39 protein-coding genes (1 of these 39 running past the window's edge) are annotated in these 57,671 nt (G+C 63.2%); 13 read left to right on the top strand and 26 right to left on the bottom strand.

All coding sequences use genetic code 11. The features are described 5' to 3' along the window. The first annotated feature begins 134 nt into the window (after nucleotides 1–134). Together ACMTA2_RS16050 and ACMTA2_RS16045 are read left to right on the top strand one after the other, a co-directional pair. On the top strand, nucleotides 135–308 hold the full coding sequence (locus ACMTA2_RS16050; RefSeq protein ID WP_170845969.1) for a DUF6026 family protein: 174 nt from the start codon (nucleotides 135–137) through the stop codon (nucleotides 306–308). A gap of 376 nt (nucleotides 309–684) precedes the next feature. Continuing rightward, nucleotides 685–2,424 carry a phosphoethanolamine transferase CptA gene (locus ACMTA2_RS16045; RefSeq protein ID WP_413790767.1) on the top strand — a complete coding sequence of 580 codons (1,740 nt, stop codon included), beginning with the start codon at nucleotides 685–687 and terminating at the stop codon, nucleotides 2,422–2,424. A gap of 24 nt (nucleotides 2,425–2,448) precedes the next feature. On the opposite strand, the gene ACMTA2_RS16040 is transcribed toward ACMTA2_RS16045, so the two are convergent. From ACMTA2_RS16040 to ACMTA2_RS16025, 4 genes are all read right to left on the bottom strand, one after another. After that, the gene (locus tag ACMTA2_RS16040; RefSeq protein ID WP_413790766.1) at nucleotides 2,449–2,943 is read right to left on the bottom strand and encodes a GNAT family N-acetyltransferase; all 495 of its coding nucleotides are present in this window, start codon (nucleotides 2,941–2,943) and stop codon (nucleotides 2,449–2,451) included. Nucleotides 2,944–3,000: 57 nt separating this feature from the next. After that, a complete protein-coding gene (zapE, locus tag ACMTA2_RS16035) occupies nucleotides 3,001–4,122 on the bottom strand; it encodes a cell division protein ZapE (RefSeq protein WP_413790765.1) in 1,122 nt (373 codons plus the stop codon). Between the two features lie 200 nt (nucleotides 4,123–4,322). Beyond that, nucleotides 4,323–4,664 (bottom strand): nuclear transport factor 2 family protein, encoded by a 342-nt coding sequence (locus ACMTA2_RS16030; RefSeq protein WP_413790764.1) that lies wholly within the window; start codon nucleotides 4,662–4,664, stop codon nucleotides 4,323–4,325. 51 nt (nucleotides 4,665–4,715) lie between these two features. Then, complete coding sequence (locus ACMTA2_RS16025; RefSeq protein WP_413790763.1) at nucleotides 4,716–5,432, bottom strand: helix-turn-helix transcriptional regulator; 717 nt, start codon at nucleotides 5,430–5,432, stop codon at nucleotides 4,716–4,718. 324 nt (nucleotides 5,433–5,756) lie between these two features. Here ACMTA2_RS16025 and ACMTA2_RS16020 point away from each other — a divergent pair, with 324 nt between their 5' ends. Next, nucleotides 5,757–6,227: an LEA/WHy family protein gene (locus tag ACMTA2_RS16020; protein ID WP_413790762.1), complete on the top strand. Its 471-nt coding sequence runs from the start codon at nucleotides 5,757–5,759 to the stop codon at nucleotides 6,225–6,227. A 1-nt stretch (nucleotide 6,228) separates the two neighbouring features. On the opposite strand, the gene ACMTA2_RS16015 is transcribed toward ACMTA2_RS16020, so the two are convergent. Continuing rightward, the gene (locus ACMTA2_RS16015) at nucleotides 6,229–7,152 is read right to left on the bottom strand and encodes a carbon-nitrogen hydrolase family protein (RefSeq protein WP_413790761.1); all 924 of its coding nucleotides are present in this window, start codon (nucleotides 7,150–7,152) and stop codon (nucleotides 6,229–6,231) included. Between the two features lie 86 nt (nucleotides 7,153–7,238). Between ACMTA2_RS16015 and ACMTA2_RS16010 the strand changes: the two genes are divergently transcribed. Beyond that, on the top strand, nucleotides 7,239–8,147 hold the full coding sequence (locus ACMTA2_RS16010; protein ID WP_413795665.1) for a LysR substrate-binding domain-containing protein: 909 nt from the start codon (nucleotides 7,239–7,241) through the stop codon (nucleotides 8,145–8,147). 3 nt (nucleotides 8,148–8,150) lie between these two features. On the opposite strand, the gene ACMTA2_RS16005 is transcribed toward ACMTA2_RS16010, so the two are convergent. Next, nucleotides 8,151–8,405, bottom strand: coding sequence for a hypothetical protein (locus ACMTA2_RS16005; protein ID WP_030142725.1), 255 nt, complete (start codon nucleotides 8,403–8,405; stop codon nucleotides 8,151–8,153). A gap of 160 nt (nucleotides 8,406–8,565) precedes the next feature. Between ACMTA2_RS16005 and ACMTA2_RS16000 the strand changes: the two genes are divergently transcribed. Then, nucleotides 8,566–8,883, top strand: a complete 318-nt coding sequence (locus ACMTA2_RS16000) for an ElaB/YgaM/YqjD family protein (RefSeq protein ID WP_208666671.1) — start codon at nucleotides 8,566–8,568, stop codon at nucleotides 8,881–8,883. A 184-nt stretch (nucleotides 8,884–9,067) separates the two neighbouring features. On the opposite strand, the gene ACMTA2_RS15995 is transcribed toward ACMTA2_RS16000, so the two are convergent. The 3 genes from ACMTA2_RS15995 to ACMTA2_RS15985 form a co-directional block, all read right to left on the bottom strand. After that, the gene (locus ACMTA2_RS15995; protein ID WP_413790760.1) at nucleotides 9,068–10,945 is read right to left on the bottom strand and encodes a feruloyl-CoA synthase; all 1,878 of its coding nucleotides are present in this window, start codon (nucleotides 10,943–10,945) and stop codon (nucleotides 9,068–9,070) included. 141 nt (nucleotides 10,946–11,086) lie between these two features. Then, on the bottom strand, nucleotides 11,087–12,535 hold the full coding sequence (locus ACMTA2_RS15990; protein ID WP_413790759.1) for an aldehyde dehydrogenase: 1,449 nt from the start codon (nucleotides 12,533–12,535) through the stop codon (nucleotides 11,087–11,089). A 108-nt stretch (nucleotides 12,536–12,643) separates the two neighbouring features. Next, entirely contained in the window at nucleotides 12,644–13,474 is an 831-nt protein-coding gene (locus ACMTA2_RS15985) for a p-hydroxycinnamoyl CoA hydratase/lyase (protein WP_003202420.1), read from the bottom strand. 212 nt (nucleotides 13,475–13,686) lie between these two features. Here ACMTA2_RS15985 and ACMTA2_RS15980 point away from each other — a divergent pair, with 212 nt between their 5' ends. Next, the gene (locus ACMTA2_RS15980) at nucleotides 13,687–14,172 is read left to right on the top strand and encodes a MarR family winged helix-turn-helix transcriptional regulator (protein ID WP_413790758.1); all 486 of its coding nucleotides are present in this window, start codon (nucleotides 13,687–13,689) and stop codon (nucleotides 14,170–14,172) included. A 62-nt stretch (nucleotides 14,173–14,234) separates the two neighbouring features. Here ACMTA2_RS15980 and ACMTA2_RS15975 read toward each other — a convergent pair whose 3' ends face one another. Further along, the gene (locus ACMTA2_RS15975) at nucleotides 14,235–15,542 is read right to left on the bottom strand and encodes an OprD family porin (RefSeq protein ID WP_413790757.1); all 1,308 of its coding nucleotides are present in this window, start codon (nucleotides 15,540–15,542) and stop codon (nucleotides 14,235–14,237) included. Between the two features lie 312 nt (nucleotides 15,543–15,854). Between ACMTA2_RS15975 and mhpT the strand changes: the two genes are divergently transcribed. Next, nucleotides 15,855–17,078: a 3-(3-hydroxy-phenyl)propionate transporter MhpT gene (gene mhpT / locus ACMTA2_RS15970; protein WP_413790756.1), complete on the top strand. Its 1,224-nt coding sequence runs from the start codon at nucleotides 15,855–15,857 to the stop codon at nucleotides 17,076–17,078. Between the two features lie 58 nt (nucleotides 17,079–17,136). Here the strand turns inward: mhpT and ACMTA2_RS15965 are convergent, their stop codons facing one another. From ACMTA2_RS15965 to ACMTA2_RS15940, 6 genes are all read right to left on the bottom strand, one after another. After that, a complete protein-coding gene (locus ACMTA2_RS15965; RefSeq protein ID WP_413790755.1) occupies nucleotides 17,137–19,557 on the bottom strand; it encodes an efflux RND transporter permease subunit in 2,421 nt (806 codons plus the stop codon). Between the two features lie 52 nt (nucleotides 19,558–19,609). Then, nucleotides 19,610–20,713, bottom strand: a complete 1,104-nt coding sequence (locus ACMTA2_RS15960) for a WD40/YVTN/BNR-like repeat-containing protein (RefSeq protein WP_413790754.1) — start codon at nucleotides 20,711–20,713, stop codon at nucleotides 19,610–19,612. Between the two features lie 68 nt (nucleotides 20,714–20,781). Next, nucleotides 20,782–22,143 (bottom strand): DUF1329 domain-containing protein, encoded by a 1,362-nt coding sequence (locus ACMTA2_RS15955; RefSeq protein WP_413790753.1) that lies wholly within the window; start codon nucleotides 22,141–22,143, stop codon nucleotides 20,782–20,784. A gap of 15 nt (nucleotides 22,144–22,158) precedes the next feature. Beyond that, nucleotides 22,159–23,808, bottom strand: a complete 1,650-nt coding sequence (locus ACMTA2_RS15950) for a DUF1302 domain-containing protein (RefSeq protein WP_413790752.1) — start codon at nucleotides 23,806–23,808, stop codon at nucleotides 22,159–22,161. An 89-nt stretch (nucleotides 23,809–23,897) separates the two neighbouring features. Next, on the bottom strand, nucleotides 23,898–24,665 hold the full coding sequence (locus tag ACMTA2_RS15945) for a coniferyl-alcohol dehydrogenase (RefSeq protein ID WP_413790751.1): 768 nt from the start codon (nucleotides 24,663–24,665) through the stop codon (nucleotides 23,898–23,900). A gap of 70 nt (nucleotides 24,666–24,735) precedes the next feature. Next, complete coding sequence (locus tag ACMTA2_RS15940; RefSeq protein ID WP_413790750.1) at nucleotides 24,736–26,208, bottom strand: benzaldehyde dehydrogenase; 1,473 nt, start codon at nucleotides 26,206–26,208, stop codon at nucleotides 24,736–24,738. A 285-nt stretch (nucleotides 26,209–26,493) separates the two neighbouring features. Between ACMTA2_RS15940 and ACMTA2_RS15935 the strand changes: the two genes are divergently transcribed. From ACMTA2_RS15935 to ACMTA2_RS15925, 3 genes are all read left to right on the top strand, one after another. Further along, nucleotides 26,494–28,269: a sigma 54-interacting transcriptional regulator gene (locus tag ACMTA2_RS15935; protein WP_413790749.1), complete on the top strand. Its 1,776-nt coding sequence runs from the start codon at nucleotides 26,494–26,496 to the stop codon at nucleotides 28,267–28,269. 309 nt (nucleotides 28,270–28,578) lie between these two features. Then, complete coding sequence (locus tag ACMTA2_RS15930) at nucleotides 28,579–29,214, top strand: ferric reductase-like transmembrane domain-containing protein (protein WP_413790748.1); 636 nt, start codon at nucleotides 28,579–28,581, stop codon at nucleotides 29,212–29,214. A gap of 17 nt (nucleotides 29,215–29,231) precedes the next feature. Next, entirely contained in the window at nucleotides 29,232–29,729 is a 498-nt protein-coding gene (locus tag ACMTA2_RS15925; protein WP_413790747.1) for an HvfX family Cu-binding RiPP maturation protein, read from the top strand. Nucleotides 29,730–29,835: 106 nt separating this feature from the next. Here ACMTA2_RS15925 and ACMTA2_RS15920 read toward each other — a convergent pair whose 3' ends face one another. From ACMTA2_RS15920 to ACMTA2_RS15910, 3 genes are all read right to left on the bottom strand, one after another. After that, the gene (locus ACMTA2_RS15920) at nucleotides 29,836–30,585 is read right to left on the bottom strand and encodes an HvfC family RiPP maturation protein (RefSeq protein ID WP_413790746.1); all 750 of its coding nucleotides are present in this window, start codon (nucleotides 30,583–30,585) and stop codon (nucleotides 29,836–29,838) included. Continuing rightward, entirely contained in the window at nucleotides 30,578–31,423 is an 846-nt protein-coding gene (locus tag ACMTA2_RS15915; RefSeq protein ID WP_413790745.1) for an HvfB family MNIO-type RiPP peptide maturase, read from the bottom strand. The genes ACMTA2_RS15920 and ACMTA2_RS15915 overlap by 8 nt, the downstream gene beginning before the upstream one ends. Before the next feature lie 165 nt (nucleotides 31,424–31,588). Further along, a complete protein-coding gene (locus ACMTA2_RS15910) occupies nucleotides 31,589–31,975 on the bottom strand; it encodes an HvfA family oxazolone/thioamide-modified RiPP metallophore (RefSeq protein ID WP_413790744.1) in 387 nt (128 codons plus the stop codon). 299 nt (nucleotides 31,976–32,274) lie between these two features. Between ACMTA2_RS15910 and ACMTA2_RS15905 the strand changes: the two genes are divergently transcribed. From ACMTA2_RS15905 to ACMTA2_RS15895, 3 genes are all read left to right on the top strand, one after another. Beyond that, nucleotides 32,275–34,074, top strand: coding sequence for a thiamine pyrophosphate-requiring protein (locus ACMTA2_RS15905; RefSeq protein WP_413790743.1), 1,800 nt, complete (start codon nucleotides 32,275–32,277; stop codon nucleotides 34,072–34,074). Nucleotides 34,075–34,085: 11 nt separating this feature from the next. Further along, nucleotides 34,086–34,241 (top strand): hypothetical protein, encoded by a 156-nt coding sequence (locus ACMTA2_RS15900; RefSeq protein ID WP_413790742.1) that lies wholly within the window; start codon nucleotides 34,086–34,088, stop codon nucleotides 34,239–34,241. Nucleotides 34,242–34,354: 113 nt separating this feature from the next. Then, nucleotides 34,355–36,928: a bifunctional diguanylate cyclase/phosphodiesterase gene (locus ACMTA2_RS15895; RefSeq protein WP_413790741.1), complete on the top strand. Its 2,574-nt coding sequence runs from the start codon at nucleotides 34,355–34,357 to the stop codon at nucleotides 36,926–36,928. Between the two features lie 191 nt (nucleotides 36,929–37,119). On the opposite strand, the gene ACMTA2_RS15890 is transcribed toward ACMTA2_RS15895, so the two are convergent. From ACMTA2_RS15890 to gspL, 7 genes are all read right to left on the bottom strand, one after another. Beyond that, nucleotides 37,120–49,734 (bottom strand): filamentous hemagglutinin family protein, encoded by a 12,615-nt coding sequence (locus ACMTA2_RS15890; RefSeq protein ID WP_413790740.1) that lies wholly within the window; start codon nucleotides 49,732–49,734, stop codon nucleotides 37,120–37,122. Nucleotides 49,735–49,948: 214 nt separating this feature from the next. Continuing rightward, a complete protein-coding gene (locus ACMTA2_RS15885) occupies nucleotides 49,949–51,118 on the bottom strand; it encodes a substrate-binding domain-containing protein (protein ID WP_413790739.1) in 1,170 nt (389 codons plus the stop codon). Nucleotides 51,119–51,663: 545 nt separating this feature from the next. Next, a complete protein-coding gene (gene gspF, locus ACMTA2_RS15880) occupies nucleotides 51,664–52,875 on the bottom strand; it encodes a type II secretion system inner membrane protein GspF (protein ID WP_413790738.1) in 1,212 nt (403 codons plus the stop codon). After that, nucleotides 52,875–54,293 (bottom strand): type II secretion system ATPase GspE, encoded by a 1,419-nt coding sequence (gene gspE / locus ACMTA2_RS15875; protein WP_413790737.1) that lies wholly within the window; start codon nucleotides 54,291–54,293, stop codon nucleotides 52,875–52,877. Before gspE ends, gspF begins: the two co-directional genes overlap by 1 nt. A 169-nt stretch (nucleotides 54,294–54,462) precedes the next feature. Next, nucleotides 54,463–56,820 carry a type II secretion system secretin GspD gene (gene gspD / locus ACMTA2_RS15870; RefSeq protein WP_413790736.1) on the bottom strand — a complete coding sequence of 786 codons (2,358 nt, stop codon included), beginning with the start codon at nucleotides 56,818–56,820 and terminating at the stop codon, nucleotides 54,463–54,465. Continuing rightward, nucleotides 56,817–57,392, bottom strand: a complete 576-nt coding sequence (locus ACMTA2_RS15865) for a type II secretion system protein M (protein ID WP_413790735.1) — start codon at nucleotides 57,390–57,392, stop codon at nucleotides 56,817–56,819. The genes gspD and ACMTA2_RS15865 overlap by 4 nt, the downstream gene beginning before the upstream one ends. Continuing rightward, a protein-coding gene (gene gspL / locus ACMTA2_RS15860) for a type II secretion system protein GspL (protein WP_413790734.1) crosses the window boundary here: on the bottom strand, nucleotides 57,385–57,671 show its 3' portion. It continues 892 nt past the right edge of the window; only the last 287 of its 1,179 coding nucleotides appear in the window; its start codon lies off the right edge, out of view — the gene reads right to left on this strand; it ends in the stop codon at nucleotides 57,385–57,387. The genes ACMTA2_RS15865 and gspL overlap by 8 nt, the downstream gene beginning before the upstream one ends.

Here is a 57,671-nt window from a genome sequence, read left to right as displayed (position 1 = left end):
GGCACAGCGACCATGAAAAATAAAAAAGTTCCAATCACAAGCAAAAGAAATCAGAATTGGCGCCGATAGTAGAGGTGTCGACCAAATCCTGGCGACATCTCTATAGTTGATGTACGCCATTTGCGAGGTGAGCAATGGGCCCTGTCGTTACCGCACGTCCTCCCCAAACCCTTTATGTGACCATTCGTCGCGATGAATTGCGCCTGCTCAAGGAAGAACGCGATCTACTGCTTGATGAAGTGACGCAGTTGCGCATGCAGTTGCAATACGCACAGCTGCCCCACCAGAGCCAGTCGCTGGCTCGGTAACCGCCCCAGAGGCACAGCACCAGGAAGTGACACTGGCCAAACCGGTGTCATTTCCATGCGAGTCCGCCATATGTGTGTGTGTGTGTTTGTGGCGAGAAGATTTGCCCCGCAAGGCTGTGGGAACAAAGCTTGCTCGCGAAACAGGCACCTCGGTTCCTGGAGGACTACACCGCCTTCATCGCGGGCAAGCCTTGCTCCCACAAATAAATCCCTAACCCAAGGTGCGCTCGCACCCCAGTCACCGATTTATATCCGAAAAACTCACAAACTTTTCACAACCGGCTCGCAATACTCCCCGCCTTTAGGGTTGCTCGGCGTATGCCTGCGGTCACCAAACCGGTGCCGACAGCTTCGTCGACAAAGGCTGGAGCGCTTGATGAGTTTGTTCAAACGCAGCAAAACGACTGCGAAAGGTTTCGACTGGGCCGGGCTCGGCTGGCTGTTTCTGTTCTTCTGGTACTTCTCGGGTATCACCCAACTGCTCATTCTGCTGAGCGAGACTTCCGGTTTCACCGGCTTTCGCCAAGCGTTCGTGATAAGTACGGTGTGGCTCGCGCCCCTGCTGCTCTTCCCCGCCCGTACACGCTTGCTCGCGGCCTTGATCGGTATAGTGCTGTGGGCTTGCTCCATGGCCAGCCTGGGCTACTTCTTCATTTACCAACAGGAATTTTCCCAGAGCGTCATCTTCATCATGTTCGAATCGAACGTGTCTGAAGCCGGCGAGTACCTGACCCAGTATTTTGCCTGGTGGATGGTGGCGGCGTTCCTCGCCCACACCGCCGTGGGGTATTGGCTCTGGAGCCGCCTGCGTCCGGTGTACCTGCCCCGGGGCCAGGCCCTGGTGGCGGCAACCGTCATCGTGCTCGCGGTGGTCGGTTATCCGCTGGTCAAGCAGACCCTGCGCACCGGCAGTTTCGCCGGGGGCCTGGAAAAATTCGAAGATCGCATCGAGCCGGCGGTGCCATGGCAGATGCTGGTGGCCTATCGTCGCTACGGTGAACAGCTGGAGAACATGCAAGGCATGCTCCACAGTGCGAGCAAGATCGCCCCCCTGAACAATCTCAAGGAGGCTACGGCAGAACAGCCGGCCACCCTGGTGCTGGTGATCGGCGAATCCACCAACCGCCAGCGCATGAGCCTTTATGGTTACCCACGGGAAACCACACCGGAGCTGGACAAGCTCAAGGACCAGCTTTCGGTGTTCGACAACGTCATCACCCCGCGCCCCTACACCATCGAAGCGCTGCAACAGGTGCTGACGTTCGCCGACGAACAGAACCCGGACCTGTACCTGAGCACGCCTTCGCTGGTGAGCATGATGAAACAGGCCGGCTACAAGACCTTCTGGATCACCAACCAGCAGACCATGACCAAACGCAACACCATGCTCACGACCTTCTCCCAACAGGCCGACGAACAGGTGTATTTGAACAACAACCGCAACCAGAATGCCGCGCAGTACGATGGCGACGTGATCGAGCCGTTCAACAAGGCCTTGGCCGACAGCGCCCCACGCAAGCTGATCGTGGTGCACCTGCTGGGCACCCACATGAGCTACCAGTACCGATATCCGCCGACGTTCAACAAGTTCACTGACCGCCAGGGCGTACCGGCGAGCCTGCGTGACGATCAGGTCCCGACCTACAACAGTTACGATAACGCGGTGCTGTACAACGACTTCGTTGTGTCCAGCCTGATCAAGGATTACGCCAAGACCGACCCCAACGGCTTCCTGCTGTACCTGTCGGACCATGGTGAAGATGTATTCGATTCCCAGGGTCACGGCACGTTGGGTCGTAACGAAGGCAAGCCAACCGCACCGATGTACACCATCCCTTTCATGGCCTGGGCGTCGCCCAAGTGGCGCGAAAACCATGACTGGAACTTTGCCGGTGACCTGTCACGCCCCTACAGCAGCTCACACCTGATTCACACCTGGGCGGACCTGGCCGGCTTGAGTTTCGATGAGCTGGACCGTAGCAAGAGCCTGGTCAGCGCTGACTTCAAGGCCCGTCCGCTGCTGATCGGCGATCCGTACCAAACCCAACGCAAGGCCTTGATCGACTTCAGCTTGATGAAACCCAAGTTGCCGTTGACTGAAGTCGTACAGAAATAGCCGAATCCTCTGAGAAGCCCGCTGTTACAGGGGCTTGATCCAGAACTGCATATGACCGTGGGCCGGGTCGAACATGCCAGCGGCAAAGCCGAACTTGGCGTAGCTGCCCTGGGCCACGGCATTACCCTCGAGCACTTCCAGGGTAATCTTGCAGCAACCGCGCTGGCGGGCGATGTCCTCGACCTTCTGCAGCATTTTCTGGCTCAATCCGAGGCCGCGAAAATCCGGCATGACCGCCACGTCGTGGATATTCACCAAGGGTCGGCAGGCAAAGGTCGAAAAACCTTCGAAACAATTGACCAGGCCCGCCGGTTCACCATTGACGAAAGCCAGCACGCTGAAGGCATGAGGGCGCTTGGCCAGTTCCTCGGGCAGGTGCAGCAGCACCTCGGCCGGCAACGGATGCCCCCCGCCCATCGGATCCTGTGCATAGCCGTTGAGCACATGACAGATCGCTTCAGCGTGGACAGGGTTGGTGTAGCTGGCTTGCAGAACAAGGATGTCCTTGGTTTCTTCCATGACCTTCCATCTCACTTCGGTAGTACCGGCGGCTCGACGCCGTCGGCGGGATACAGGTCAGGCTGGCTGACCAAAACGTTGCATTTGCATTTCCTGGAGGCGACTGAGCGTACGGCGAAACGGGAATTGCAGATAGCCCTCGGTGTACAACTCATCCATCGGCACCGCGGCCGAAAGGCACAACGGCACCTTGCGGTCATAGCATTCATCGACCAGGGCGATGAACCGTCGCACGCCGTCGTCGTGGACCGACAACTGCGGCAACTCACGATCACCGGCCGCGACCCGTTCAACCCCGTCCTCGGTGCCACGGGCAATGCGCCCTTCGCGCTGTTCAGCGCTCAGGCACGGCACGTCACTGAGCAGGATGACGCTGAAGCGGTCACACAGCGCCATGAAATCCAACGCCGAGAACGGTTGTTCGCACAGGTCGGCGTAACGGCTCCAGAGCACGGTATCGCTGGCCCGGACCGGCCCAAGCTGTCGATGGCCCACGTCAATCGGCGCGCCACTCGACACCTGCCCAGTGGTCAGCAGGTTGAAGACATCGATCAGCGGATCGGGTTGCCCTGAATCGTGCAGCCAATAACGTTGCTGCAATTGTCCAGGGTGCTGGCGATGGTCTTGCCAGCCATTCACCGGTACGACCTGCATGTGCTGCTTGATCGCAGTGATGGTCGGCAGGAAGCGCTCACGGTTGTGGCCGTTGGCATAGAGTTCTTCCGGTGGCAGGTTGGAGGTGCTCACCATCACCATGCCCAGTTCGAACATCACCTGGAACAAGCGCCCGAGGATGATGGCGTCACCAATGTCGTTGACGAACAGTTCGTCGAAACACAGCACCCGTACTTGCTCGCTCAACTCCCGGGCCAGGGCTTGCAAAGGATCAGGCGTGCCGGTGAGCTGGAACGAACGCTGGTGCACCCACGCCATGAAGTGATGGAAGTGCTGACGACGGGCCGGCACCTTGAGGCTTTCATAAAAGCGGTCCATCAGCCAGGTCTTGCCACGCCCCACCGGGCCCCACAGATAAACGCCCTTGATCGACTTGCGCCCTTCGTGCAACGCCTGGTGGCATTGCTCCAGGGCCATGATGGCCAATTCCTGGGCCTCATCCTGGACGAAGCCGTGGTGTTCGATGGCATGCTGCCAGGCACTCAAGGGGGAGTCGAAAGTCATACGGCCCGGGTCCGGAAAACGAAGGTGGGGAGTATGCCATGACGGATGCTCGATGAACCGTACAAAGCACCGTGGCGATGACGATAGAAAGTGGGAGCGAGCTTGCTCGCGATGGCGGCGGCACAGGCAATATCATCATTTGCAGGACCATCGCTCATCGCGAGCAAGCTCGCTCCCACAGGGCTCCCAGGGGTGGTACTTCAGGCAGAGATATCCAACCGACTGATCTTGCCTTGCTCATCGAGCCGGAAGGTATAGCGTAACTCCAGCGGGCTGCCGGGAAAGGTGCCGGAGATCAGGTTGTGCACCAATACCTTGCCAGTACGCTGTTGCACATTGAGAACTTCCACCCGAGGCTGGAAGCGCTGGGCGGTGTCTTCCATCCATTGGGCAATGGCCTGGGTGCCAACGCGGTGCTGGCCTTCATCGAATACGTTGGCATCTTCGGCGAAGAAACGCGTCACCGCCGAACTGTCACGGGAATTGGCTGCCGCGATATAGCCGGCGATGGCCGGGGCCAGGGAAGAGACGGGGTTGGACATGGCATGGCTCCTTGTTTTATCGATCGGGCACCATGCTAGAACAGCGCTGTGTCAGTTTTTGTCAGGAGTGAAACGTCCGGTTTCGTCCAACTTCATCAACGCGAACCAGTCCCGCAGCAAATCACTGCGCCGGCCAGGATATCGCTCGCCCTGCTCGGCGGCAGAAGCGATCCGGTCGGTACGAAAGGTCCGATAGGCGCCGCGCAATTCGCACCAGGCCACCACCACTCGCGCCTCGTTGAAAAAACCCAGGGCCAGTGGCCAGATCAGGCGTTGGCTCGGGGTCTTGTTCACGTCGGCATAGTCGATGCGCAGCTTGGCCTGGGCGCGAATGGCCTGGCGGTACACATTCAGTTCCACGGTGTTCTGTGGATAGCCATAACCCGGCGGACCGGGCAGTACCGTGGGGTTGCGCAAAGCGTCCCGCACATCGGGGGCCAGCACCGCGGCGACCTTCGCCAGGGCGTCGGCTGCCGCCTTGCCCAACACCTCGTCGGCGCGCTGATCCACGTAGCGCAAGCCCAGCACAATGGCCTCGATTTCATCGGCGGTGAACATCAGTGGCGGCAGGAACAGGCCACTGCGCAATACGTAGCCAATGCCCGCCTCGCCCTGGATCGGCGCGCCGAGGGCCGTGAGTTCGGCAATGTCGCGGTACAAGGTGCGCTCGGATACATTCAGTTCGCCCGCCAATGTCGCAGCGGTAACCGGGCAACGCTTGCCCCGCAGGACTTGCAGCAACGTGAGCAGTCGAGTGGTACGCGACACGATGGACTGTCCGCAAAGAAAAAGATGACGCAGATTAGCAGACGCTGGTGTCAGAAACTGTCAGGAGCCATACACCGACGCTCGCCCGGTAACCTACCGGAACCGGACATTGTGGCGAGGGGATTTATCCCCGCTGGGGCGCGAAGCGGCCCCCAAAAGAGATGATTCAACCCGATCCGACGGGTTGGATTCAGATTTTTGGGACTGCTGCGCAGTCCAGCGGGGATAAATCCCCTCGCCACAAGGGATCGTGGGTTGCCGTGGGGCACCTGTGGGGTATCGTGCTCAATCGCTTCCGGTTTTTTATTCTTTGAGAGTCAATCCATGCGCAGAATCTTCGGCCTTTCCATTTTTCTGATCCTGCTCAGCCTCAGCGCCTGCGCCCTCTTCCCGCACCATGACCCGCTGAACATCAACGTGGTCGGCATCGAGCCATTACCCAACCAGGGTCTGGAGGTGCGCTTCGCCGTGAAGCTGCGCGTGCAGAACCCCAACGAGACCGCCATCGACTACAACGGCGTGGCGCTGGACCTGGAGGTCAACGGTCGTACGCTGGCAACCGGCGTCAGCGACCAGAGCGGTTCGATCCCGCGATTCTCCGAAGCGATCCTGAGCGTCCCGGTGAGCATTTCGGCGTTTTCGGTCCTGCGCCAGACCCTGGGGTTGAGCCAGACCCAAAGCGTGGACAACCTACCCTATGTACTCAAGGGCAAGCTCGCCGGCGGCGTGTTCGGCACGCTGCGCTTCGTCGACCGCGGGACCCTCGAACTGCCAGGCTCCGCGGCGACGTGGTGAATCACGCCGTGAAGCGCACGCCAGGCTTGGCGCGCTCGTCCACCACCAGTTCGAACACGTCCGGCCTGGCGTAGTGTCCAACCACATCATAGTCATAGCGCGCCCGCACCAGGTCATCGGTATCGATTTCGGCGGTCAGTAGCCCGGCGGTGTCTTTCAACGGCCCGGCGAGCACATCGCCCATGGGCCCGACAATCACGCTGCCTCCGGCAATCAGCGGCCGCTCGGCCGGCCAGTGCGCGACGTCGATACCCAAGGCCTGCGGCGAGGCCTGGACCTGACAGGCACTGACCACAAAACAGCGACCTTCATGGGCGATATGGCGCATGGTCACCTGCCACATCTCCCGCTCATCCACCGTCGGCGCACACCAGACTTCCACCCCTTTGGCGTACATCGCGGTGCGCAGCAGCGGCATCATGTTCTCCCAGCACACCGCCGCGCCGACTCGACCAACCTGGCTGTCGATCACCGGCAAGGTCGAGCCATCGCCCTTGCCCCAGATCAGCCGTTCAGTGCCCGTGGGCATCAACTTCCGGTGCCTGGCCACCAGACCCGCATCGGGTTCGAAATACAGCGCGGTGCAATACAGGGTGCTGCCGACACGCTCGATGACGCCCAGCACCAGGCTCGCCCCCGTACGCGCCGACAGCCCGGCCAGCGCTTCAGTTTCCACGCCGGGCACGTCAATGGCATTGGCAAAGTAACGGGCAAACGCCTCGCGCCCCTCCGGCAGCCGGTAACCCAGTTGCGTCCCGAACCCCTCGCCCTTGGGATAACCACCGAGCAGCGCTTCAGGCATCACCACCAAACGGGCGCCCGCCTCGCGAATGGCGTTTTCGTAGGAAAGGATCTGCGCCAGGGTCTCGTCCTTGCCACCGGGCAACGAACCGATCTGCAGGGCAGCCACAATGGATTTGGGCATGGTTGTTCAACTCCTTGGTTATCAGGTGTTGCTGATTCTCAAGGAGCGGCCGATCATGAATAAAGCCTCGAATGCTGCTAAATGATATGAGCCATATGAATATCGCCGACATCGACCTCAATCTGCTCAAGACCTTTGAAGCCCTGCACGACGAATCCAGCGCCAGCCGCGCCGCCGTTCGTCTGGGCGTGAGCCAGTCGGCCATCAGCGCCGCACTGCGCAGACTTCGCGATGTGTATGGCGACCAATTATTCGTAAGGACGGGACGAGGACTGGCGCCGACGCTTCGGGCCAATCAACTGAAGCCGGTCATCAGCGAAGCCCTGGACAAATGCCGCCAGAGCCTGGCGATGGTCGACCCGGACGCCAGCCGTTACGACGGCCGCTCGGTCATCGTCGGCCTGTCGGACGATTTCGAGATTGCCCATGGGCGCCGACTGATCGAGGAAGTCGCACGCCACGCGCCGGGCCTGCGCTTGATTTTCCGCCAGACCCACAGCCAGATCGTCGGCCGGGCCTTGATGGAGCGCGACCTTGACCTGGCGATCACGGCGGGCGGTTTCGCGCAACGGTTGCTCAGCCGCCAGGTGCTGGGCGAAGGCGACTACGCTTGCCTGCTGGACGCGGCGAGCCTGGCGCAAGGCCAACAATCCCTCAGCCTGGAGGCATTCGTGGCCCGCGAACATCTGTTGGTGTCTTCGGGGGGCTTCATCGGTATCACCGACGAGGGACTGGCCGGGCTTGGCCTCAGTCGGCGAGTCTGTGCCTCGACCACTCACTTTGCCGCGTTGCCGTTCCTGCTCAAGGGCAGCCAGGCCGTGGCGACGATTCCGGCCCATGCCGCCCGGGCCATCGCCGACCTCAGCGGCCTGGCCTTGCTGCCCTGCCCCCTGGCCTTGCCCCGCTACCCCATCGAGCTGGGCTGGCGGACCCACACGCAAATGGACCCCACGGTGCTCAAGGTACGCGAGGCCATTACCGCAACGTTCACCTGAAGCTTACTTGTTGGCGGCCATGAGTCGATTGACTTCACTGCGCACCATATTGGCGTATTCCGGCGGCGACATGCCGTCCAGTTCGGCACGCACCCACTCGGCCCACTTGCCCTTGCGCTTGGAGCGCTCGCCGAACAGGCGGGCGGCATCGCCCTTGGCCTTGCCCAGGTTGTTTTGCCACAGTTCAAAGAGTCGGGATTTTTCGTCTTCCAGCGCGGCGCGCTCGGCCAGGGACTTGTCAGCCAGATTGAAGCTCATGGGAATTACCTGTTGCGTAAATAGGCGCCATCTTACACCTTGCAGGAGAACGTCTTAACCACGAATTGCGATGCAATGCCCTGCCAGGGCCAAGCGCTGCAACTTTTGCACAGGCGCAGCACTCCATTGTTCAATGCCATCATCCACAAGGAGCACTTCCATGGCCCGTAAAGGCACCGCGCAAGCGAACGGAGAACAAATCAAGGATCAAGCCTTCAGCGAATTGAAGGCACTGATTGAAGAATCGGAAAAACTGCTCAAAAGCAGTGCATCGCTGGTAGGCGAAGAGGCTGAAGACCTGCGAGGCCAGATATCCCAGAAACTGCAACAGGCGCTCGACTCGGTCGCCAGCGCTCGGGAACGCACCCGCCCCATGGTCGATGCCACTGAAGTCTATATTGGCGGCCACCCTTGGCAGACCGTGGCGATTTCCGCCGGCTTCGGGCTGGTGGTGGGCTTGCTGCTGGGGCGGCGCTGAGCAACAGCCGCCAGCCCCCGAGAGATTTTGTGAGTGGTTAATACTGTGGGAGCGAGCTTGCTCGCGATGGCGGTGTGTCAGGCAACATCAACGCTGCTGGACCACCGCTATCGCGAGCAAGCTCGCTCCCACAGGGATTTGCCGAGTGGGCATGCAATGTGTGAGATACCCACAAGGTCTTGCTTTAAGCCACAGGTCCCGCCCGCAGGATCGACGCATCCTCGCCGCGATACAGCGCCTCCACCTTCCCCGCCCGCCACTGCAACACCGCCCGTTGGTTGATCGACCCCTTGTCGGTGATTTCACCGCGGTCGATGGACGCCGGTTCATCGAGCAAGGCAATCCACTCCACGCGACTGGCGTTGCCGCTGGCTTCGCGATTCAGGCGTTGCAGCCAGTCGGCGAACCATTGGCGCACCGGTGGGCTGGCGAGGACCTGGGCATCGCTGGCGTCCGTGCCCAGGCCTGACAGGCGTCGGCATTCGGCAAGTCGTGGAAACACCAGCGCCCCCAGGCATTCGCGATCCGGTGCGGTGATCACCAGGTCCTGGACATAGGGCGTGCCTTCCAGCACCGCCCGGTTGCGCAACGGTCCGACGCTGACGAAGACACCGGAGGACAATTTGAAATCCTCGGCGATCCGCCCGTCGAACATCAGCCCCAACTGCGGATGACACGCGTCGGCCAGTTTGATCGCATCCCCCGAGCAATAGAAACCGTCCTCATCGAACACGTCGGCTGTCTGCTGCGGCGAGCGCCAGTAGCCAGGCATGATGTGCGGCCCGCGGAAACGCCCTTCGAACTTGCCGTCCACCGGCACCAGGCGCACTTCGCAACCGGGGGCCGGAAGGCCGATGTAGCCGGCCATGGACAACGGCCCGGTGGTGAAGGTGCAGGACGGCGACGCCTCGGTCATGCCCAGCCCCGCCATCATGCGGATACGTTCGCCGCAATGCTGCTCGGCGACCTTGTCGAGCCGGTCCCAGGTAGTTTGCGACAGGCCCGCCGCCGCAAAGAAAAACAGGCTGATGCGCTTGAAGAAACGCTCACGCAATTCACCGTCCTGCTCCAGGGCACTGACCAACTCTTCCCAACCCTTGGGCACCGTCAGGTAGGCGGTGGGTGAAATCTCCTTGAGGTTGCGCAGGGTTTCAGCGAAGCCCTGGGCGGTGGGCTTGCCGTCGTCCAGATAGAACGTGCCACCGTTGTACAACACGATGCCGAGGTTGTGGCTGCCACCGAACGTATGGTTCCACGGCAGCCAGTCCACCAGCACCGGCGGCGCCTCGCCGAACACCGGAAAGGTTTGCAGCAGCATCTGCTGATTGGCGCATAGCATGCGCTGGGTGGTGATGACCGCCTTGGGCAACTTGGTGGAACCCGAGGTAAACAGGAACTTGGCGATGCTGTCCGGACCGGTGGCGGCGAACGCCTGATCGGCCTCGACGCCGCCGGGTTGGGCCAGCAGGCTGGCAAAGCTGGTCCTCGACCGCCCCACCATCTCGCCGCGCACCGTGATCAGGGGAACATTCGCCGGCAATACGGCATTGATCGCCCGTTCGAACGGCGCGGCTTCGCTGACAAACACCAGCCCCGGCTGCAACAGATCGCACACATGGCGCAGCTTGGCGAAATCCTGGGACAACAATGAATAGGCCGGCGACACCGGGCAATAGGGAATGCCAGCGTACATTGCGCCAAGGGCCATCTGCAGGTGTTCGATGTCGTTGCCGGAGAGCAACGCCAAGGGTTTTTCCGCCGACAGGCCGTAGGCCAACAGGCTTTGGGCGATGGCCCGGACACTGTCGAGCATCTGGGCATAGCTGACTCGACGCCAGCCACCGCCCGCTTCGCGGGCCGCGATAAACGTCTGCTGTGGACGCACCTCGGCCCAGTGCACCAAGCGTTCGAGTAAACGCGCCGGCAGCGGGGCCAAAGGCTCCAGGGAGCGCATATGCAAGATGCCGCGCTCTTCCCGGACTTCGACGGCAGGATGACCAATCGACACCTGGCGATAACGCCCGGCCTCGGGTCGGGAGGACGATCTGGACTCGGAACTCACGTACATTTCCTCCACCAAGGCACACTCGGGTCGCGGTGCGAGCGGAGCGTGGCAGCGCTGGGCTGCGGCCTTGTCATTATTATTCTGGCCTGCATCCGGGCGGCGGCTTTCGAGGCTCGACCGCCCGTGATGCGACGGGTTTCAGATCGGGTAATGCCGCGGACCGTTCTGCAGGGTCACCCAACGCAACTGGGTGAAATGCTCGATGGACGCCTTGCCACCAAAGCTGCCGTAACCGCTGGACTTGACCCCGCCAAAGGGCATCTGCGCCTCGTCGTGCACGGTCGGCCCATTGATGTGGCAAATGCCCGACTCGACCCGCTGGGCCAAGGCCAGCGCGCGACTGGTATCGCGGCTGAAGATGGCGGCCGACAAGCCGAACTCGGAATCGTTGGCCAGGCGCAGCAACTCTTCATCGCCGTCGCCACGCAGCAGCACCGCCACCGGCCCGAATGATTCTTCGCGGTACAGGCGCATCTGCGCAGTGACACCGTCGAGCAAGGTCGGCTGCAGGATGCTGCCTTCCAACTGGCCACCGGTGACCAGCGTTGCGCCTTTGGCCACGGCATCGTCGATCAGCCCCTTGATGCGCTGGCCGGCGCTGGCATCGACCAACGAGCCCAGCACCGAATCCGTGGCCGTCGGATCGCCGGCTCGCAAGGTGGCGATCTTGGCGGTCAGCCGGGCGACGAACTCATCCGCCACCCGGGCATCGACGATCAGTCGCTCGGTGGACATGCAAATCTGGCCCTGATTGAAGTAGGCCCCGAAGGCTGCGGCTTGTACGGCTGCATCCAGGTCGGCGTCGTCCAAAACCAGCAGCGGCGCCTTGCCCCCCAGTTCCAGCAAGGCCGGTTTGAGATGGCGCGCCGACAGTTCACCGACAATCCGCCCGACGTGGGTCGAGCCGGTGAAATTGACACGGCGCACCGCCGGGTTGGCGATCAACCGTTCGACAATGGCCGGCGCGTCCGCCGGTGCGTTACAGATCACGTTGACCACGCCGTCACCCAGCCCGGCGTCTTGCAGCACCTGGCCGATCAACCGGTGCACGGCCGGGCTTATCTCGGAAGCCTTGAGCACCACGGTGTTACCGCACGCCAGAGGCATGGCGATGGCGCGGGTGGCGAGAATCACCGGAGCGTTCCAGGGGGCGATGCCCAGCACCACGCCGCAAGGCTGGCGCAGGGCCATGGCGAAACTGCCAGGCACGTCCGAAGGAATGATTTCGCCATTGATCTGGGTCGTCATGGAAGCGGCTTCACGCAACATGTTCGCCGCCAGGTGCACGTTGAAACCGTACCAATTGGCCATGGCGCCGGTTTCGCCGGCGGCAGCGATAAATTCGCCGCTGCGGGCCTGCAACTGCTCGGCCGCACGCAACAGACGCGTGCGGCGCTCGTTGGGCGCCAGCGCGGCCCAGGCGGGAAACGCCGCTTGGGCAGCCGCTACTGCGGCGTCGGCATCTTCCAGGGTGGCGGCAGCCACGCGAGACACCACCTCACCCGTCACCGGGTTGCAGCGTTCGAAGGTCCGGCCGTCACGGGCCGGGCACGACTGGCCGCCAATCAACAGGGGCACGTCCAGCATGGTGATTCCTCTTTATTGTCTTTATCGGGAATACATCGCAGCGGTGTAACAGTAGCGCCAGAGCGGCGCAGCGAACAGCGGGATGCGGCCCGCCGTTCGCCGGTCGATTCAGCGCTTATAGGTTTGCAAGCCAGGCTTGATGCTCTTGTCGTCCAGGAACTGCTTCATGCCCTGCTCGCGGCCACCTTCGGTGTCGAGCAGGCGCGACTGGTCGAGCTTGGCGTACAGGTAATCCTCGTTCTGCTCCCAGGTCAGTTCGCGGCAGCGTTTGAAACCATGCTTGGCGGCCCGCAGCACCACCGGGTTCTTCTCCAACAGGTTGCGCGCCAGTTCCACGGTAACTTCCCGCAGCTGCGCCAGGGGCACGCTTTCGTTGACCAGGCCCATTTCGGCGGCTTTCTGCCCGCCGAAGGTCTTGCCGGTCATGATGTAGTACAGCGATTGGCGATGGCCCACGGTATCGGCCATGGCCTTGCTGACCAGGTTGCCCGGCGGGATGCCCCAGTTGATTTCCGAGAGACCGAAGGTCGCTTCGTCGGCGCAGATCGCCAGGTCGCAGGCCACCAGCGGACTGAAACCGCCACCAAAGCACCAGCCGTTGACCATGGCGATGGTTGGCTTGGCGTACATGCGTAGTAGCTTCCATTGCCATTGCGACGCTTCGCGACGGATTTTTTCCTGGAGGATTTCCGGCCCGGCATCCACTTCGCGGAAGTATTCCTTGAGGTCCATACCGGCGGTCCAGGCATCACCGGCCCCGGTGAGCACCAATACGCCAGCGGCAGGATCCTGCTCCAGGGTCTCGAGCACGTCGATCATCTCGCGATTGAGGGTCGGGCTCATGGCATTGCGTTTTTCCGGGCGATTGAGGGTGACCCAGGCAATGCCTTCCTCGATGTCGACCTTGACCGTTTTCCAGCGACCTTCGTAATTGCTCATGATGCCTGCTCTCTTGTTCTTGGCTGAAGATGATCAAAAATTAAACCTGAAATATAGTTATGTCAATTAACTATTAATCTATTTACCTGTATTTTTCAGAGGCCGGGTTGAAGGTCAAAAAACTTGAATCTGCGCAAGCCCATAGCCAGGGCGCCGCAACATCGGCAAACTGGATAGCCTTGTTAATCACTTACCTGAGGAAGTTCACTTCGATGGCCAAGTCATCCAAGCTTGCCGAACCCGCCGAGCCCCTGGCTGGTCCCGACGCGCAAGCGCCGCTGGACGCCGCGCTGGACGACCTGATCGGTTACGCCCTGCGCCGCGCTCAGTTGAAACTGTTCCAGAACCTGATCGGCCGGCTCGCCGTCCATGACCTGCGGCCCGCCCAGTTCTCGGCCCTGGCGATCATCGACCAGAATCCGGGCCTGATGCAGGCCGACCTGGCCAAGGCCCTGGCAATCGAACCGCCACAAGTGGTGCCGCTGCTGAACAAACTGGAAAGCCGCGCACTGGCCGTGCGCGTGCGGTGCAAGCCGGACAAGCGCTCCTATGGGATCTTCCTGAGCAAGACCGGCGAAACCCTGCTCAAGGAGCTCAAGCAAATCGCCGCGCAAAGCGACCTTGATTCCACCGCCACGCTCTCGGCGGCTGAGCGCGAGGAGTTGCTGCGGTTGTTGAAGAAGGTTTACCAGCAGTAACAGCCCTGCAGGGAGGGAGCAAGCTCCCTCGCCCACAAGCGCCTTTCATCGCCGTCAGTGCTTCACCAGATCGGCACGCTGTACGTCACCAGGAACCGGGTCTGGTTCTCGTTACGAAATGCCGCCGTGCCTGGGAAGTTGTTGCGATAGATCGATTTGCGCGCCAGCAACCCGACGTTTTTCAGCGGGCCGTCCTGGATCACGTACCCCAGCTCCATCTGGAACTCACGTTCCTTGCGATCCTCGGCATCGAGGGCCGCCAGCTCGAGATGATCGCCGCGCACATAACGCAGCCGACTGCGCAGGCCCGGCACGCCCACGGCGGCGAAATCGTAGTCATGGATCACCTGCCAGGTGCGTTCCTTGGCGTTGAGGAAGTCCGAGCTCATGGTCATCTCGCTCAAGCCCATCAGCTCGGTGCCGGACACATACGGCGTGGCCGTATCGCCACTGGCGTGCATGTAGCCCAGGCTCACGCGGTGCCCACCCAGGCGATAGCCGATCAACGCAGAGACATTGCGGTTGTCCACCTTTCCGGCCTTGGCCGCGCCGTCTTCGTCACTGAAAAAACTGCGCAGGTCAGTGGTCAGGACACCATCGCCCAGAGGCAGGTTATGCAACAACGCCAGGGTGTTCTGTTGGTACAGGTCCGCGACTTCGGCGTGGTAGGCCCTCAGGCTGAGGTCTTTGTTGACCTGGTAGTCGCCGCCCACATTCGCCATATGGGAAGAGGTCGCCGCGCCGTTGAACCGGCGGTTGGGCGAGGCGATGCTCATCGGCTGGTAATCGGTGGAGTCGCGGCGGTTGATGCGGTCGATGTAGCCGGTGTTCAGTGTCAGCCCGTCGATGTCCTTGGAACTGAGAATCGTCCCGCGAAAGGTCTGCGGCAGCAGACGCGACGGGCTGGCAAAGGCAAACGGCAGGAAGATCGACACATCACCGGTCTTTACCGTGGTCTGGCCCAGCCGCAACTTGCCGGTCAGTGCCAGCCTCGAGTACTCGTCGGCGGCGCGCTTGTCGCTGCTGGACACCGGTAGCAATTCCGTGCCGCTGCGATCCGGCGAAGAATCGAGCTTGATCCCCACCAACCCTCGAGCGTCCAGGCCGAAGCCAACCAGGCCTGGGGTAAACCCCGACTCCACATTCATGATCAAGCCTTGGGCCCATTCCCTGGCGGCGGTCTTGGCACCGTCGTCCTTGTAGTCGCGGTCCATGTAGTAATTACGCAGGGTCAGGGTGCCCTGACTGTCGTCAATGAAGCCCTGCGCCCACGAAACCGGAGAACCCAGGCACAGGCCGAGACAGGCCAGCAGAGGGACGAAGGATGAAACAGGGCGCGCCGTCAGCGTGTCCCGAGCAAGGTTTGGCATGTTCGGTTGTCCATTTATTGTTGTTGTTTTGATCGACCCAACCTTGGTGAGGGGGCCGTGCGAACAAAGAATGGAAACGGCAGGGGCGCTTCGTCAATCACGAACGTCCGATAATCGAACATTAATATAATTAACTAATTTACGATTTGATTGGAGTATTTTGGCCAAGCACCTGATTTTCATCATGATCTGGCCGGTTGAGGTCACCCTTCTGACGCCCTTCATTTTTTAGTTAGCTTTGTTAATCTTAAATGCACCTGCCGGTTTCCGCCGAGCCGGTGTTCCTTCACAAAAACAATAAGAGGATTTGCCATGGACCGTCCGGCGCGTCGTGCGACGCTGACCATCGCCTTGTGTTTCATCGTTGCGTTGATCGAGGGTTTCGACCTGCAGTCAGCCGGTACCGCCGCTGCGGGGTTGCGACAGACGTTTGCCCTCGACCCGAAAATGATGGGCTGGGTGTTCAGCGCCGGCATCATCGGGTTGCTGCCCGGGGCATTCTTCGGTGGCTGGATCGCTGACCGTATCGGTCGCAAGAAAATCCTCATTGCCGCCGTCTTGCTGTTCGGTGTGTTTTCCCTCAGCACCGCTTATGTCGAACACTTCAGCGGCCTGTTGCTGGTGCGTTTCATGACCGGCCTGGGCCTGGGTGCCGCCCTGCCCAACCTCATTGCCTTGTGTGCCGAAGCCGTTGGCGAGCAGCGTCGGGGCACGGCGATCAGCGTGATGTATGCGGGGGTTCCGTTGGGTGGCGCGTTGGCAGCGGTTGTCGCCATGCTGTTTGGCGAGCACTGGCAGATGACGTTTTTCATCGGTGGGTTGGCCCCCTTGCTGGTAGTCCCGCTGATGGTCCTGTGGCTTCCCGAGTCCAACGCCTTTCGCCAGGCGCAGGATGGCGGCCAACGGCGCGGCTCCACTGCCCTGGCGCTGTTCGGGGAAGGTCGCAGCCGTACGACCCTGGCTTTGTGGTTGAGCTACTTCTTTACCCTGACAGTGATGTACATGTTGCTCAACTGGCTGCCCTCGTTGCTGCTGGAACAGGGCTTCAGCAAACCCCAGGCTGGCCTGGTGCAGATGCTGTTCAACATCGGTGGTGCCCTTGGCTCGTTGCTGGGCGGCCTGTTGCTGGACCGTTGCAATGGCACCAAGGTGGTGCTGTTCGTCTATGCCGGCCTGCTGAGCGCCCTGGCCGGGGTCGGCTTGTCCGTTGGTATCGTACCCATGGCCATTGCCGGGTTCGCCGCCGGGTTGTTTGTCATGGCCGCGCAATTGGTTCTCTATGCGTTGGCACCGCCCTCCTACCCTACGGCCGTGCGTGCCACAGGAGTGGGTGCGGCGGTGGCCATCGGACGCCTGGGGTCGGTAGCCGGGCCTCTGGCCGCCGGACAGATCCTCGCGGCGGGGGGTGGAACCACGGCTGTATTGCTGGCGACTTCTCCGGGGTTGGTGGTGGCGACGCTGGCTGTTCTCAGTGTGATTCGCCATTCGGCGAGGCCGCGGTTGGGGGCTACGCCCCCGGTTGTGGAGAACGCCTGATTGGCTGCGCATATCCGTCATCAGGTGACGGATATGCGTCCCCCCTCCTCGAGCGCCCTCAGTTCCTCACCCATTCCGCCTGCCGACTCGACTCAGGCTTCTTTACGAAGACCTTCTGCGGTAGCAGCCACCAGGCCAAGGCTGGCAACAGGATCAGCGCGCCAAGCATGTTCACCAGGAACATGAAGGCCAGCAAGATGCCCATGTCAGCCTGGAACTTGATCGGCGAAAAGGCCCAGGTCGACACCGCCACAGCCAGTGTCATGCCCGTCAGCAACACCACCTTGCCGGTGAACAGCAGCGCCTGGTAATACGCCTGGGCCAAGGTGTCGCCGGCACGCATGCGCGCCAGGATCACGCTCAACACGTAGAGCGCATAATCGACGCCGATGCCCACGCCCAATGCAATGACCGGCAGTGTCGCGACTTTCACCCCCATGCCCAACCCCACCATCAGCGCCTCGCACAGGATCGAGGTGAGCATCAGCGGCAACATCGCGCACAGGGTCGCGCGCCAGCTACGGAAGGTCACCAGACATAGCAGGCTGACCGCACCGTAGACCCAGAACAGCATCTCGCGCATGGACTTCTTCACCACGATATTAGTCGCCGCTTCGATCCCCGCGCTGCCGGCTGCCAGCATGAACTTGACCTCCGGCATCTGGTGCCCGGCGATAAACTGCTCACTGGCCTCCACCACCCGGTTCAAGGTGTCGGCCTTGTGATCGGCCAGGTAGACGTACAGCGACAGCATCGAACAACCCTGGTTGAACAGCTCTCGCGGCGCACGGGTCTGCACGGCCCCCAGCGCGCCGTCATTGGGAATCAGTTCATACCATTTGAAGTTGCCTTCGTTATAACCGGCCGTGGCGATCTTGCTCAGCGCCGCCATCGAGGTGGTCGATTCCACGCCGGGCAATTGCTCCAGTTGCCAGGCCAGCGCATCGACCGCGGACAGACTGGCGTAACGGGTGCACTGATCCTCGGGGGTCTTGATCATGACCACGAAAATATCCGAGCTGGCCGCGTAGTTTTGCGTCATGAACAACGCATCGCGGTTGTAGCGCGAGTCGGCACGCAACTCTGGAGCGCCGGGGTCCAGGTCGCCGATCTTCAGGTGCAGGCTCACGGCAAAACCAAACACGGCCAACAGCAAGCCGGCCAACATCGCCCCCAAGGCCCAGCGCCGTTGGGTGAACAGATCGAGCACGCGCCACAGTGGATGTTTGATCTGCGCCTGCTGCGCAGTGGTTTCCGCACTCAGGCTGCGTTGCGCCGCCGCCGGGCTGACGCCGATATAGCTGAGCAGAATCGGCAGCAGGATCAGGTTGGTGAAAATCAGCACTGCCACCCCGAGGCTGGCGGTGATTGCCAGGTCCTGGATCACCCGGATGTTGATCAGCAGCAAAACCGCGAAGCCCACCGCGTCACAGAGCAAAGCGGTGATGCCAGCGGCGAACAGGCGGCGGAAGGTGTAGCGCGCGGCGACCACCCGGTGGGTGCCACGGCCAATGTCCTGCATGATGCCGTTCATCTTCTGCGCGCCATGGCTCATGCCAATGGCGAACACCAGAAACGGCACCAGTGCCGAGTAGGGATCCAGCTCATACCCGAGCAGGGCCAGCAGCCCCAGTTGCCACAGCACGGCCGCCAGTGAACAGGTCACCACCACCAGGGTGCTGCGCGCGCAACGGGTGTAGCCAAACAGCACCAGTACCGTCACCAGTACCGCCACCACGAAGAACAGCAGGACTTGGGTCATCCCCTCGATCAGGTCGCCCACGATCTTGGTAAAGCCGGTGATGTGAATCCGCAGGTCATCGGTCTGGTACTTGTCCCGCAACGCCTCCAGTTGCCGGGAAAACTCGCCATAGTCCAGCGCCTTGCCCGTCTGCGGATTGATTTCCAGCAATGGCACGAAGATCACGCTGGACTTGAAGTTGCCGGCGACCAATTGACCGACCTCCCCGGAGCGGGCCACATTGGTCCGCACCTGCTCGATACGGGTGGCCGAGCCATCGTAGTCGTCGGGGATCACCGTGCCGCCGTCGAGCCCTTCTTCGGTCACGGCGGTCCAGCGCGTGGTCGGCGTCCATAGCGATTTCATGTAAGGTCGATCGACCCCCGGCATCAGGTAGAGCTCGTCGTTGAGCTTGGCCAGGGTGTCGAGGTAGTCCTTGGTGAAAATGCTCCCCTGCTTGACCTCCACGGCAATGCGCAACGAGTTGCCCAGGCCGCTCAACTCACTGCGGTTCTCCAGGAAATTGGCAACGTAGGGATGTTCCGTGGGAATGGTCTTCTCGTAGCTGGCATTGATGCCGATGCGCGTGGCCTGCCAACCGAGTACCAAGGTCACCAGCAGGCACAGCAGGATCACCAGCGGGCGATGGTTGAAGATCGCCCGTTCGGCGAAGTTGCCCGAGGCCCGGTCAAAATCTTCCTGGCGGCCGATCACGGTTTGGATGTTGTCGTCTTTCAAGTTTGACTCCTGTTGCACGAGCCGTGGCTCGATAGCGCTACACCGTGAAGTTTCAAGGTTTACCGGAAGCCCGCGGATCCTGGTCGGCGGCCACGCCGGTCAAACCGACGCTGGCCAGGCTGCCGTCAACTGCCTGTTGCATGGCAGCGACGGTCCCGCCGCTGCGGCTCTGACGCTTGTCAAAGCTGCGCCCCTGGTCATGACTGAAGAGAAGCTCGCCACTCTGGCTGGCCAACAACAGGCTGCCGTCGCGCAGTTCGAGGGCGCTCGCCAGTGTCGATTCGATACCGGTTTCAAGGCGCCGCCAACTGCCGCCACGGTCATCGGACCACCAGGCGTTTCCGCGCAGGCCATAAACAATCAAGGCCCCATCGCGGGTGCCGAGCAGGCCGAAAAAACTGCCCTCATACGGTGATTTCATGGCCTGGAAGGACTGCCCGCCATCGGTCGAACGCAACAGCAGGCCGCGCTCCCCCACCAGCAGCAGATCCTTGCCCACGGCGCGGATGCCGTACAGGTTCAAGCCCTGGGGATTGTCCACATGCTGCATCCACGGCTGCCAGCTTTGCCCGCCGTCATCGGTGCGGAAGATCTGGTTGTAGGCCCCCACGACATAGCCATGCAGGCGGTCACTGAAGTACAGGTCGAGAAACGGTTTATCCGGTCCGTCATCGAGCATGCGCCGTGCCTGCGTCAAGTGACTGGCTCCGCCGGGTTGACGGGCATCGCGCTCAGCGACCTGCACCGCCAGGGCGATGGCGCGCTCACCGTCGAGTTGTTTGTGCCAGGTTTCCCCGCCGTCCCGGGTGTGCAACACCACGCCCAGATGACCGACCGCCCAGCCCTGCTCGGCATCGACGAATTGCACCGCCGTCAGGCTGACGCTGACCGGCACCTTGGCCTGGCGCCAATTCACCCCCGCGTCATCGGAGAGCAGCACGATGCCGCGCTCGCCGACCGCCACCAGGCGCTCGCCCGCCCGGGCCAACCCGAGCAATACGGCGCGCGGGGCCTTGGCCGTTGGCAATGCCGGTTGCTGCAAAACCGCCAATGTCGTGGCTTGTACGCCCCAGGGCACGCTCGCCAACAGGCACCCCACCAGGGCGCAGACACCCCATAGCGGACTGCTACGGGCACATTTTTTTTCAACGTTCATATCGTTATTCCGCCTGGAAAATCGTAAGCGACCGCGCCAACCTCCTCCTCGCCGCGGCCGCCACAGGTTCACCGCATGTTTTCGTTGGCCATGGCATCCGGCGTGAAATAGGACGCCGAAGGCTTCGCGACCTTCTGGTACTGAACCGCCAGGTCGTTGCTCGATGAGTTGAGGAAGTAGGCCCCGGTGTCGAGGTTGTAGCTGCCCCACATGACCTGTGCGGTGAGGGCCGGCAGGTCCGGCGCCAGCAGCGTCAACGAGTACATCTGCCGGCCGAGTTTGCCCTGAGCGTCATAACCGTCGGCCATCAGGATCTGCCAGGAGTCTTCGTCGACGTAGTACGTGCGACGCGGCACGACATGGCGCTTGCCGGGTTTGAGCGTGGCCTCGACCACCCAGACCCGATGCTTCTCCCAACGCACCAGATCGGGATTGAGGAAGTTGGCCTTGACCAGGTCGTCGCTCTTGGCCAGCGCGGCGCGGTTATTGTTGTAACCGACGATCAGTTCTTTCTTGCCCACCAGCTTGAGGTCGTAGCGATCGGTCGGCCCGAACAGCATGAACGCCTCGTCGAACAGGCCGACGCCGGAGGTCACGAAGTCTGGCGTGTCGTAGGCAATGTTCGGCGCCCGGCGAACCCGGCGCTGGCCAACCAGGTACTGCCAGGCCGCCCGATTGGCCGGGTCCAGGTCCCAGTGGGTCATCAGGCCTTCGCCCGCCTTGGACGACGGCAACTCAGTGAACAGCTTGCCCAGCAGGTACTTGCCCGAATAGTTTTCCAGGCTGCCGCCTTCGACGTAGTAGGGAAACTGGTAGGTGTATTGGGCCCGGGTCGCCTGGACCTTCTTGCCGCCGGCGGTCATCAGCCAGGTATCGAAAGGCGAGCTGATGGTGTCGCCGCCCTGCCACGACAGCCGATAATTCCACAGCACTTGCGCGCCGTTTTCCGGGATCGGGAACGGGATGCCACCATAGGCGTTGGAAACCTTCTCGCTGCCCACGTCCAGCATGGCGCGGGTGGCATTCTGGCGGGTGTTGTCATACACCCACTGCGGCGCGGCGGCCGAGCGATGGGTCGGGTACACGTCCAGGCGATAGTCCGGGTACTTCTTGAGCAACAGCTTGGTCCCTTCGGCCAATTCGCTGGCGTACTGTTCCATGTTCGCGGCTTTGATCGAATACAGCGGTTTTTCGCTGGCGAATGGATCGGGACGCTTGTCACCCGGTTTATAGCCGGGCGTGACCTGGGTATAACCGCCCTGCCAAGCCGGGATGCTGCCATCGGCATTGCCGGCACGCTCGCCGCCCAGGGGCGTCAGATCGGTTTTCAAGCGTGCGGCCTGTTCAGGCGACACGGCCGCCTGCGCCAGCCCCATGCCGGCCAGGGCCAGGGTCAGGACGCAGGTGTTCAGGAATACTGTGTTCTGCATGGCGAATCCACCTTATTAGAATGAGGTTTTCACATAGAGCGAGACGAAGTCGCGGTCGGCCAACGACTGTCCATAACTGAAATTGCCGTCCTCGCGCAGCCCGGCTTTCGGTGCGCCGAAGAAGTTCACGTAGTTGAGGCCGACATCCCAGCGCTGCAGGTAGGTGGCTTTGAGCCCGACACTCCAGTCACCGGAGTGGGTGTTGCCGAAGCCGGATTTGTTGACCGCCGATGAACGCCCATCGAGCACCACCCCCATGCCGATCGGCACGGTCAGGTCGACGCCGTCGACAATCTGGAAGTACGCCGGCTCTATCAGTACCCGCAGCGCCGTGGCATCGCGGGTGGTGTTGGAGTCCAGCGCGGCGGCGTTCTTGGTCACGCTCAGGGTGCGGTTCCAGGCCAGTTCGGCCAGGGCCGAGCCGCCATCCCAGAAGGCAGTGGGCGATAACAGGTAAATCGCCGACAGGTTGGCGTGGGCGGTCTTGCCCCGGGCGAACAACTCATTGTCGCCGCCATCGGCCTCCACGCCGGGGGTGACCACTTGCAGGTTGCTCACCAGCGGTGCGTTCCAACGCACCGAGGTTTCACCGGCAAAGTTGAACGGACCGTAGGCGGTGGAGAAACTGACGCCGGCGGTCTTGATGTCTTCGGCGTAGACCTGACGATAGGACCCCAGGATGGGCAACCCGGTGGCGGCCGCCGCCGGCCCGTCCAGGTACGCGTACAACCCGATCGGCGCCTTATCGTGATACTGGGCTGCGTAGAAACCCAGCTCCAGCTCGGTGCCGCTCGGCTTGAAGCGGATCTGCATGCCACCCTGTCCCGAATTGCGCGGTTTCAGATCACCGCCATTGACCGTGTCGTTGCCGAACACTTCGCGCAACGGACCACTGCCATAACCGATGGCATCGGCATCGCTCAAGTAGCTGCCGGCGCCGGGCAGATTGGAACGCTCCCACTCAAACTGATAGTAAGCCCCCACCGACAGCTGCGGGTTGATCTGCAACTGCCCGGAGATTTGATTGACCGGACGCAGGATCTCTTTGAACTGAGTCCCCGGCACGCTGAGCAACTTGACGACGTCGGTCGGCCCCTGGGCATTGGCAATGCCGTTGCCCCCGTAGAACAGGCTTTCCCCGTAGATCAGGCTGTGTCGGCCCAGGCGTGCCACGCCCTGGGAGTCTTCACCGAGGTCACCGCGCAAGAACACGAAGGCGTCGAGAATTTCCGCGTCGCGACCGTGGAGCTTGCGGGTTTCGCTGAGGAAATGCGGCTGTTCGCTGCTGTCGGTGTCCTGGTTGTAGATATCGTCGTACCAGGCTGCGCCGCTCACGCGCAGCCCGTAGTTTTGCCGGCTGAGGTCCATTTCGGAAAACAGGTCCAGGCGGTTGGAGACCAGGCCGCTGCTGAAGTTCTTGTCGCCCTGGCTCTGGATCGAAGGGTACAGGCCGTTGGCAGTCGGCGCGTTGACCACGCGACTGTCCTGCCCCTGCAGGCGCCAGGCCTGGCTGTACTTGATGGTGTTGTCCCAGCGCAGCTTCCAGTCGGAGTCACCCAGGTCCATTTGCATGGCCTCGACCCGGTCGACCATCACACCGGTGCTGCATAGCGCCAGGAACAAGGCGCAATGCTTGAAACGAAAGCTATCTTTGACGTTATCCATGGACGCTTCTCATTATTGTTATTTTTGGGCATGGCTTGGGCAGCCAACACGCTCAGGTCGCGGCTTGCGCCGCTTTCTACGGGTCGCATTCAGATATAGGTGCAGGCCAGCCCACCATCGACTGGCAGATTGACGCCGTTGATCCAGCGCGACTCGTCGGCACACAGGAAAGCGATCACCGCCGCCACCTCATCGGCGTAAGCCGGACGCTTCATGCGATGGGCATCGGCCCGGGTCCGGGCCTCGCCGAGCATGCTCACGAAATCGTCGAGGATGGGTGTGAAAACCGGGCCTGGCGCGACACTGTTCATGCGCACCGAATGCTCGAGGAACCAGGGTTGGGCCTGCACGTAGTTCCAGACGATCAAGGCTTCCTTGAAGTACTGGTAGCAGGTCTGGTCCGGCACCGGGTGCTCGGCCAGCCAGGCTTGCGCGGCGGCAAAATCTTCGATGCGCGCCAGCGCCTTGTGCTGTTCCAGGCGTAACGGCCATTCGGCGCCGAGGATCGAGGCGATATTGACGATGCTCCCGCCCGCGCTGATGCGCGGCAGCAGCGCACGGCTCAAGTGGCGCAGCCCAAGGTAATTGACCCGCGCCAGCAGTTGCGGGCTGGCGGTGCCCGGTACCCCGGCAATGTTGCACAGGCTGTCGAGCCGTGCGGGCAGTTGTGGCAGCAAGCGCTCGATGTTCTCGGCGCTGCTCAAGTCGCCCTGGACAAAACCGTCCAGGGTCATGTGCGGGGCCTTGAGGTCCACGCCAATCACCTGGGCGCCGTGAGCCCGCAGCAGGCTCGCCGTGGCCGCACCGATCCCCGACGAGACACCGGTCACCAGCACAATCTTGTTGTCGAGTTTCATGTTGAGTCCTCTTATTATTTTTGTGTACCCGCAGGGCCCTCAGCTCATCGGGCCCAGAGAAACCGGTTTGTCAGAACGGGTAGATCGGGGCCCGGTCCTTGACGGTCACCCACTGCCATTGGGTGTATTCGTCCCAGTCCGCCGGGCCGCCGACGCTGCCACCATTGCCCGAGGCGCCGCGCCCGCCGAACGGGTTGACGCACTCATCGGCGACGGTCTGGTCATTGATGTGCAACATGCCGCACTGCAACCGCTCGCCGATGGCCATGGCCCGGCCCACCGACGGTGAAATGATCGCCGCCGCCAGGCCGTACTCGGTGCGATTGGCCAACTCGACGGCTTCGTCATCGGTGGCGAAGCTGACCACCGTTGCCACGGGCCCGAAGACCTCCTCGTCGAAGGCCCGCATACCCGGTTTCACACCACTGAGCACGGTGGCCTGGTAGAACAGCCGATCGTGGTCCCCGCCTGCCTCCAGCCGGGCCCCGGCGCGCACGCTGTCGCTGACAATGTCGTGCACCCGTTGCAACTGCCGCTGATTGATCAGCGGCCCCATCGCGGCCTCTTCCCGGGCGGCGTTACCGGTGGTCATGGCCTGGGCCTTTTCCACCAGTTTGCGGGTCAGCTCGGCGGCGATGGACTCATGGGCGAGGATCAAGCCGGTGGCCATGCAGATCTGCCCCTGGTGCAGCCAGGCGCCCCAGGCCGCGTTCCGGGCCGCGAGGTCGAGGTCGGCGTCCTCGAGAATGATCAGTGGGTTCTTGCCGCCCAACTCCAGGGCGACCTTCTTCAGGTTGCGCCCGGCCACTTCAGCGACCTTGCGCCCGGCGCCGGTGGAACCGGTGAAGGCGATCATGCGCACGTTAGGGTCGCGGCACAGCGCTTCACCGGCATCCGCCGCACCCGGCAACACTTGCAGCACGCCCTTGGGCAAGCCTGCCGCCTCGAACAACCGGGCAATGAGGAAACCGCCACTCACCGGGGTCTGCGGATCGGGCTTGAGTACCACCGCGTTGCCCGCCGCCAGGGCTGGCGCGACCGAACGCATGGACAGTACAAGGGGGAAGTTGAAGGGCGAAATCACCCCGACCACACCATGGGGCTGGCGTCGCGCATAGGACAAGCGCCCCGCCTCGCTGGGCAGGACCACTCCATGGGCCTGGGACAGCAGGCCGGCGGCCTGATGCAACAGCACGATGGCTTCACGCACTTCGTGCTGGCCCTTGAACAGCGCGGCACCGGTTTCCCGCGCCACGTACAGCGCCAGTTCATCAAAGGACTGCTCGGCCACGTCGGCGGCCTTGCGAAAGATCGCCGCCCGTTGCCGCGGGCCCAGCGCCGCCCATGCCGGCTGGACCAGGGCAGCGTCGCGACTGGCCTTGGCAATGTCGGCGGTGTCGGCCGTTGCACAGCGCATCAGCCGCTCGCCGGTGGCCGGCTCGATGATCGATTGCAGCGGGCCCGAGGCAGGCACCCAATCACCGTTGAAGACACATTCCGATTCGATCACCTGGGACAGCAGGTGGCTTGTGGGTGCAGACATTTAACACTCCCGGCTCTTTGTTGTTGTCATCGTTTGCCGCACCTGCAAGGTGTCGACGCAAACGCCGTGCAAGTGCTTGAGCAAGCGCTGTGCCGGTTTTGCCCGCCGGCCTCGATAAAGCGGGTGCAAGGCTCTGCATCAAGCCTCTTCGCCGAGCACGGGACGCTGCGAGCCGCCGTCGACCTGGCCGTTGGCCAGCTGTCACTTGTTCATTTGATAAAGTTATGCTTAATAACTATCTCGCCAGGTGATCATTTCGATCACCCCGCCATCAGGGGCATAACAATGAATAATCCCCACTGCCAGTTGCCGGATCACCGGATCGCCACCGAGCACTTCCATCCACGGGGTGACAGCAACGAACTGAGCGACAGCAGTTCGCCCACGACGGCAGAGCTCACCGCATGCCTGTTCTTTTCCCCCGACGATGGCCGTATCTGGCTCAACGACCAGCGCATGTTGCTGCTGCACAGTTCCTCCTTCGGTGCGTTGCGCCGGGAAATCATCGAGCGCCAGGGACTGGAACAGGCCCGCGGCATGCTCACCCGCACCGGCTATTCCTCCGGCGCCCGGGACGCCCGGTTGATTCGTGAACGCTGGCCTCACGCCGATGCCGCGGCGGTGTTTCGCGCCGGCACGCACCTGCACACACTCGAAGGCATGACCAAGGTCGAGCCGCTGCATTTCAAGTTCGATGCCGATTCGGGGTTCTATGAGGGAGAGTTCCTCTGGCATCACTCCTGCGAGGCCGACGAGCATGTCGCCGCCTATGGCACCGGGCAGGACCCGGTGTGCTGGACTGAGCTGGGCTACGCCATCGGTTTCGTCAGCGGGCTGTTCGGGCAACTGGTGATCTTCCGCGAAGTGGAATGCCGGGGCATGGGCCACGAACGCTGCCGAGTCGTCGGCAAGACCGCTGAACAATGGGGTGACATCGAGCAGGACCTCAATTACCTCAACGCCTCACCGACGACAGTCGTTGCGCGCACCGACACGCCGTCCGACAGTGTGTCCGGAACCGTCCCGCTGCCGGACAGCGAACAACCGCTGATCGGTGCCAGCGCCGCCTTCAACGCCGCGACCCAGGCCTTGCAGCGGGTGGCCTTGACCCCTGCCACTGTGCTGGTCAGCGGCGAATCCGGTGTGGGCAAGGAAATGTTCGCCCGCCAATTGCACCAACTGAGCCGCCGCCGCGAGGGTCCGTTCATCGCCCTCAACTGCGCGGCCATCCCTGACAACCTGATCGAGGCCGAACTGTTCGGGGTCGAGCGCGGTGCCTACACCGGCGCCACCCATTCACGCCCCGGTCGTTTCGAGCGCGCCCACGGCGGCACATTGTTCCTGGATGAAATCACCTGCCTGAGCCTGGCCGGGCAAAGCAAGTTGCTGCGCGCCTTGCAAGAGCGGGAAATCGAACGGGTCGGCGGCGGCCACGGCATCAAGGTCGACGTGCGGGTCGTGGCGGCTACCAACATCGACCTGCGCAAGTCCGTGGCGGACGGCGCGTTCCGTGAAGACCTGTTTTACCGCCTCAACGTCTACCCCATCGCCCTGCCACCCCTGCGCCAGCGCCGCGATGACATACCGTTGCTGATCAATGCCTTTCTCAAGCGCTTTTGCCAGGAATACGGCCGCACACCGATGGGCCTGACCATGCGCGCCTTGAAGGTGCTCTTGCGCTATGACTTTCCGGGCAACGTGCGGGAATTGCAGAACCTCATCGAGCGGGGCCTGATCGCCAGCGAAGAAGGCCAGGCGATCGATCTGGTCCACCTGTTCCGCAATGAGCAACTGCCGGTGGATGCATACTCCGTGGACCACCTCGGCGGTCTCTCGCCCATGGGCCTGGCCACCCACGATGCGGCAGAAAAACCGGCACTGCTCCAGTCACTCAGCCAACTGGACTCGGACTTCTCCATCGACGGCCTGGAATCACGACTGATCAACGAAGCCCTGCAACTGAGCAGCGGCAACCTCGCCGCGGCCGCACGCTCGCTGGGACTGAGCCGGGCGCAGTTCGCCTATCGATTGAAGAAGCATCAACGGGGTGCACCCGACTGAACACCGAACCTGTGAAGTGCTGCAAAAAACCTGCATCCACCGCCCTTGTGGGAGCCGAGCCTGCTCGTGATGGCGGTGGGCCTGCCAGCCCCTGCTCAACTGACCTGACCCTGTCGCGAGCAGGCTCGCTCACACAGATTGGGCATCAGCGTTGAAGTGGGTTTGTATGTCAGTGTGTCTGCGGATGATCGGCACACACAAACTTGCACGATACTGCGTCGCGGACACACCCTGCTTACACCGGCTTGAAACCCTCCTCGTACCCCGGCGACTATCGCGACCGGGCCTCGACATCCAAGGAGCCTTTACATGCCTACCACAACTGCACCCTCCCTTCGCTTCCAGGGCTGGTCGCTGTTCAGACTGCTTGCCGCCCTGGTGCTGCTGATGACAGGGCTGATCCTGGTGCTCAACCCGGACCTGACCGAAGGCGTGCGCAGCGCCATTCGCGCCACGGCTCGTTCGTCCTTCGCCTTGTTCCTGCTGGCCTTCACGGCCTCGGCATTCGCGGTGCTGCTGCCCTCGCCCCTGAGCCGCTCGCTGGTACGTGAACGGCGTTTCATCGGGCTGGCCTTTGCCTTTTCCCACCTGGTCCATGCCGTGCTGATCTACAGCTATGGCCAACTCGATCCCGAGTTCTGGCCCGGCCGCACCACCCTCGGCAACGTGCCGGGTACGGTGGGCTACGTGTTCATCCTGCTGCTGGCGTTGACCTCATTCAAAAGCACCGCGCGCCTGATCGGTCCAAAAGCCTGGAAACGCCTGCATGTCACGGGTATGTGGGTGCTGGCGGCGATCTTTGCCTATTCCAACTTCAAGCGCATCCCCCTGAGTGCCTGGTACGTGCTGCCCTTCGGCCTGATCTGCGCCGCCACCGCTATCCGCCTGGTGGGCAAGCGGGTCCAGGCCAGCCAGCGCCGCCGGCGGTCGCCACACGCGGCTTGAACCCGGGAGGATCGATCATGTACACGAATGCCTTGAAAACACTGCCCATCCAGCTCGATCACGTCGGAGCCTGGCTGGCGCCGCTGGGCCTGCGCCTGTTCCTGGCCTGGGAGTTCTTCGAAGCCGGCCTGGAGAAATGGAACGGCGAAAACTGGTTCGCCGAGATCCAGGCCGCCTTTCCGTTCCCCTTCAACCATGTACCGGCCCAGTGGAACTGGGAACTGGCGATGTGGGCCGAGCTGATCGGTGCCATCGCCCTGTTGCTCGGCTTGGGCACGCGCCTGTCGGCGCTGGTGCTGATCGTCGTCACCGTGGTGGCGACCGCTGCCGTGCACTGGCCGGCGGACTGGTCGAGCTTGAGCGAACTGGCCCAGGGTTACGCAATTACCAACAAAGGGCATGGCAACTTCAAACTGCCATTGATCTATCTGGTGGCGTTGCTACCGCTGCTGTTGCAGGGGGCTGGAAAGTTGAGTCTGGAAGCGACGCTGAAAACCGGACTGCACCGCCGATAGTGCAGTCAATGCATCATCTCGTGGGCTTGCTCGCGAAGACGGCGTGTCAGTCAACTTGATTCTGACTGATGCACCGCCTTCGCGAGCAGGCTCGCTCCCACTGGGGTCAGGACTGGACCCCGATAACCCCTTCATCCCGCATCCGCCGCAACAGCGCCACGGCGCTGTCCATGAACGCGAACGAATCCACCCCGGCCTCCCGCGCCAACGCCAGCAACTGCCCTCGCCCCACCAACCCGGGGTATCCCTCGATGCGCTGCAAAAGCCGCCAAGCCAATGGGCTGAGTTCGGAAAAACGCACCTCGAACCCAGGCGTGCGCCGCACCAGCAGCAGCGTCGGTTGGGCCGGTGGTATCGCGGGCTGGTAGCTTGGCGCCAGGCGATGCACCGGCCACTGGTACACCAGCGGCCAGGCCAGGGGCGAGACACGTAGCCGTGAGTCGAGCAAGGAGGCCTCGTCAGGCGTCGGCAGCGGCTCGGCCTCGGATTGCAGCAGCGCCATCTCGACCCACTCGTAGTGCGCCAGCTCCGCCATGAAGGGTGGCCAGTCCGGCGCCGGGTGGGCCGCCAGGTACGCCACGAATTCCCCGGCGATCTCACCGAACCTGGGCGTGGCACAGCGATGCTCGCGCAGGAACCGGCGCACGCAGGCACGCCAGTACGCCTGCCCCAGCACGCTCACCAGCACCGGGAAGGTGCCGCTGAGCAGCGAGCGCATGTTCTCGAAGACCAGGTCGCGGTAGACCTGAGCCCGCGCCGCGTCCATGCCGGACGGGACTGGGGCGTGTTCCGGGTCGCGCAGGTAACGGGTCAACGCCTGTTGTTGCTGATGCAGCGTCTGCCGGGCCTCAATCATGGGTCACCGCCTGCCGGCTGATGGCCGGGCGTTGCAACTGGCGGATGGTCTGCAATTCGGCCACCAGCGCGGCATAAGGTGGGAAGTTGAAGTCCCGTTCGAGCAAGGTCGGCTGTGCGCCGAAACGTGCGTAAGCCTGGGCCAGCAGCGCCCAGACCACCGGTTTGACCGGCGCGCCATGGCTGTCGATTTTCAGCGTATCGGACTCATCAAAGTGCCCGGCCACATGCATCGCCACCACCCGCCCCGGTTCGAGGCCCGCCAGGAAGGCCTGGGGATCGAAACCGTGATTGATCGAGTTGACGTAGACGTTGTTGACGTCCAGCAAGAGGTCGCAGTCGGCTTCGCACAACACCGCCCGGGTGAACGCCAGCTCGCTCATATCTTGTTGGGGAGCGGCGTAATAGGAGACGTTCTCCACCGCCAGGCGCCGCCCTAGCACGTCTTGGGCCTGGCGGATCCGCGCCGCCACGTGATGCACCGCTTCTTCGGTAAAAGGCAACGGCAACAGGTCATACAAATGCCCTTCATCGCCGCAATAACTCAGGTGCTCGCTGTACAACGGTACGTCGAAGCGCTCCAGAAAAGCGCGTACCTGGCCGAGAAACGCCAAGTCCAGCGGCGCCGGCCCACCCAAGGACAACGACAGGCCATGGCACGTCAACGGATAACGTTCGGCCAGGGAATGCAAGGCGGCGCCCTGGGCGCCGCCGATGCCGATCCAGTTCTCCGGGGCCACTTCGAGAAAGTCGAAGTCCCCGGCCGGCGCCTGACGCAATTCATCGAGCAAGGCCCGGCGCAGGCCAAGGCCTGCCGAGGGTTGAGGTAAGTTCAACATGACACATCTCCTGGGAAACCAAATGTGGAGAGCCTCATGGAGCGAACATCAACCGAGCGAGGGAAGTCGAACACCCGTGGCAAGCGCCCTCACCACGGGTTGTTTTTGTTCGATGCCGCATCAGAAGGCTGGCATCCACTCATCAGGCTCACCTTCGGGGGCGAATCAGGACTCGATAGCCGCCCCGCACTTGCCTTCGCCACACTTGCCTTCCGCGGTCTTCGCTTGGGCCGACAGGTATTGCTTGGCTTCCGGTAACGAGATACCGCCATCGTGGTTGGCGTCGATCTTGTCGAATTCCGCCGCGCGCTCCGGTGCCGCGGCGATGAACTCGTCACGCGAGACCACGCCATCGTGATTTTTATCGGTCTTGGCGAACTTGTCTTCGCCGCACTTGCCTTCGGCGGGTTTCTTCACGGTATCGGCTGCCGCCAGGGTGTAGCCCTGGGCCAGGTCATTCATGGTCAAGGCCGAAGCCGCCGTGGAGAGGCCAAGGCCACCGACCAGGGCCAGGCCGAGTGCAAGGGACGAATTGCGGGAGAAGTTGAGCATGGGGTATTCCTCTGACGATTGACGATCAAGGTGCCAGTCACCCGCACCGAGGCTCGGTGTCGGCTGGCTGGCGTAGTTAATCGTCGGTGTGTATCCGGCCTGTGTCGCCGGGCCGGGGCTTCGTCAAGCAGGTGTATCCGGGCCTGTGCGGTACACACTGCGATACACGCCCGCCCGGCCTCAGGCGGCTGGCGTTGAAAAAATCGAAACCTTGGACGGCGTGCACCGGTCAAGTCCTGTATGAACGTCAACCGCAGCACGTCGCGCCAAGCGACCGCCGCCTGAAACGAGGGACAGACATGAGCATGACCGTTGGTGATTTCCTGGTGGAACGTCTTTATGAATGGGGGGTTCGCCGCATCTATGGCTATCCGGGCGATGGCATCAATGGCGTCTTTGGTGCCTTGAACCGCGCCCAGGGAAAAATCCGCTTCATCCAGGCCCGCCACGAGGAAATGGCCGCATTCATGGCCTGCGCCCACGCCAAGTTCACCGGCGAACTGGGGGTCTGTATCGCCACCTCCGGACCCGGCGCGTCGCACTTGGTGACCGGCCTCTACGATGCCCGAATGGACCACATGCCAGTGCTCGCCATCAGCGGGCAACAGGCCCGCGCCGCGCTGGGCGGGCATTACCAGCAGGAACTGGACCTGGTCAGCCTGTTCAAGGACGTGGCCGGGGCGTTCGTGCAGCAAGCCAGCGTTCCCGCCCAGGTGCGTCACCTGCTGGACCGCGCCGTACGCACGGCGGTGGGCGAGCGGCGGGTCACGGCGCTGATCCTGCCCAACGACCTCCAAGACATGGAATACACCGCGCCCCGCCACAAGCACGGTACCGTTCACTCCGGCGTCGGCTACCGCAAACCCAGCGTCGTTCCCTACGAAGAGGACTTGCGTAAAGCCGCCGAGGTGCTCAATGCCGGCAAGAAAGTCGCCATCCTGGTCGGTGCCGGAGCACTGCACGCCACCGATGAAGTCATCGCCATCGCCGAGAAACTTGGCGCCGGGGTGGCCAAGGCACTGCTGGGCAAGGCCGCCGTACCGGATGACCTGCCCTGGGTCACCGGCACTATCGGCCTGCTCGGCACCGAGCCCAGCGACAACCTCATGGCTGGCTGCGACACGCTGCTGATGATCGGCTCCGGCTTCCCCTACGCCGAGTTCCTGCCCCCTGAAGGCCAGGCCCGGGGCGTGCAGATCGACATTCAGGCGGACATGCTCAGCCTGCGCTATCCCATGGAAGTCAGCCTGCACGGCGACAGCGTCGATACCTTGCGGGCCCTGCTGCCGCTGATCGAAGAAAAAACCGACCGCGCCTGGCGCAAGAAAATCGAACATTGGCGGGAACGCTGGGAGCGGACCCTGGAAAAGCGCGCCTTGGTGGCCGCCAAGCCGATCAACCCGCAGCGGGTCACCTTCGAACTGTCGCCGCGGCTGCCAGAGCACGCCATCATCACCTGCGACTCCGGCTCCTGTGCCAACTGGTTCGCCCGCGACCTCAAGATCCGGCGGGGCATGATGTGTTCGCTGTCCGGCGGCCTGGCGTCGATGGGCGCGGCAGTGCCCTATGCCATCGCGGCGAAGTTCTGTCATCCAGAGCGGCCGGTGATCGCCCTGGTGGGCGATGGCGCCATGCAGATGAACAACATGGCCGAGCTGATCACCGTCGCCAAATACTGGCGCACCTGGGCCAACGGCAGGTGGATCTGCGCGGTGTTCAACAATCGGGATTTGAACCAGGTGACCTGGGAACAGCGCGTCATGGAGGGTGATCCCAAGTTCTCCGCCTCCCAGGACATCCCCGACGTGCCCTACCACCTGTTCGCCGAGTCCATTGGCTTGAAGGGCATCCTGGTGCTGCATGAGGACGATGTGGCCACGGCTTGGGAAACCGCGCTGGCGGCGGATCGTCCGGTGCTAATCGAGTTTCGCACCGACCCCGACGTGCCGCCGTTGCCGCCGCACATCAAGCTGGAACAGGCGAAGAAGTTTGCCTCGACCCTGCTTCAGGGCGATCCCAACGAGCGCGGCATCGTGGTGGAGACCGCCAAGCAAGTCCTGAGCACCCTGATGCCGGGCCATCGCACGGATAAAGAGTGAGGCGCGAGGCAATGCCCAGCGTTGAACCGCATCGTCCGATCAGCGGCCCAAGCGGCTGGTGCCTTGCGTGCCCTGGGGTGGCCCTGCCGGCCACCGCAGGGGTCAGTGGCCTGCGCCAGCGGGCCGTCGCCCTTGAATGGGCATCACGCTTCAAGGCTCGCACCTGATGAAGACAACGCAGCCTGTCGGCCCTTTCGTTCACACGACTAAGTAAATCAGCTCATCCGCCGATACAAGACAGGTGCGGGTGAAATCGCTTTTTGGCTGATGACTTATCTTTATGATTGAAAATGCTGGCAATGACTCGACTGTCCTTTCCCCGGGCTCGCCAACCCGAAGCTTCACCCGTCGCACGTTCCCGGCCATCATGCTCCTGCTATTCGTCATGTCCGCCCTGGCGATCGCCGTGCTGCTCAACATCACCGGTGCCCAGGACCGTCGCGCCCGCGAACAGAGCCTGTTTTTCGCCCATCGGGCCATCGAAGGCATCCGCACCGGTATTGGCCGGGACCTGAGCGACTATTCCAAGTGGAGCGACGCCTACCGACATCTGCATGTCGACGTCGACAAGGAATGGGCCTACGACCAGGAAAACGTCGGCAGCAGCGTGTATTCGCTCTATGGCTACCAGGCGGTGTTTGTCATTTCCCCGACCGGCAAGACCGTCTATTCGGTGATCGACGGCCAGATGAGTGACGTCGATGCCGACACCTGGCTGGCCGGCGACCTGCGCACCCTGTGGAACAAAGCCAGCACCGAAGAAAATCACGACGAAGTGGTCGTCGAAATGCTGCATCACGAAGATGCCCCGGCGTTCGTCGCCGTGTCCGCCATCACCACCGGCACGGACAACAGCGTGGCGCAAATTCCCGGCCCGCCCAGCCTGATGCTCTTCGTCAAGGTCCTGGACCCCGGCACCCTGGAAATCCTGGCACGGGATTTCGCCCTGCCCGATGCCCATATCGCCCGGACGCCGGGTCCAGCCGATACCGCCCAACTGCTGCTCGACTACCTGACCCAGGAAGCCCTGGCCTGGCGACCACAGACCCCAGGCCAGGATCTGCGCAAGGTCCTGCTGCCGTTGCTGGCCCTGGCGCTACTGGTGCTCGGGATCCTGGCGCTGGCCGTTCTGCGCCATGCCTTGGTGATGCTGCGGGCCCAGGAAAGCCAATACGCCAGCCTGCTGGCCCACCGCAAGGCGCTGGAGCGCAGTGAAGAACGTTTCCGCGACATTGCCGAAGTCTCATCCGATTGGTTGTGGGAGGTCGATTCGGCGGGGACGCTCACCTACCTGTCGGAACGCTTCGAACAAGTGACGGGGTTCAGCCCCACGGACTGGCTGGGTAAACCCCTGCACCGGCTGCTTCATCCCCATGGCGGCTCGATCTCGATTGCCCAATGGTTGCTCGGCGGCGCCAACAGCGTTTCTTCGGCGCCGCTGCTGTGCGAGTACACCGCGCGCAACCAGCGCATACGCACCTGCAAACTGTCGGTACGGGCCATCGAAGCCGGCACCCTGGGCTTTCGCGGCACCGCCACCGACATCACCGATGAGTTGCGGGCGCTGGCCCAGATCAAGCACCTTTCCCTGCATGATCCGCTGACGGGCCTGGCCAACCGCAACCGCCTGTTCGATTGCCTGCGCGAACACCTGGATCGACCGGATCGTCCGCCCCTGGCGCTGCTGAACCTGGACATGGACCGGTTCAAGCCGGTCAACGACTCCCTGGGTCATGCCGTGGGCGATAAAGTGCTCAAGGAAGTGGCGCATATCCTCCAGCAAAACGTGCGCGGCACGGACCTGGTGGCGCGCCTGGGCGGCGATGAGTTTGTCATTGTCATGCCCGACCCCGGCCACGCCGACCATCTCGACCAACTGTGTGAACGGCTGATCGATTGCATGCAACGGCCCATGCACCTGGACGGCAACACGCTGTACCTGGGGGTGAGCATCGGCGTTGCCTGGTCACAGCCCGGTGACGAACGTGCCGATGAACTGCTGCGCAAGGCCGATATCGCCTTGTATGCGGCCAAGGCAGCGGGCCGCAACACCTGGCGCGTATATGTGGAAGCCATGGGCAACCTGGCCCGCGACCGGCGACAATACGAGCAGCAACTGCGCGACGCCATGCAACGGGACCAACTGGAACTGCGCTACTTGCCCCGCTTCGACGTGAGCGCCGAACAACTGCACGGTTTCGAAGCCCAGACCTTCTGGCACCACCCCGAGAAAGGTGAGCTGGGTGGGGCCGATTTCATACCGGTGGCGGAAACCTCCGGCCAGCTTGAAGAGCTGGGCACCTGGATGTTGATCAACGCCTGTGAAGAGGCCGCGTCCTGGCCGAACGCCATCAATGTCTCCATTGCGGTTTCACCCCGGTGGTTCAACAGCAACTTCCTGTTCAACCAAGTGCACACAGCCCTCCAAACGAGCGGCCTGGCACCTCACCGGCTGACCCTGGAAGTGGCCGAAGGCGTCCTGCTGGCCGACCATAAAACCGTGGCCAGCACCCTCCATGCGCTCAAGGCCCTCGGCGTACGGATCAACATCGATAAGTTCGGCACCAGCATCGCCTCCCTGCGTGAAGTACTGGACCAGCCGTTCGATGGCATCCGCTTCGATCGCAACATCCTGTCGCAGTTGGGCCTGGAGGATGACAAGGACGGTGTCCTGGCAATGATCCGGTTGAGCCGTAGCGTAGGGCTCATGGTCACCGCCGAAGGCATCGAAAACGCCCGGCAGTTCAGCCAACTGCGCAACGTGGCCTGCGACCATGTCCAGGGCCCCTACTTCGGCGCTGCCTTGGCCCGCTCGGAAATGGCCTCGTTCTTCACCACCCCGAGGTGGCTGTAACACACTTTCCCACCGCTATCGCGAGCAAGCTCGCTCCCACAATTAGACCTTGCATGCAAAGCCCATGAGCACCTCGCTCCCACAATGGGTTCTGTGCTGCATGCAAAGCTCATGAACACCCCGGAGCCCTGTGGGAGCGAGCTTGCTCGCGATGACGCCAGCACAGCCCACCTCACTGCAAGCTCAACCCCCTACAAACTCAAGCGCCCCCGCTCCTCCTCGGTCAGCCGCTGGCGACTCTGCTCGTCCAAAGGCCCCGCGCCCAGTACCTGCACCGGGCTGGCCGGGTCGTAGGCCCGGGGCGCGTCGCGGCTGGCGCCATCGCGTGACGGGGCCAGTTGCTCGGAGCCAAAACTCACCACCTGCACCGTGAACACCGACGCCTGGTTCTGCCGCGCCGCGTTCTGTTGCTGACGGGCCACGTCTTCAGCCGCTTGCGTGGCCGAAGACGCCGCCGAACTGGCCGAGGTGATGGCTCCGGTGTTCACCGAGGCCGCCAACGGCACGCCGGTGGACTTGCCCTGGGTCTGGATGTTGGCCGCGTTCACCACGGTCAATGCCGCGATGTTGACGTTGCCCGATACCCGGATCCCCGCCTCGCCCGCATCAATGGTGCCCAACGGCGCGATCAGGTCGATATCCCCCGGCGCCACTTCGGCAATCGGGTTGAGGGTGGCGATACCGGCCCCGGTGCTCGGCACCGAAGGTGACAGCGTCACGTTGCCCCAGGTGTCGTACAAGCGCTTGGGCGGCGTGTACACCACGGTGGTCTTCGACCCCCGACCGGCGTTGATGTCGCCCTGGGCCGACCAGCCGAGGATCGAACCGCCAAAGGTGGTCATGATCCGGCTCTGCCCCAGCAGGATGCTGTTCTGCGCATACAATTGGATATCACCCTCGCCCTGGGTGATCACACCGGCGGTGGACGGCGGCGCATTGCCCTCGATGCCGAACGTCTGCCCGCCACCCGGCGTGAGCATCTGGATACTGCCGCCGAAATCGGTGTGCACACCCGCCCCGCCGAACATCGTGATGTCGCCCTTGTAGGTGATCGGATTGCCCGCCACATCCTTGGTCGGGAACAACAAGTCGATAGCCTCCCGACCCCGCAGGTAGCTGCCCTGGCGCACGCCGCCCACTTGGTTGTACTCACGACCGCCGGCCTTGAGCTCGGCGAAGTACACGTCGCGGGCAAACACCCGCTGCTGCTCGGCCGGCAACGCCGAGAAATAGCTGCGAGCCTGTTCGCTGTCGCCGCTGAAGCCGAAGCGCTTCTCCAGCCAATCCACCAATTCGGTTTCATAGGTCTTGGCGACCTTGCCGTCCTGGCTCGCCAGAGGTACACCGGCCAGGGCCTGGTTTGCCGGGTCCAGGTAGGCCTTGACGAAGCGTTCGTAATCCGCGCCGTTGAGGCCCGCGCCGGCCTGCAACACCAGGCTCGCGCCAGGGCGCGAATCCCCCGGCACCACGGCGCCGAGGCTGGTGATGCTGACCTTGTCGTCCATCAGGATATTGCGCCCGGCGGTGATCTCCAGCAGGCCGGGGCCGGCGACGTTGAAGTTGCTGTAGAGGATGTCGCGCCCGGCGGAGACGATGGAGATATCGGTGGGGTTGTTGTGGATGAACAGATTACCGGTGCTGGTGTACTCCCCCGTGACCGACTCACCGCCCCTGCCGCCACTCAGCGGGATGCCGCTGCTGACGATGTCCCGTCCGGCCATCATCCGTACCGACCCGGTGCCTTCGTAATAGGTCTGGCCGAATCGGCTGTCACTCGGGGTAGTGAACGTCATCGCCCGCCCGCTATTGACAGCCAGCAAGTCGCCCTTGAGCGCATAGAAACGGGCAGGATCGGTGTTGGTCGCCCATTCGTCGGCCGCGCTGCTGCTATCAAAGGCAAACAACGGCAATGTATTCGCGCCTATGGAGACACTATTGGCATCGGCAGAGAGGTTACTGACCACCACACGTCCATTGACAAGCCCCATGAAAGCCGGCCGCAGCGGGGTGGCCATGGCTGCAGACGAGGCCCCGGAACGACTGACCGTCAGGTCGCCGCCATAGATGGAGTCGCCGGCCAGGAACTGCAGCTCGCTGTTGAAGCCGGGTGCGAGTAGCAGCGCCCTGCGATAACTGCCATCGTAGCCTGCGGTACCAAAAACCTTGGCTTGGCCATAATAAAGGCTGCCACTGGCGGCCACAGCCCGCAGGATGGAGGGATAGACCACCGCCAGGTCAGTCTCGATTTCTGACACCAGGGGCGTCATATTGCCCCCCGACGACCAAAGGTCCACTGCCGTATTGGCCGTCCACAGCGTAAACCAGCTCACACCCGCCCCATTGATCTCGCCATTCTTGAAGGGCGAAACGCTCATTATCGGCGCTCTCCCCGGGTCGACGACCTCCTGCACCACCAGGTCGCCCAGGGTCGAAAGATTGAACGTGGCGTCGCCTGGCATCAGGGTCAAGCCACCGGTTGCCTGACCGCGTGTGGAGCGGAAGGAATCGTAAGCCCGTGTTTCCCCCGGGGACTGGTCCGTGCCCTGATTACCGTAGCGCAGGTCGATTCGACCGATCGCACTGCTGTCCAGCTGCGCATGCCCACGCAGATTGATCACTGCCCCACTGAGACGCCCGTCCGTGAGCCGGCTATCGGAATTCAGAACGCCTCCCACCCGCAGCCTCAGGTCACCACCGCCGGTCAATTGCAGACTGCCATCAGCCCCTACACGTCCGGTGCTGCCCACCGCCAACAGCAGCCCCTGGCTACGAGGGTTGATGTTTGAGTTGAAGTCGCTACCGGCGAGTCGGTTCAACACGCCCGCGTCACCCTTCACCTGTACATCCAGATCACCGCCACCCAAGGTTCCGAACCCGGTGAAAGCGGCCATTTGATCAGCGCCACCCGATACCGTCGACGCGGTATAACTACCAAAGTTGATCCACCAGGCAGTCGGCTGGCTGCTCACTGAATCACCATTGCCCTGGCGCCAGAGCCAATTGCCCACATTGGCCGAGTCCTGGCCAATGTCGGCGGGATTCGGTCGTCCGTTCGGGGTTGCTGCAGGCGCGGTCAGGTTACCGCTGAGGTCGCCGCCGACCTTGAGCAACAGATTGCCGCCCGCGTCCGGATACCAGGCGCGATAGAGACTTTCAGTGCCGCCATCGACCAACTTTTCGTTGCTGCCATCCTCGTCGTTGAGCACCTTGCCGTTGGCGCCCAAGGCCTTGGGCTGGTTGTAGGGATCGCCCGGGAACGTTGGTGCTGACGAGGTGCCAGCGGTGTAGATGCCGAACAACGAATCCATGCGCAGGCTGCCACCGCTAAGCAGTTCCAGGTCCCCGGTACCGGTGCGGATGACGCTCGGACGGACACTGCCGGCAACCGCTTCATACTCCACGTCTGCGGGGGCACAGACACTCGGCGCCGCGTCGCAGAGTGACTGAACCGAATCAAACTGGAAAAACTGCGCAGCAGCCTGGCTGATCAGCTCGCCGGCCTTGACCTCAAAGCCGGAACCTGCCAATTCCTCCTCCGCGGCCTTGGTCCATCTGTAAGAAGCTTGAAGCGCGCAAATACCGGCGAAATCCGCACAGAAGGCGTCAACCGAGTCGTAGCCAAAATTGCTCACGATGTCCAGGTCAACGGCTTGGCCAAGCTCTACCGTGAATCCCGCGCCCGCCAGCTCATCGACCCCTAGTTGAGTCCACTGATAGGTGCCCTTGGCCGGTACGGATTTGCCAAACATGCCGTAGTGACTATCGGCAAGACGCAAGTCGCCTTGTACCGGATCGGGCTGGACGATCCGGCTGTCCGCCGCCGTCGTGTCGGCCCCGGCCACCAACCGCAACGACCAGGATTGCGAACCCTCGGCGAGCATCGGCGCGACGGCCCACATCCGCCCCTGGCTGCCAGCGACTTCCGGACGTAGCTGGATCGACTCGACGCCATCCGGCAACTTCACATCGGTGCCCGAGGGGATCAGCGAACCACGGTTCAGCGCCAGGCTGCCGTCCAGCTTGAGAATATTGCTCTGGACATTGCCAGCGTCGGCCACGTTGGGCAGCACCACGCCCTTGGGCCAGGTGAAACCGAGCAATGCGGCGGCGCCGCTCAACACGCTGCCGGCGCCCAACAGCGAGCCGGCTTCGAGGGTCTGGGCCCGGCTCAGCAAAGTGCCCGCGGCAAACAGCAGGTTGCCGGAGGCGTCGTGCACCGCCGCCGCCAATACCGTACCGGCCGGCAGTTCCAAGGGTTGCTCCAGGATCGCCGCCACTGGTAACCGGGTGCCGGCCGCCAGGGTCACGTTTTTGATGGGTAAGTCGTAGTTGAGCGTGGTTCCCGCCGGGAACGCCGTACCGTCGGCCAGGGTCACGCCGGCACCGGGGACGATGATGTCGCCACCGGTGAAATCGATGCCGGGCAGCAACACCCAGCCTTTGTCATCCTGAGTGGCGGGCGGCGGAGCGAATCCGTCGTTGATGCTGCCGTAGATGCTCAGGTCGCCCCCGGCGCGCAGGGTCAGCGCGCCGGCCTCGCCGGAACCGTACACGGCGGTTTGCCGGGTGTGCGGGTTGACACTGGCGTAGCGATAACCGGACAGGTCCAGGTCCCCCTGCACCACCAGGTCACCGTCGGCCGTCGCACTGACGATCTCGACGCCGGGCCGCAGGTGGAACGCATCGGCATAACGGGCGTTGTTCAGACCGGCGAGTTTGCGTTGCATCAAATCGCTGTTGGCCAGCGCCGCGTTGATGAAGGCGAGGCTGTCCTGATGCTTGCCATCCAGATAGGCCTGGTCGATGACCTGATACGGACGGCCACTGGCCGCCGGATCGCTGCCAAAGGCGGCGTCGTTGTATTGCCACATACCATTGACGGCGATGGACCGTGCGCCCTGGATATCCAGGTTGCCGCTGGCGTCGATGGCAATGTCACCGTGGGTGGCATCCGGGCCGGCGCGCCGGGCATTGAGCTCCAGGGTGCCGCGAGCGCGACCATCATGCTGCCCCGCAGGCGCCGCGGTGCCATGACGCAGATCGATGCGCGCACCGTCGGCCAATGTCAGCACGCCGCCCCGGGAGGTCAGGTCGACCATGGCGCGGTTCGGTGAGTCGATGATCTTGCCGTAGCTGTCCACCCGCAGGCGATTGCCGTGGGCATCGAGCACCGCGTTGCTGCCCAGGGTCAGAGAGCGCCCGGCGGCGAGCCGGATGCTGCCGACCCGTTCGCCGCTGGCGTCTACCTTGCCATTGACCAACAGGTTTCCGTTGTCGACCGACACATTGATGGTCGAGGCCTTGAGTTCGTTGCCAATCACCAGGTCGCCCTGCTTGAGCTGGAAGCCACGGGAGCCGTAGACCTGCCCATCGTTCAAGCGTTGGTTCAACGCCGCGAACTGCTCGCTGAGGCTGCCGGTGCCGCCCAGGCGCTGGGCCTGGATTTCCACGCCGCCGGCCAGGTACGGCATGGCGGTGCCGCCGGCGTCGTATTCGCCACTGCTGCTGCCGAGGATTCGTCCTTGCAGGTCGACCAGCCCGGCCGCCTCATTCAACGCCACCGCACTGAGCCGGCCGGCCTGATTGTTGCGAGCCGAGAGGTCGATGCTTGAGCCATCCGCCTGGCGGATGTTGCCGTTGCGGCTTTGCAGGATCACCTCGCCACCGGCGCTGTAGCGCGTGACATCGTTGAAGGTGATCGCACGACCGGCTACATCGATCAACGCTTCGTCGGCGAGGGTCAGGTCATCCGTCGCGCTGAGGGTCAGCTTGCCACTGGGCAACACCACCGCACTGGCGAGATTGAGACGCTGGCCCTTTAGGGACAACTCCCCCCCAAGCCCGGAAACAGTGCCCGGTTTAGCATTGGTGCCGGTCACATTGACCGCCCCGCCCGCCGTGATGCGGTTGACCGACCCGGTCTCACCGGTGAGCAACGGGGTAAGGATGTTCAGGTTGCCGCCGCTGTAGGCGTAGCCTGTTTTCGCGTCATAGGCGCCTTGGCTCTGATACACCGCCAGGCTGCCCTTGTGGTTGGCGGTCAGGCGTTCGCTGGCGCTGAGGTTGACGTTGGCAAAGCCCAGGGCCAGGCGGTCCAGGGTAGTGACCGAACTCGGTTGGGTGAACTCACCGTAGCCAAACTCGATGCGCTGGGCCTGGATGTCCAGGCGACCGGTGCCGGTGCCAGCCCCGCCGGCAATCACCGAACCCGGCGCGTCGACGGCACCGTTCCAGATCAGGTTGGCGGTACGGATAGTCGCCACGTCATTGGCGTTGCCGGCGCCATAGATAGCCGGCGTGCTGAGCATCAGGTTGCTCAGGCGCGATTTGCCGGTGACCGGGTCATAAGTGTCGAGGCTGACGGTTCCATAGAAATTCAACGCCTCGCGGGCCGACAGCTCCAGGGTTTCCAGGGCCGGTGCGCCATATTCGGTGTCGCCACGCAACAGGCGATCAAGCACGGTCTGGCTCAGGGTCAGACCCGCTGGCAAGACCTGGCGCATCGCCGCATCGCTGAGTGCCTGGGCGGTGCCGACGTTGATATTACTCAGGGCCAGGGTCAGGTGACGGGTGCCGTAGCGCACTTGGTCACTCAGGGCCACGCTGCCGCCCGAAGCGGCGACGATACTGCCCTCGGAATGAATCCGTGTGACGCCACTGCACGCTATCAGGCTGCAACCGCCGATGTTGATGGAGCCGTTGGAACCCGACTCGGGCGCAAGCACATTGAGCAAGCCGTTGGAGGCAGCCAGCATGCTGTAGTTGAGCGATTTCCCGCTCAGGTTATAGATAAAACCATCACGGGCGTCATAGGCGGCCTTGCCCCGGCCGATGGTATTGATGGCGGCGCCTTGCTCCACCAGCACTTCCCCGCCACTGGACAGAAGGAATACTTCAGGAGCTGCCAAGGTCGCGCCTTCACGCAAGATCACGCTGCTCGAAACCTTCTGCGGGCTGATGTAATTGCCGCCTTGTCCATAGATCACTGAAAACTGGCCACCGATCACTTGGCGCGAGGCATTCAACGCATTCAGACTCTCGGCATTGAGGGTCACGCCTTCGAAGCCGGCCGTCGCCCCACTTCCCTCGGCTACCACCTCCAACGCCTTATTCGCGATAGCAGTCACCGCGACAGTACCGCCATACCCCCCCGTTTGAGGCGCGAACTTGCCGATGCCCTTGAAGGAAAACGCCTGATCTCCCGCGCCAGGCGACAGGCTCAACTTCAAGGTCTTGGCATCGACCGGCAAGACGGCCCGAGGCACGCCCAGGCGAGCGGCATCGGCCACGGCAAACTGGGCGTAGCTGGTTTCGTTATATTGCGAGTAGCGACGCAGCACATCCCCCGACGTCAGGATGACCTGGCTGGACAAACTGTCACGCTGCCCGGTATTGGCGACCGAGAGCACGCCAGCGGTGGTCCAGGAACCGTTGCGCATCTGTTGCGCGCCCGTTGTGAGGCCTTGCCCCGCCAGGCCGTTGACCTCGACTCGGAACGCTCCTGGCATCAACGCATACGTGGACGGCATCAGGGTATAGGTACCGGCGGCGAGCCCTGGCACACCGGCGCCAATGGTAATTTGCTGGCCTACTCGCGGATCCACTGCGCCGCCTTCGGGGGCGACCGGCGCATACTGGCTCTGATTGCCCGGCACGATCGCGTAGACCGGATTGCTGGACAGCCCCGGCAGGGTGAAGCCGCCGTTCGCGCCAATTTGTACCAACGGGTTGAAGCGTGCGTCGGTGGAACCGCCACGGCCGGAGATGAAACCAGCACCGAGCAAGTCACCGCCACCCGAAAGGTCGAGTACCGAGCCTTCCTGGCCCTCCACCGACTTGCCGCCCAGAATCACGCCGATATTAATGTCGCCGTTTTCGGAAGGAACCGCGCCTTGCCCCAGCAGCACAACCTTCTTGCCGGCATACTGGTAACTCTGACCATCGACAGTGCCGCCATACGGCATGACCAGACCCAGGCCACTGACCGAGGTCAAGCTGCCCGGCAACAGGTTGATCCGATCGGTGATGGCTTCCCCGGGACCACCATTGGTGCCGATTTCAATCAAACCCAGCGGTGCCCGTACCACCCCGCCCTGTTCAATCCTTGCGCTACCCAGTTGCAAGCGCCCGAATGCCGAGTAAGGCACCTGGGACGTGGTTTGGGTGGTTCGCCCGATGACCAGGCTGCGCAAAGGATCATATTGCGGCGTTCCCTCCGCGGTCATGCTCCAACCCGCCAAAACCCGAGCGCCAACGCCCGTCGCTGGATACAGCTGAGCGGCTTGCAACATCATGTCCGAAGGCGTCAGGAGTTGGGTGGTAAAGCCTGTGGGCAAGCCATCGCTCGAGAATCCGGCCAGGAATCGCACATCTCCCCGACTGCTTAACTGAACCCGGTCAAAACCGGCGCGCTCCAACTCGACGGTGCTGCCGTCGGCCTGTCGCACGGCACCCTTGCTACTGAAGGTCACGTTACCCTGCACATCCAGCAGGTCTGCGTTGACAGAAAACACGGCCTTGTTCGTCTGCAACGATACGCCGCCATTGACCACCGGTCGGACGTAGTTATCCCTGTTTGGAAGGTTGGCCGCGGGGCCCGACAGCAGTACATGGGAAGCATTGAGTTGAGCCCGGGTATTTGGCGCGGCTGCACTGGATACAAAACTGCGGGCATACAGGCTCAGGCTTTGGCCAAGGGACAGCGACACGTCGCCATCGATGCTCAACAGCCCGTTGCTCAGCAGCGCCAGGCTGTCGAAGCCACCCGACTGGACCTGATCCACACCCAATCGGCCGTGACCGTAGACCAGTGAATCCGCCGAGGTTTCGGCCGTGTCGCCCGGCAGGGTCGCTTGGGCGTTTTGCCCGAGCACCAGCTCACGCACTTGCAACACCCGGTCACTGACCGCATCGTTGCGGTAATACGGCGTTTCCAGGGCCACCGACAAACTGCCCCCTGCCGCCCCCGTGCCCCCCGAACGAGCGCTGAAATCGCCATCCAGGTACAAACCATTGGCCGATGCCAGGGAAATACTGCCGCCATCGCTCGCCACCGCCGTGCGTCCCTGGCCGGGAACATCCAGCATGGCCTGGCTGCCATTCGCTTGCAGACGCGCGCCTTCGCGCACCACGACAAACAGTTCGGATGCGGAAGCCGAAGCTTTCGCGGCATCGATCTCACCGCCAATGACAATCTGCCCGCCATCACGTACCAAGCCATAGGTCTGCCCGCGCATATCCTGGGCGGTCACGGCCCGACTGGAGACGTCGATCAGCGCTTGCTCGCCCAGCCAGATGGAGCGGCCGTGGCCCTGAGCGTTGACGGCTTCACCCTGCGCACCGATGACGCTCAACCCGGTGAGGCTGACCCGCCCGCCCCAGGCATTGAGGGTACCGTTGGCAGTCAGTTGGCCGATGCTGCGCACATCGATGCCCTGCCCCGGATCGACGCTGATCACGCTGCCCTTGCCCAGGTTCAACACTGTGCTGGCCATGTCGGCTGCGCTGGAGTTCGCGGTGCCGGCAGTGAGGCCCAGGCTTGCGCCACGGCGCTGGGTCAGGACGCCTTTAATCGCATCTTCCTGATACAGCTGCGGCGTCCAGCGCTGCAACGCATCGGCCGGCTCGGCGCCGCTGCCAGTGCTCAACGCCTGATCGCCGAAACGGTACACCGGCATCGTCACATCGACCCGGGTGCCGTCGGCCACGGTCAGGCCTTGGTTGCCGGTGATGTCATAGGCTGAGAAGCCTTTGTCGAAGAAGTCGCCGCCCAGTTGCAAGGTGCCGGGTTCGAGGGGCGAACCGCTGTCGCCGATCAGCACTTTGTTGGCCGCCAGCTTCAAGGTCCCGCCACCGCTCACTCCGGTGCCGCGCAGTTCACCACCGAGGCTCAAGTCGCCGCTGTCTGACGACGTACTGGTAACCGCCGTCAGGGTCAGGTCCCCACCCTTACCGCCGCGGGTCTTGCCATCGGCCATGACCGCCGCACCGGAGCTGACATCGATCAGGCTGCCCTGGCGCACATCGATATTGTCGCTGCGCACGGACACGGTGCCGCCGTTGACGAACGGCAGGTCTTGGCGGTCGTTGCCGTCGAGCAGCAGATTGCTCCACCGTCCGGCGGCGTTCAGCTTGACGCCTTCTCCCAACGTGACCACCGCCCGCTGTCCTGTGACGGGTGAAAGCACAACGTCTCCCATCTGGAAGTTATCGGTCCTGACCTGCTTGAGGATGTTACCCAATACAATGCGCCCACTACGGGCGGTCAGGTCGGCGTTCACCTCCACCTGCGGCGCATAAAGCGTGATATCCCCGCCATCGGCCACCTTGAGCGTGCCATCGACGTTGATGCCTTGCGCCGCTGCCACCTTGACCGCGCCGAGCTGGAAGCCATTGAGCAGCGCGTTATCGAGCACCAACTTGCCTTGCCGGTCGCTGCCGACCGCCGAGGTCAGGTCCAGGCCTGCGGCAATCTTGTCGGTCACCTTGCCGACGGTGACCTGATCGAAGGAGGGGTTCAGGCCACTGTTGATCACGCCGCTGGTCTTGTCATAGATCGGCGTGTAGCTGCCCACCCACAACTGAGCCCGTCGGGCCACGGCGTTTTGCGATTGCTGGTAACCATCGAGGTTGAGGTTCGGCGCCTGGGTCTGGCGTTCGCCCTGGTAGACCTCGCCAACGATCTGGCCTTCCAGCACGGCGTTGCGGGTCGAGACCACCAGCTTGCCGGCATCACGACCGACGGTGTAGCCGGCTTCGAAGCGTTCGCGTGGGGCGATCAGTGGGTTGTAGTAGTAATCGGTCTGGCCCCAGCGTTGGCTGTGGTCTTCGTAGCCCTTGTAGATGCCGGTGTAGAGAATGTCTCCCGGCGCCTTGGACAACTCGTGCAAGCGTCCATCGGCGCCCTTGAGCCAGGACTGGCGCAGGTAGCCGCTCTGCACATCCAAGGTGCCACCAGACAGGTTCAGTTGCGCCGCCTGCTGCGTCACCACATCGTTGCCGGTGAACGTCAGGGTACCGCCTTGTGCGGCCCATTCGCCGACACTGTGGCCGCGGGTGCCCAGGTAACCGCCGACCTCCAGCAATCCACCCGCCGTGTACCAACGGTCAGTGGCGTAGCCGTTGGTGCCCGCCGGCACGTAGATCAAATCACGCACGTCCACCCACACATCGTTGTTGGTCAGTTTGCCGCCGTCGCGGTTGACCGGGGCGTCGCGCTGTTCATTGCCCTGCACGTTGACCTTGATGGAATTGGATTCCATCGCCACCTTGACGCCGATGGCGCCGGACACATCGATCACCGCGCCATCGCGCACCAGGCTGCGCCCGGCAGCGCTGACCGCGACCTGGCCGCCGGTGGCCAAGGTGATGGAGCCGTTCTGGAAGTCGACGCTGCCGCCGCTGACGATCTCGACGCGGGACTGGTCGCTGCGGTCCACCACACTGCTGAGGTTGTTGAACTGACCGGTAATCAGGTTGTTCGGCGTGCCATCCAGGCCGACCGGTCCGGCATTGCGCTGGCTGTCCAGGGCGCTGCCGCCTGCCGCATCGAGCAGCACCGCCGTGGCACTGTCCTGCCCAAGGGTTACGCTGCCCGCGCTGTCGCTAAAGGCGTTGAGCAGATGCACGGTGCCACGGGTGTCCACTGAACTGGTGGCGACAACCACGCCGTTCTGCTCGATCCGGTGCCCGGTGAGGGTGATGTCGCCGGTGCTGGCCTGGATCAGGCCGCTGTTGATCACCGTGCCGGCGCTGCTGCCGGGCTTGAGGGACGTCGCGACCTCGTTGCCACGGGTGGTGGAACGTAGGTTGCCGCTGGTGCCCTGGCCGCGCCGGATGTAGAAACTGTCGCCCGCCGCCAGGGTGGTCTGGCCCTTGGCGGTGATGATGGAGCCGGCGTTCTCCACTTCAGAACCCAGCAGCAAGGCATAACCACCACCGGCCGTGGAGGTGGCAGCGCGATGGGTTTCGATCAGTGCGCCCTGCTGCACTTCGACCTTGCCCGCCGCGTCGGTGAAGGTCGGTTGGCTGCCGGTGGCATCGACATACAAGCCGCGCTGGCTGAATTGCTCATCGCTGATATTCGCCGCCACCGCCGCCAGGTTGCGCACGTTGACCTGGCTGCTGCCGCTGAAAATGATGCCGTTGCGGTTGACCAGCATCACCGTGCCATTGCCCTTGATCTGGCCCTGGATCTGGCTCGGTCGCGCCTGGGGGTCGTTGACCCGGTTGAGCACGGCCCAGTCCGACTGCTGCTGGAAATCCACCGTGGTATTGCGGCCGACGTTGAAGGTTTCCCAGTTGAGAATCGCTTTGTCGGCGGTCTGCTCGATCTTCACCGTGGTCTTGCCGCCGGCCTGGGTCTGCTGCGGTCCCTTGGCGTTGAGCCAGCCCTGGGTCAGGCTGTTGTCGACCTTGAGCCCGCCCTCGCCCAAGCCGTCGGGCACGGTCTGGATTTGCCCGAACGCGGCCTGCCTTCCTGCCGCTTGCGCCGCCTGCTGGGCCGCGATGGCGGCCACGGTGTTGTTGAGGTTGGTCAAGGAACGCTGTAGCTGCGCATTGGTCCGTTGCTGTTGGGCCAAGGGCGGCGGCATGCCGGGCAACGCCGTCGTGGGCCGTGCCGCGCCACCGGCCGGGGACGCGCCCTTGGCGGCAAACCAGGCCGAACTGAACGCCGTCGCCGCCTGGGCATTGCCTGCCACCATCAACAAGGCAATGGCCTGGGCCAGCGGCTTGAGCCGCAACATCGACAACTCGCCATCGCGACGTGAAGCATTCAGGTTCGTCTGGGGTTTGCAGCGCAGCATCCTACTCATCCTTTCGGGTTCGCTCTAAGGGGGCGCAACGCAGTGCCATCAAGCTGCCAGCGTTGGTTATAGGGGTTAGGCGGTTACAGCCGCTCGGGACCGAACGGATGTCATGAAAATTTCATGTGGCTGTGTTGGTGCGGCTATGACGCAAAAAGTCAGCAACGGCTTTCACCGTTGCTGACGGGGTGTTGCGAGTCGTTCAAGCGTGGGCTTACAACGGACGACCGATGGCGTTGCAGACGCTGGTGTTGCCGATGCTCAGACCGCTGGAAGCCGTGACGAAGGAATCACGAATGGCGGTTTTCCAAGCCGAAGGCAGCGGCACGAAACGGTTGGCGGTGATGGCCGAGTCGTTGTTGGTCAACGAACCGTAGTGGCGGCTGAAGAAGTTGCGCACCTGGGTGGTCTGGGTCGCATCGGCGTAGCACTGGCTGAAGATCACGTTGGTGAAGCCCAGGATCGGGTAGCCGGTGGATGGGTAGGCTACGACGCTAGGGTCGCTTGGGTTGGTGGTAGCGGCGAACACCGGTACCCAGGCGTTCGGGTTGGAACGGTTGGCTACTGCCGGTACCGCAACCGCGGCGATGGCAGTCGAAACGTTGGCTGGGGCTGGGGAAACACCGGCAACGCGAGCGACCTTGGTGGCGTCGTCCAGACCGGCCAGGGTGGTAGCGGCGTAGTCCGGGCTCATGTAGGTGATACGGCCTTGGGCGGCGTTCACTGCAGTCATCACAGCCTGGCTGCCAGTGGCGGAAACGGCGCCGGCTGGCAGGCCGCCGCTGTAACTGGAAGCGAAGTTGGTGGTGATGGCGAAGGTGCCGGTTTCAGCGCACTTGGCGTTCAGGAAGCGAGTGAACAGCTCGGTGGTGCCGCTGCTTTCTGCGCGGTAGACCACGGTGATCGCACCGGTACGGCCCGAACCGGTGATCTGGCTCCAGTCAGTCAAACGACCGGAGAACACACCGCACAGCTGGTTGACGCTCAGGTTGACGTTGGCAGTGCCGGTCTTGTTGAACGGGATGGCAACCGAGGTGGCGACCGAAGGCACCTGGATCAATGGACCCCAGGCAGCACCGTGGGCGCTGACGTAGGTGCTCAGTTCGGTGGCGCTGAGCTTGGAGTCGCTACCGGCCCAGTGCACTTTCTTGCCGCTGGTGTCGCCAGGCACGAACTTAGTGTAGTCGTTGGTCAGGAAAGCCGACTTGCCGGCACCGCTGCCCACGCCGATGTAAGGGGCGAAACCGGCAGTCAGGACGCCGGAAGTCTGGTACAGAGGCTGAGGCAAGGTAGCACCACCGCCGTTGACATCAGCCATGGCGGCCTGAGCGGCGCAGAGGCCGGCGAGGGTCAGGGATACCGCGAGAACGTTGCGCTTAAACATGAAGAATCTCCTTTCATCGTGTTCGTACGTAGGTTGGGTGACGCGTGCTTGCCGTCATGGCGCTCGGTCCTGTGCCGATGGCGATGGGGTGAGGCCATGGGTTAGAAATTCGCAGCTTCCGGTGACAGATAAAGGAAAAAACCTCGGGAGCCGAGGGCTGTTTTTCGAGTTTTTTCCTCGGGTGTTCGAGGGCTCTGCGCCGTGGGTTCAGGCGGTTTTTTCAGGGCGACGGCAAGGGCTGGTCGCGAAGATGGCGGTGGATGGTTGCCGGGCGGCGGAAGATGACAGAACGAGGAACCCGAGTTTGGCGATGGCGAGGCTCGGGAGGTGTTGACGGCGTCAATATTTATTTTGCTCGGTATGCTTTTGTGGCGAGGGGATTTATCCCCGCTGGGGCGCGAAGCGCCCCTCACAACTGCCGCCTCGGTGTGTCAGACGAATTGACTGGGCTGGCATGGGGCTGCTGCGCAGCCCAGCGGGGATGAATCCCCTCGCCACAGGACCTGTGTTTGCCACGAGAGTTGTGTCAACCAATAGAGGACGGTTTATTGCACCAACTGATTGATCTCGATGATCGGCAACAGCACCGCCATGACGATCACCAGCACCACGCCGCCCATGACCACGATCATCAACGGCTCCAGCAGCGCAGTCATGCCCATGGCGCGGCGTTCGATGTCTCGGGACAGGGTTTGCGCGGCGCGTTCGAGCATCGGTGGCAGGCAGCCGGTTTTCTCGCCGCTGGCGATCAGGTGGATCAGCACCGGCGGGAAGACCTTTTCCACCCGCAGCGCCGCCGCCAGGTTGACCCCTTCGCGGACCTTGGCCGTGGCCTCGCTGACGCTCTGGCTCAGGCGGTCGTTGGACAGCGTCTGACGTGCGGCTTCGAGCGCCCGCAGCAACGGCACCCCGGCGCCGCCGAGAATCGCCAGGGTCGAGGCAAAACGCGCGGTGTTGAGGCCCAGTACGAAACGCCCGATCAGCGGCAGGCGCAACACCCGCGCGTGCCAGCTCAACCGCGCCGCCGGTTTGCGCAAGTACATGCGCCAACTCCAGAACGCACCGGCCAGCGCGCCAAAACACAACCAGCCCCAGGCACGAATGAAATCGCTGGCGGTGAGCATCGCCACGGTCAGCGCGGGCAGGTCCTGGCGGGCCTGGGAAAATGCACTGACCACCTGGGGCACCACGTAGCTGAGCAGGAAAATCACGATGGCGACCGACACCAGCCCCACCACCCCGGGATAGATGAACGCCGTGAGGATCTTGCCCCGCAGGTTGTTACGCTCTTCGATGTAGTCCGCCAATCGATCCATCACCTGGGCCAGGTCGCCGGACTCTTCACCGGCGGCAATCAACGCCCGATAGATTTCCGGAAAATCCCGGGGGCGTGCCGCCAGGGCTTCGGCCAGGCGCATGCCGCTGCGCACATCGGCGCGCACCGCGCTCAAGGTCTGGGCGATGTGCTTGCGCTCGGCCTGTTCCACCGTGGCACTCAACGCGGCTTCCAACGGCAGGCTCGCGCCCAGCAGGCTCGCCAGTTGGCGGGTGGCCCAGGCCAGGTCATTGTCCGAGAGCTTGGCGCTGAACAACCCGCTGCCCTTGGCCTCGGACGTAGTACGTTCGACCTGCACCTGCAGCGCCGTCAAGCCGCGGCTGCGCAACAGGTTGAAGGCCGCCCCCTGGCTGTCGGCTTCCAAGTGTCCGGATTCGATCTTGCCCTGGGCGTCGGCGGCCTCGAAGCGGTAGCGATTCATCAGGCGTCCCGTGTCACGCGCAGGATTTCTTCAGGGGCCGTGATGCCACTGCGCACCCAGCGCTCGCCGTCCTCGCGCATGCTGAACATGCCGGCCTGGCGAGCGGCGGCGCGCAGTGCCTGCTCCCCTGCCCCCTGGTGGATCAGCGTGCGAATGTCATCGTCGATGCAGAACAGCTCATGGATCCCGGTGCGCCCGCTGTACCCGGTCTGGTTGCAGCTCGGGCAACCCACCGGGCGCCAGGTGCCGGGCGTGGCCGGATCCGGCTGCTTGCACTGCGGGCAGAGCCTGCGCACCAGTCGCTGGGCCAACACGCCGAGCATCGACGAGGCGAGCAGGAACGGCTCGACGCCCATGTCGATCAGGCGGTTGATGGCCGACACCGCGTCGTTGGTGTGCAGTGTCGCCAACACCAGGTGACCGGTGAGGGAGGCTTGCACGGCGATTTGCGCGGTTTCCAGGTCGCGGATTTCGCCGATCATGATGATGTCCGGGTCCTGGCGCAGGATCGCCCGCAACGCCAGGGCGAAGGTCATGTCGATCTTGGCGTTGACCTGGATCTGGCTGATGCCCGGCAGGTCGTATTCCACCGGGTCCTCCACCGTGAGAATGTTATGAACGCTGGCGTCCAGCCGGGCCAGGGCGGCGTAAAGGCTGGTGGTCTTGCCGCTGCCCGTGGGGCCGGTGACCAGGACGATGCCATGGGGCTGGCGAATCAGGTGATCGAGCTTGCCCAGCACATCCGGGTCCATCCCCAACGTTTCCAGCTGCAGGCGACCGGCCTGCTTGTCCAGCAACCGCATCACCACCCGTTCGCCATGGCCGGTGGGCACCGTCGAGACGCGGATATCGATCGGTCGACCGGCGACGCGCAAGGCGATGCGGCCGTCCTGGGGCAGGCGTTTTTCGGCGATGTCGAGCTGGGCCATGATCTTGATCCGCGACACCAGCGCACCGTGCAGGGCCTTGCGCGGCGAAACCACATCGCGCAGGGTGCCGTCGACGCGATAGCGCACTACTGAATGGCTCTCGTAGGGTTCGATGTGGATGTCGCTGGCCTCATCCCGTGCGGCCTGGGTCAGCAAGGCATTGATCATGCGGATCACCGGCGCGCCGTCCTGGGTGTCCAGCAGGTCGGTGATCTCGGGGATGTCCTGCATCAGCCGGTCGAGGTCGACTTCGTTCTCCGCCGCGCCCACCACCGCGGCAGCACTGCCGGTGTCGGCATAGGCACTGTTGAGCAGCCCGTCGAGCTCCTCGTCGCGCACCCGCTCCAGCCGCACCTCGCCGAACTGACGGCGTACCTCACTGATGGACCAGCCCGGCGTGGACGGACACACCATCAGCACCGCCCCCTCTTCGGACTGGCGCAACACCAGGCGCTGGGCCTTGGCCCAGGCGTATGGGAGGGTGTTCATGCCGACACCTCGGCCCCAAGAAACACACATCCCCCCTGTGGGAGCGAGCTTGCTCGCGATAGCGGCGGGACAGTTGCAATGAGGTTGAGTGAACGGCCGTCATCGCGAGCAAGCTCGCTCCCACAGTGTCTTGGGCTAGCCTCAGCTTTGTGCATGCCGCTGATGTTCATCAGCGAGTGCCTCCTTCGACCGGCACCGCCTTGATCACCGCCCTGGGCATCTGCGGCCCGACAGGCGCAGCCCCCGGGATCGCCCTCGCCGAGGCCGGCAGCTGCGGGGCCTGCATGTCCGGCATCGCCCAGCTACGATCCGGTTGCAACAGGCCCTGGGCGCGGCGCATGAAGTCGTAGCGGTTGAGGGTAATGCCGCGTCCCGCCGCCGTGTCGCGGATGATGTAGGGCCGCAAAAACACCATCAGGTTGGTCTTGGTGATCTGCCGCCGCTCGTTGCGAAACAGCGCGCCGATCCCGGGAATCGTCGACAGCCACGGTACCGCGTCGTTGCTCTGGCTGTAGCCATCCTGCAGCAGCCCGCCAAGGACCATGATCTGCCCGTCGTCGAGCAGGATGCTGGTGTCGATGGCGCGCTTGTTGGTGACGATACCCGTGGTGCTCGAAGCGCGATTATCGACGCTGCTGACCTCCTGATAAATGTCGAGCTTGACCGTCCCGCCTTCGGAAATCTGCGGCCGGACATTGAGCTTCAAACCCACCTCCTCGCGGGTCACGGTCTGGAACGGGTTGTTGCTGGTGCCGCCCCCGCCCGTGACGTAGCTGCCGCTGACGAAGGGAATGGTCTGGCCGACGAAAATGCTCGCCGCTTCGTTGTCCAGGGTCAGCAGGTTCGGCGTCGACAGCACATTGGTGCCGCCCTTGCTCTTCAAGGCCCGGGCCAGGACCTTGAGGTCGAGGATCTTGCCGATGCCGGGAATGTCCACGGTGCCGTTGACCACGCCGAGGTTGAGGCCCTGGGGCAAGACATCGATGCTGGTCTTGCCATTGAGGTTGAGCCCGGTGCCGCCGAGGTTGACCCCGCCGATCACTCCGCTGCCGCCGAGGTTGCCGGTCTGCCATTGCACGCCGAATTCGCTGGCGTCGTCCTCGCCGACTTCGACGATCAGGCTCTCGATCACCACTTGGGCGCGACGCTGGTCCAGCAGGTCGATGACTTCCCGCAGGTTGCGGTACAGCGGGTCCGGCGCAGAGATCAGCAAGGTGTTGGTGGTGGCGTCGGCCTGGATGGTGACACCGCCGGCGCTGAACGCGGTGTTCTGTTCGTTTTTCGTCGAAGCGGAGGTTGCGCCGTTGCTACCCTGGGCGTAGCCGTCGGCACTGGTCGACGCACTGGCGCTGGTGCTGCTGGTGCCATCGCCGGTGTTGCCCTGCCCACTCTGACCATTGGTGCTGGCGCCCATGCCGCTGAGCACCGAGCGCGCGTTGTCGTTGCCCTCGCCTTCGCTTTCTCCGGTGAGCAAGCCGCGCAGGGCCTGGGCCAACTTGCCGGCCTGGGCATTGCGCAGGTACACCACATGCAGGTTGCTCGGGTTGTTCTGAGCGTTGTCGAGCTTGTAGATCAGGTTGCGCGCCAGCTCCGTGCGCTCGGGGCTGCCGGCACGGATGATGATGGAATTGGAACGCGGATCGCCGATCACATTGATCTTCTGGGTCTGGTCGCCGCCCTGGGTTTCCAGCAGGTCAGAGACCATTTGCGCGATGTCGACGGCGATGCCGTTGTGGATCGGCACCACATCAGTGTCGATGGCACTCGGGGTGTCGATGCCTTCGATGAGCTGCGCTACCCGCGACAGGTTTTCGGCGTAATCGGTGACGACAATGGTGTTGTTGCCCGGGTAGGCATTGATCGGGTTGTTCGGCGACACGATCGGGCGCAACACCGGGATCAGGTTCACCGCGTTTTCGTATTGCAGGCGGAAGGTGCGCGTCAGCATGCCGTTGCCGGCCGGTTTGTCGGCGCTGTAGATCGGTCCCCCCAGCAGCTTGGCATCGGCCTCCGGCACCACTTGGGCCACGCCGCCTACGTCTACCACGCTGAAGCCTTGCATGCGCAGCGCGGCCAGCAGCATGTCGTAGGCCTGGTAGGCCGGGACCTGGCCTTCGGAAACCAGCGTCAGGTTACCCTTGACCCGCGGATCCATCAGGAACTGTTGGCCGGTGGAACGGGACAAAGCCCGCACCACCGCCTGGATATCCGCCTCGACGAAATTCAGCGTCACCGGTTGATCCCCCAGGGGCGTGCGCGCTGGCACATTGCCGCGGGGCTCTCGGGCACGGGCGGTGAGATCGACCTGATGTCGCACCGCGGGCTTGCGTTCACGCAGGTCCTGGGCCCGCTGGCGATCGAGCAATGCATCGCCGCTGCGTTGGGTACTCCCCAACGGAATACCCAGCTCGCTGTCCACCAGCAACGGTGGCTGCGACGCGGGCGGCGTGCTGTTGCACGCACTCAACGCCAGCAACAACAGCGGCGCGGCCTTGCGCCAATGACGTGGGTATCGGGCCCCTTTCATGAAGCTTCCTTAGCGCTTTGCGCCTGATCCATGCGAACGGTTCCGGACAGTGTGCCGGCTCTGTTATCGAGGTTGTCGTGGTTATCGGGATTGGCAAGGGCGGTGCGCTGCAAACGGGCTTCGATCACCTCCAGGGAGAATTGCCGTGGGTTGCCCAGCAGCCAGCTGATGACCGCCTCCGCCGGGGCCTGGTCGAACGTGAGCTGCCAGGCGCCGGGGCGCTCGGTGCCGGGCGCTTGCAATTGGTAGTGCTGGCTCAAGCCGCTGGCGTCCAGGCTCTGGCGCAAGGCGGCTTCAAGGGGCAGGCCTTGGGCCGGCCCGGCGATGTCACGCAGCAGCACTTCGAGGGCCTCGGTCTGTGATCGCAGTTTCGGGGTTTCGGCTTGCCAGTAGGCGATGGTCTTGAGCGGTGGCTGGATCAACGCGAGCCAGACCAGACAGCCGCCCAACACCAGCGCGGCCAGGGCCACGGCGGCTCGTTCGCGCACGGCAAGGCCCTGCCAGAACGTGCGCAAACGCGTGCGAAAGATTTGCCAACGGACCCGCGTCAGTGCCAGGGAATGCTTATTCATCGTCGGCGTCCGGGGTTTCGTCGGCGTCCTGCGTACCTTGGCCAGCCGGAGCCACCCGCAGGCGCCAGCCCTGGTCGATGGCGGCGACATCGATGCCAGCCTGGGCCAGGGGGATTTTCCAATCCTCTTCGGCGGCGGTTTTCTGCGCCTCGGCCACGACCGTCAGGCGCAACTCACCGTTCTCGAACACCAGCGCCTGGACGTTACCGCTCATGAACGGCATGGCGCTGCCCGCCTGCTGCACCAGGCTGGCAAAGCGCTGGGCCGGGTCGGTCGCCG

The organism is Pseudomonas medicaginis, assembly GCF_965119365.1.
Lineage (GTDB): Bacteria > Pseudomonadota > Gammaproteobacteria > Pseudomonadales > Pseudomonadaceae > Aquipseudomonas.
This window is presented reverse-complemented; position numbering and strand designations above follow the sequence as displayed.

Bases quoted from the DNA above. Each gene is read 5' to 3' on its own strand.
- ACMTA2_RS16050 (WP_170845969.1), top strand. From the start codon at position 135: ATGGGCCCTGTCGTTACCGCACGTCCTCCCCAAACCCTTTATGTGACC.
- ACMTA2_RS16045 (WP_413790767.1), top strand. From the start codon at position 685: ATGAGTTTGTTCAAACGCAGCAAAACGACTGCGAAAGGTTTCGACTGG.
- ACMTA2_RS16040 (WP_413790766.1), bottom strand. From the start codon at position 2,943: ATGGAAGAAACCAAGGACATCCTTGTTCTGCAAGCCAGCTACACCAAC.
- zapE (WP_413790765.1), bottom strand. From the start codon at position 4,122: ATGACTTTCGACTCCCCCTTGAGTGCCTGGCAGCATGCCATCGAACAC.
- ACMTA2_RS16030 (WP_413790764.1), bottom strand. From the start codon at position 4,664: ATGTCCAACCCCGTCTCTTCCCTGGCCCCGGCCATCGCCGGCTATATC.
- ACMTA2_RS16020 (WP_413790762.1), top strand. From the start codon at position 5,757: ATGCGCAGAATCTTCGGCCTTTCCATTTTTCTGATCCTGCTCAGCCTC.
- ACMTA2_RS16015 (WP_413790761.1), bottom strand. From the start codon at position 7,152: ATGCCCAAATCCATTGTGGCTGCCCTGCAGATCGGTTCGTTGCCCGGT.
- ACMTA2_RS16010 (WP_413795665.1), top strand. From the start codon at position 7,239: ATGAGCCATATGAATATCGCCGACATCGACCTCAATCTGCTCAAGACC.
- ACMTA2_RS16005 (WP_030142725.1), bottom strand. From the start codon at position 8,405: ATGAGCTTCAATCTGGCTGACAAGTCCCTGGCCGAGCGCGCCGCGCTG.
- ACMTA2_RS16000 (WP_208666671.1), top strand. From the start codon at position 8,566: ATGGCCCGTAAAGGCACCGCGCAAGCGAACGGAGAACAAATCAAGGAT.
- ACMTA2_RS15990 (WP_413790759.1), bottom strand. From the start codon at position 12,535: ATGCTGGACGTGCCCCTGTTGATTGGCGGCCAGTCGTGCCCGGCCCGT.
- ACMTA2_RS15985 (WP_003202420.1), bottom strand. From the start codon at position 13,474: ATGAGCAATTACGAAGGTCGCTGGAAAACGGTCAAGGTCGACATCGAG.
- ACMTA2_RS15980 (WP_413790758.1), top strand. From the start codon at position 13,687: ATGGCCAAGTCATCCAAGCTTGCCGAACCCGCCGAGCCCCTGGCTGGT.
- ACMTA2_RS15975 (WP_413790757.1), bottom strand. From the start codon at position 15,542: ATGCCAAACCTTGCTCGGGACACGCTGACGGCGCGCCCTGTTTCATCC.
- mhpT (WP_413790756.1), top strand. From the start codon at position 15,855: ATGGACCGTCCGGCGCGTCGTGCGACGCTGACCATCGCCTTGTGTTTC.
- ACMTA2_RS15960 (WP_413790754.1), bottom strand. From the start codon at position 20,713: ATGAACGTTGAAAAAAAATGTGCCCGTAGCAGTCCGCTATGGGGTGTC.
- ACMTA2_RS15955 (WP_413790753.1), bottom strand. From the start codon at position 22,143: ATGCAGAACACAGTATTCCTGAACACCTGCGTCCTGACCCTGGCCCTG.
- ACMTA2_RS15950 (WP_413790752.1), bottom strand. From the start codon at position 23,808: ATGGATAACGTCAAAGATAGCTTTCGTTTCAAGCATTGCGCCTTGTTC.
- ACMTA2_RS15945 (WP_413790751.1), bottom strand. From the start codon at position 24,665: ATGAAACTCGACAACAAGATTGTGCTGGTGACCGGTGTCTCGTCGGGG.
- ACMTA2_RS15940 (WP_413790750.1), bottom strand. From the start codon at position 26,208: ATGTCTGCACCCACAAGCCACCTGCTGTCCCAGGTGATCGAATCGGAA.
- ACMTA2_RS15935 (WP_413790749.1), top strand. From the start codon at position 26,494: ATGAATAATCCCCACTGCCAGTTGCCGGATCACCGGATCGCCACCGAG.
- ACMTA2_RS15930 (WP_413790748.1), top strand. From the start codon at position 28,579: ATGCCTACCACAACTGCACCCTCCCTTCGCTTCCAGGGCTGGTCGCTG.
- ACMTA2_RS15925 (WP_413790747.1), top strand. From the start codon at position 29,232: ATGTACACGAATGCCTTGAAAACACTGCCCATCCAGCTCGATCACGTC.
- ACMTA2_RS15920 (WP_413790746.1), bottom strand. From the start codon at position 30,585: ATGATTGAGGCCCGGCAGACGCTGCATCAGCAACAACAGGCGTTGACC.
- ACMTA2_RS15915 (WP_413790745.1), bottom strand. From the start codon at position 31,423: ATGTTGAACTTACCTCAACCCTCGGCAGGCCTTGGCCTGCGCCGGGCC.
- ACMTA2_RS15910 (WP_413790744.1), bottom strand. From the start codon at position 31,975: ATGCTCAACTTCTCCCGCAATTCGTCCCTTGCACTCGGCCTGGCCCTG.
- ACMTA2_RS15905 (WP_413790743.1), top strand. From the start codon at position 32,275: ATGAGCATGACCGTTGGTGATTTCCTGGTGGAACGTCTTTATGAATGG.
- ACMTA2_RS15900 (WP_413790742.1), top strand. From the start codon at position 34,086: ATGCCCAGCGTTGAACCGCATCGTCCGATCAGCGGCCCAAGCGGCTGG.
- ACMTA2_RS15895 (WP_413790741.1), top strand. From the start codon at position 34,355: ATGATTGAAAATGCTGGCAATGACTCGACTGTCCTTTCCCCGGGCTCG.
- ACMTA2_RS15890 (WP_413790740.1), bottom strand. From the start codon at position 49,734: ATGCTGCGCTGCAAACCCCAGACGAACCTGAATGCTTCACGTCGCGAT.
- ACMTA2_RS15885 (WP_413790739.1), bottom strand. From the start codon at position 51,118: ATGTTTAAGCGCAACGTTCTCGCGGTATCCCTGACCCTCGCCGGCCTC.
- gspF (WP_413790738.1), bottom strand. From the start codon at position 52,875: ATGAATCGCTACCGCTTCGAGGCCGCCGACGCCCAGGGCAAGATCGAA.
- gspE (WP_413790737.1), bottom strand. From the start codon at position 54,293: ATGAACACCCTCCCATACGCCTGGGCCAAGGCCCAGCGCCTGGTGTTG.
- gspD (WP_413790736.1), bottom strand. From the start codon at position 56,820: ATGAAAGGGGCCCGATACCCACGTCATTGGCGCAAGGCCGCGCCGCTG.
- ACMTA2_RS15865 (WP_413790735.1), bottom strand. From the start codon at position 57,392: ATGAATAAGCATTCCCTGGCACTGACGCGGGTCCGTTGGCAAATCTTT.